This is a genomic window from Microcoleus sp. S1D4 (assembly GCF_036700765.1).
Taxonomy (GTDB): Bacteria; Cyanobacteriota; Cyanobacteriia; order Cyanobacteriales; family Microcoleaceae; genus Microcoleus.
In genome coordinates, this window is record NZ_JAUBPP010000005.1 from 1 (window position 1) to 57,671 (window position 57,671).

Here is a 57,671-nt window from a genome sequence, read left to right on the forward strand (position 1 = left end):
CTGCCAACTGCCAACTGCCAACTGCCAACTGCCAACTGCCAACTGCCAACTGCCAACTGCCAACTGCCAACTGACTAATAACTTCTTTTTCACGGATTGACCGATCGCACAAACCAATTTCCATCCCCATCGCGCCCGTAAAGCGATCTGTTCTGCGGTTCTCCCCGCAACTCCAAAAAATCCACCGTTTCCGGTTCCAACAACAGCAAACAAAAATTCGGTAGCGGCTCGTGAGCATCTGGGGAAGCAGAATCAAAAGCACCAGCATCCGCCTTATCTTCCCCCGGTGCAGGCCAAGCAAATTGCGATCGAGCAGCCTCAGAAAGCTCCTGCCAAGCTGTACGGCGCGCTGTCAACAACTCGGAATCTGCATCGTCTTGCCGCACCAAAATCAGTTGTCCAGCAATCCGAAATTGTTCCCGAGTTTTAGGGAAATACCAGCAAATCTCCCCCCAAGGATAGAGGTCAATTTCTTCCGCCTTCTGACTGCGAATATCAGTAATAAACTTCAACTGATTAGTATCTCCTAAAAAGCCTCGAAACACCACAGTGCGGTTAGCCGGACGACCAGTGGCGCGAACGGTTGCTAATTGCAAGTAGCGAGCAAAAGCAAGACTGCGGTTGCGGTGGAGAGCTCGCGCTAAGGGCGATCGCCAAAGTGCTAAAGTCATAATTAATCTTCTATCATGTTAGTCAGTAGTCATCAGTCATGAGTCATTAGTCATTAGGGAATGGTTAGCTGTTGACTGTTGACTGTTAACTGTTAACTGTTAACTGTTGACTGTTGACTGTTGACTGTTGACTGTTAACTGCCAACTGCCAACTGCCAACTGCCAACTGCCAACTGCCAACTGCCAACTGACAACTAACAACTGACACTTCTTTCTGCTATTGGTAATTTTATGTCAAATGCACTCTCAAAAATCAAAACTATAGAAACTCCCCACAGCGGCTACCACTGGGACGGCAGTTCCCGGCGCTTTTTTGAAGGCTGGTACTACCGAATAACATTACCAATTCACGGACAATCCTTTGCCTTCATGTATTCCATCGAAGACCCCAGAGGTGGTCAACCATACAGTGGCGGTGCTGCCCAAATTCTCGGCCCCAAAGATAGCTATTTGTGCCGCACCTTCCCCGATGTAAATAAGTTTTGGGCGCACCGAGAAAGCTTAGGTTTTGGACATTGGGGCAAAACAGATTTACAAATTAAACCCCAATATTTAGAGCCGCAAGTATTCGACAGCAGCGTCGAAGAAGGCTATCAAGCTACTGCTACTTTGAATCAAGGTTATCTGCACGATCCGGGAAGTGGCGGTCACTGTTTTTGGCAGTACGAAATCAAACCTATTTACGGCTGGGGAAACTCTCAGGAGCTCCAGAAATCCACGGCGGGAATGCTATCTTTTCTGCCCATATTTGAGCCTGGATGGCAAATTTTAATGGCTCACGGTTTAGCCACGGGCTGGATAGATTGGAACGGCGAACGCTACGAATTTAAAGACGCTCCCGCTTACAGCGAAAAAAACTGGGGCGGTGCTTTTCCGCAAAAGTGGTTTTGGATTAATTGCAATTGTTTTCAAGGCGAAAGCGATTTAGCTGTAACTGCTGGCGGCGGCAAGCGGGGCGTGCTGTGGTGGATGGAATCGGTGGCAATGATTTGTCTGCATTACCGAGGCAAGTTTTACGAATTTGTGCCTTGGAATTCGCAAGTTAGTTGGACTATTCAACCTTGGGGAAGCTGGAAAATGCAGGCTAGAAATAGTCAGTTTGAAGTTGAGTTAATTGGCACTACAAACAGTCCTGGTACTTATCTGCGAGCTCCTACAGAAAAAGGCCTGGCTTTTTGCTGCCGGGATACGACGCACGGTGATTTGCGGTTGCAACTGCGAGAGTTGTTGGGGGGAAATGTCGATCGCAATGGCAAGCAGCGTTATAAAATTATTTTAGAGGCTCAAAGTTCTTTGTCTGGTTTGGAAGTTGGCGGCGGGCCTTGGGATGAAGTTTGGCGATCGAATTAAGTTAGTAGTCAGTAGTCATTAGTCAGTGGTCATTAGTCATTAGTCATTTTAGCCGCTCGCGAAGTCGAAGGCTAGTCATTAGTCAGTGGGCATTAGTCATTGGGCATTGGGCATTGGTGCTGTCCCCCCGATCTTTCCGTCCAACGTCAGCAGTCAGCAGTCAGTTAACATTAGTAAAACAGCCATGATAAAAATACTCGGTTTACAATTAGAAAAATTCTACCGAAACCAACAATTACAACCAACTCTCAAAAGAATTTTGGGACTAATTTTATGTTTGGGTGCAATCTTAATACCTGCGACAATTGCCAATGCTGGTGATTTGTCTCGCCAACCTGTCACCGAAATTAATGTTAGCTTGGGTAACGAAGCTGGAGAACTCAAATTCTTTCCCAATCAGCTAGAATTTGAATCTGGTAAGCGCTATAAATTAGTGCTGAAAAATCCCAGTCCGCAGAAACATTATTTCACTTCCAAAAATTTTGCAGATGCGAGTTGGACTCAAAAAGTTGAAGCTGGTAACGTGGAAGTTAAAGGCAGTATTCACGAACTGGAACTTAAACCAGGGGCGGTGGCAGAATGGTTGTTTGTGCCGGTGAAATCGGGAAGTTACAACCTTCGCTGTACCGTAGCGGGACATACTGAGGCGGGGATGGTTGGCAAAATTGCGATCGCCTCTTAATCCCCCTATCCCATAGTTGAGACGAGCAGAGAATTTAATCGCAGACTGCATTGAATTATCTGCGTCTATAGTGGTTCTCAAGCGTTGTGAGGTATGCCTTATGCCCTCTGCCCGGTTTGCCCTATCCCAGATAGTAGCTCATATGAGAGCACAGAAAGGCTATATCTGTGTCTATCCGCTGGAAATCGGCAGTTAACAGATCGAATATTTATGCCGATCGAGTTTAGCTTCAGCGGATATCGTATTGCTTGAAGATTAATTAGCCACAAAAAGTCGAACTTTCGGGCTTCTACAGACTTTTAAGTCGATTCTAGCGGAGCCATTGTCAGTCCAGCACGGCTCAATTGCATATGATAAAGTTCTGCTTGTTCTTGCGGGCCAACCCAGACGGTGGCCTGGCCTTCGTTGTGGATTTGGTTGGCGAGATCCCAAGCTCGATCGCTCGTCATCCCTGGAATGTATTTCGTCAAACATTCCACTACGTGCTGAAATGTATTGAAATCGTCGTTGAGGACTATTACCCGATAGTTAGGATAAGGCTTGCGGGTAACTTGACTCGATCGAACGGGTGCTATGGTTGGTGAAGAGGTCATCGCGCGAACAGCCACTGAAACTACAAAATTCGTAAAATAGTTACCTCTTCAACTATATCACAATTTATGAACTTTAAAACCGCCCCTTGCAAATAAATCGCCAAAGTCGATTTATTTGCAAGGGCGATTTTTCGATTTGAGATTTGAGGACAAAGAAACCGGGTTTTCAGGAAATTGAGGGTTTCTACCCACGATTTTGGTTGAAAAACCCGGTTTCCGATCGATCGTTAGATGCAGTACAGCTTATCCAACTACAGTTAACTCTCGATCGACCCCAGAAGTGTTGGTGTCAGAGTATGCTTGCAACAGAAGTTGCTTTAAATCTTCAATCAGCCGATAGCGGGGGTTTGCTCCGGTGCATTGATCGTCAAAAGCGCGATCGGCCATTTCCTCAACGCGAGCAAAAAAGAAATCATCACTCATTCCCTGACTGGCGATCGCCTCCTGAATAGTGCTAGGAATATCTACCTGACGCTTCAAATCTTCCACCGCTGCGATCAAGTTCTCAACTTTCTCATCTAGTGTCTCCCCGCCCAAATTCAGATAATCCGCAATTCGCGCATAACGCCACTTGCTGTTAGGATACTTATTCTGAGAAAAAATCGCTTGTTTGAACAGAACATCCGTTGCATTGTACCCAATTACATGGGAAATCATCAGCGCATTCGCTAAACCGTGAGGGACGTGACAAGTTGCACCTAATTGGTGAGCCATTGAGTGACAAACCCCCAGAAAAGCGTTCGCAAATGCCATCCGGGCGATCGTAGCAGCATACCGACTAAAAAAGAAGTACCCCAAAGCTCAATGCCTTAATTAACAAGAGTTGACGACTATTATCAACATTTAAAAGAAACTCGTTCTTTATTGCCAGAATCTGTACGTTATTTGGTAGCTGACGGTTATTATTACCGCGCTAAGTTCTGGGATGCTGTCAGAAATTCTCATTTAAATTTGATGAGCACATTACGGTCTGAAATCAACTTGAATTACCTCTATACAGGTGAAACAAATAAACGGAGAACTCCTCGCAAATATGATGAAAAAGTAGACTATAAAAAGTTAAGAAATTTAACTTTCATCAAAGAAGTTAAGCCGGGGTTAAGCTTTATTCATGAGTAGTATGGAGTGTTTGTTTAAAATGTAAAATACGTTTAGCTTGCCTTGGAGAAGTTCAACCTAACGGTAAAACCAAAAATATTTTATTGTTTAGCACTGAGTTCGATCTGACAGGTGAGCAAATACTTGAGTATGATCAGGCTCGTTTTCAAATTGAGTTTATTTTTCGTGATACCAAACAATTTACTGGTTTATCCTCTGGTCAATGTCGTAGTGGTCAACGCCTTAATTTTCATTTTAATGCCAGTCTAATTGCTTTAAATTTAGCCAAATATGAAGCTGATAATCGTCATTTGTCTCCCGAGTAATTCGTATTTTCAATGACCTCTTATAAACGGTAGCAATTCAACAGACATATACTTTACACCTTTATTGATAAGTTAGATTTAGACCCGAATTTAATTTTAAATCACCCTAACCTTCCATCAGTCCTATCCTATGGTACTCTCGCTGCTTAAAAACTGTCCGAAGTATTGGTATTATGCAGGTAAATTCAATGAATCACAGCACTGCGAGCGATCCGGCTCACGATATTTGGAAAGAACAGCGTCACGAACTCGATCGAATTTTTCGGCCTCGCTCCGTGGCTGTTATCGGCGCAACAGAGAGAAAAGGAAGTGTCGGACGCACTCTCCTGTGGAATTTGATTAGCAATCCCTTTGGCGGAACAGTTTTTCCGGTGAATCCCCAGCGCCACAGCGTCCTAGGGCTCAAGTCTTATCCTGACATTGCTAGCGTCCCGGAAGTAGTGGATTTGGCGGTGATTGCTACGCCTGCGGCTGTTGTACCGCAAGCAATCCGCGAATGTATCGCTGCTGGGGTGAAAGGGGCAGTGATTGTTTCTGCTGGTTTTAAAGAAATTGGCCCGGCAGGCGTTGCGCTAGAACAGGAAATTATGGCTGCAGCGCGTCTGGGCGGAATGCGGATTATCGGCCCGAATTGTCTCGGCGTGATGAATCCTGTTCTCGGACTCAATGCTACTTTTGCAGGTACGAGCGCCCGTCCGGGTAATGTAGCCTTCATCAGTCAAAGTGGCGCCCTCTGTACTTCGATTCTAGACTGGAGTTTGGGCGAAAATGTCGGTTTTAGCACCTTTGTGTCGATCGGCTCTATGCTCGATGTCGGTTGGGGCGATCTGATCGAGTATTTTGGGGACGACCCCACACCAAAAGTATTGTTTTATACATGGAATCGATGGGTGATGCTCGATCGTTCTTGTCCGCCGCCCGCCCAGTGCCGATCGACAAACCGATCATCATTCTCAAGGTGGGACGTACCGCCGCCGCCGCTTCCCATACGGGAGCTTTGACCGGCAGCGATGACGTGCTCAACGCTGCTTTCCGGCGCTGTGGTGCCTTGCGGGTACATACGATTTCCGATCTGTTTGACATGGCAGAAATTCTGGCAAAGCAACCCCGACCCCAGGGAAACCGCCTATCGATCGTTACCAATGCAGGAGGCCCAGGGGCGATCGCCACTGATGCCTTAATTAGCGGCGGCGGTGCCCTCGCAGAGCTTGCACCGGAGACGCTGCAACAGCTTGATGAGTTTTTACCCCCTCAGTGGAGCCATCAAAACCCGATCGATATTTTGGGCGATGCTAGTAGCGATCGCTACGCCAAAACTATAGAAGTTGTCGCTTCCGATCCCAATAGTGACGGATTGTTGGTCATCCTCACACCCCAAGCGATGACAAATCCCACCAAAACCGCAGAAGAATTAAAGTCCTACAGCAAACTCGGAAAGCCCTTATTAACAAGCTGGATGGGCGGTGCAGAAGTTTTAGCAGCAACGGAAATTCTCAATCAGGCCAAAATTCCGACTTTCCCCTATCCCGATACGGCCGTCAGGTTATTCAATTATATGTGGCGGTACAGCTACAACCTGCGCGCTATCTACGAAACGCCTTCTCTGGCGGCTGATTCGGATCTCTGGAGTCCCGATCGACCGACGATCGCTAAAATTTTGACTTCTGCACGCACAAGCGATCGCGCTCTGTTAACAGAGTACGAATCAAAGCAGTTACTCTCTGCTTATGGGATTCCCACCATCGCCACATCCATAGCCACCAGCGATCGCGAAGCTGTGGAAATTGCCGATCGTCTCGGTTATCCTGTGGTGCTAAAACTCCATTCTGAGACGATTACTCACAAAACCGATGTGGGGGGCGTACAACTAAATTTAGGCGATGCTAAGGCTGTAATTAGTGCCTTTGAGGCGATCGCCCAGCGGGTACGGGCGATCGATCCTGCAGCGTTTCTCGGCGTTACTGTGCAGCCGATGGTGCGTTTGGAAGGCTACGAACTAATTTTGGGTAGCAGTATCGACCCCCAATTTGGGCCAGTCATGCTGTTTGGTTCCGGCGGACAATTAGTGGAAGTCTTTCAGGATCGAGCGCTAGCACTGCTGCCTTTAAATACCACCCTAGCGCGGCCGATGATGGAGCAAACCCGCATCTACAAAGCTTTACAAGGAGTGCGCGGGCGATCGGCAATTGACCTAGAAAAACTCGAACAGTTATTAGTTCGTTTCAGTCAACTGATTGTCGAGCAACCTCAGATTGCCGAGATAGATATTAATCCGCTGCTGGTTTCTCCAGAAGGTGCGATCGCCCTCGATGCCCGCGTTGTGATCCAGACTACAGAAAACACCGTTTCACCTGCGATTCGCCCCTATCCGGTGCAATACGTTCAACAATGGTCAACAGATAGTTCCATTACCATCCGTCCGGTTCGCCCGGAAGATGAGCCGCTGATGGTGCTGTTTCATCAAGAGCTTTCCGAAGAGAGCGTGTATTTGCGCTACGCTCATATGGTAAATTTAAAGCACCGCATCGCTCACGAACGTTTGACCCGGAGTTGTTTTATTGACTACGATCGAGAAATGCTGTTAGTAGCCGATCGCAAAGACCCCGAAACCTCAGAACACCAGATTTTGGGAGTAGCACGTCTCAGCAATCTGCACGGCAAAAACGCAGCCGAATTTGCCCTAATCGTCCGTGACAGCTATCAGGAGCGGGGTTTGGGAACAGAATTATTGAGGCTGCTGCTGCAAATTGGTCGCGAAGAGAAATTAAATGCGATCGTCGGCTATATTCTCACTAGCAACTACAAGATGCAGAGCCTCTGTGAAAAAATAGGAGTTGAACTGAAACCAGAGCGAGGTGAAGGAATGTTGAAAGCTGTTTTTGTCTACTAGCTCATCCAGTCTTACGCGCGCACTCTATTCGATCTCAAACAAGATGGAGGAGTGCGATCGCTTAATTCGTAATTCGCGATCGGACAAACTGATTATAATTGTGAATTACTTTTTGGTAGTGTAGTGATTAGACCTCTTGCAAAAATAACTAGGACGGGTTCTCCGGCTCCTTCCATAATAAAAAATGTTGATCGTGGAACAAGCCGGAAAGCCTGTTCCACAATTTGATTAAAAGCACTTTTGCAAGAGGTATATTTATAATTTATGTTAATTTACTTGCTCATACCTGTATGAAAAAAACTATCGCGATCATTTCACTGCTATTAAATGTCATTCTCTTAACAGGGATTTTAGAATTTACGATAAAGAAGGGGTATTTAGGTAGATTTTTAGTCGTGTTTAATGCAAATGCCATCGGATTATCGACAGATACCCTAAGTTCTAGTTCTTGGTGGCTAGATGAAGTTGATTATCAACTATATCTGACTAAAAATACTCGAATTAATGCTTGCATTTGGGGCGATTCTATCACCTCTGAGCTGGGAAATACAATGGGTCAAGATACTTTTAATTTTGCCTTGCCCGGAATGTCAACAATTTCTCTGATCGAACAACTAAAACTATTAACTGCTGCTAACGTTAAATGTAATACATCAATTATTGCGATCGGTACTAATGATGCGGGTTATCGGATAAATGATCCACAATTTGTTAACAATATGCAGGAAATTATCCGCACTGTCAGAACAAAAATGAACACCAAAAAAGTAGTGTTAATCCCTGCTTTTTACTCAACGATTGAAGCCAGCCATGATATCACACTAGCGGGTTCTTTGGAAAGAGTGAAAAGCATTCAAGCCTTGACTCGTCAAGTGGCAGCGACAGATAACTTATTGATAGTAGAAAAAGATATTCAGCCCCTGTACGAAGGGACAGTATTGAAAGATAAGGTCACAACAGATGGCGTTCACCTTGACTCAGAAGGCAGACAGATTTATCGAAGAGCCTTATTAAAAATACTGAAGGGGGGATAACCAATACGGTTCACTTAAGTCAACGTAGGGTGCGTCGCCAAAAACAACTCTCGCCCTGGAACGCCAGATTAAACGAGCGATGCACCCTAAAAAAAACTTATAAATGAGAATTAAATAACTTCCAAATTTGATTGTTGTGGGATGGGCCAGAAGAAAAATGGAAATTATTTAATTCACAATCCTTATAGAACCCATTTGAAATCTTTGAGTTTTTGGGTTGGGTGACGAGAAATATAGAGAGAAACTGGTTTCTGAGATTTACGCAAGGGGCGAGAAACCGGGTATTCTTGGAGTTTTTGGTTGGGTGACGAGAAATATAGAGCTCAACCCGGTTTCTGAGATTTACGCAGAATAGATATCAAATGGGTTCTCTAACTTAAGTAAACCGTATTGGGGTATAAGTACGATCAACTTAAGGTTCTTTGAATTCCTCCAGTAGAATACGGGTTATCCGTAAACAGTCCCAGGATTTTAGATTTCCTGTACGATAGCAACTGCCTTGGTAATACCATCTTCACCTTGGATGTGCGCCGCCAATCTGGCGGCGCGTTGACGCATTGTTTGATCTGTAATAGCTTGTTGAATCGCTTGTATAAGTCGTTCAACTCAACAGCCTAAAGTTTTGCTAAAGCTCGATCGATATGCACTCTCATTTTTTCTGCCAAGAGAGGGACATTGGGTTCTTGAAGGATACTTAGATGATCTCCAGGGATATCATATATATCTAATCCTTCAAGCAACAGTTCCTTCCAGTTTTCCAAAGTGCTAAAGTGACTTTCCTCCTTCGCCCGGAACAAAACTGCCCTGCCTGGGTAAGGCTGTGGCTTGTAACTATTGAAAGCGTACTGCCGAAACTCTAATAGAGGATCTACGCGATTATTATTAACATTATTAATGTTAATATCAGGAGTCGATTTAGTCTTCGATTTTCGTATTTTTTGGAACAAATATGAAATCCCTTGTTGGCGCAGCTTTTTGATATGAAAAGCCAGCTTCTGACTCAATGACAGTTGGTTTTTTCCTGGAATTGCACTATCCAAAAGGGCCAGTAAAGCTACTTCTTCACCCTGTAAATGAAGTTGATGTGCCATTTCAAAAGCTACTAAGCCACCTAAGGACTCACCCGCTAGGAGGTAAGGGCCTTTAGGCTGATGTTTTTGTATTTCTTTGAGGTAGCGAGTGGCCAGATATGGAATACTCACTGAAGGCGTTGGTGATTGGTCAAGTTTATTCCTTTGGAACATATTGACTTCCTCTTTGACATAGACTCCATAACAGGTTTGGTCTTTGCCCAGGTGTCTTGATAAATTATAGTAAAGGAATATGCCGTAAATAAAGAATAAAGGCAGTTTGGAACTACCTTTCTGAATCGTGACTAAAGCCTGCGAAGAAGACGAGAATCTTTGTTTACGAAGGGTGTTAGCCAACTGCTGAATCGTTTGCGATTGGAAAAGGATAGGTAAAGGTAGCTCTTTATTGTAGGTTTTCTCTATTTCACGAATTAGGGATATCGCTAATAGGGAATGTCCTCCCATCTCGAAGAAATTATCTGTCGTACTGATGGGTGAAATATTCAATACTTCTTCCCAAATATTGACGAGTTGAACTTCCAAATCATCCTTGGGCTTGGCAATTTCTTCTGGCTTTTCTGGCTTTTCTTGAGTTGTAGGGGCGGGCAAATCTAGAGCCTTTTGAGTGGCGGGTATGATTGCTGCTTCGCAAGATTGTTCAGGTACAGGTAGAGCTTTACGATCTACCTTACCATTCGGTGTTAGAGGTAGAGCTTCCAAGAAAACGAAGATAGATGGCACCATATATTCTGGTACATACTCCTTGAGCAGACTTCGCAGTTCTTGGATGCTTGGGTTCTGATTATTGAGAGCGACAATATAAGCCACTAGACGCTTGTCGCCAGGAAAATCTTCCCTGACGATGACCACTGCCTGCTGCACGTTAGAATGTTTGACCAAAACAGACTCGATTTCACCGAGTTCGATCCGAAAACCGCGAATTTTGACTTGAAAATCTAGGCGACCTAAACACTCAATATTTCCATCTGGCAAATAACGTGCTAAGTCCCCTGTCTTATATATTCGTTCGGTTTCTCGAAAGGGATTAGGAATAAATCTCTCAGTGGTTAAATCGTCACGTTGCAAATAGCCTCGCGCTAATCCTGAACCACCAATATGTAATTCCCCAGCCACCCCAACGGGAACTGGTTGCAGGAGAGAATCTAAGATGTAGATATCGGTGTTAGCGATCGGCTTACCAATTAAAATTCGCTGTTCGGCGTCTTTGACTTGATAAACCGTTGACCAAACTGTTGTTTCCGTCGGCCCGTACATATTCCAAAGTTCCGTACCTTTGGTTAACAATTGGGCAGCCAATTCTTTGGGCATGGCTTCCCCACCGGAGAGCATTTTCAGCGGGAACTGACTTTCCCAACCCGATTCTATCAATAATCGCCAAGTCACTGGAGTCGCTTGCAGGATCGTAATGCCTAATTGGACGATCGTCCTTAATAACTTTCTGCCATCCATAGCAGCTTCCCGACTCAGGATCACAACCTGCGCTCCCACAGTCAGAGGTAAGAACAGTTCTAAGACTGCAATATCAAAAGAAAGTGTTGTGACAGACAGCAAAATATCCGTCGCACCGATCCCCGGTTGCTCGCGCATCGACTTTAAAAAATTGACTGCCCCACGGTGGAGAACTTGTACGCCTTTGGGCTTACCCGTAGAACCAGATGTGTAAATGACATAAGCCATATTTTCTGGGGTAACGCTGGCGATCGGCATTTCCTGACTCTCTTGGGCAATCAGTGGCCAATCCGTATCCAAACAGATGACCAATGCTTTTTTGGCTTCTTTGGCAGGCAGGCTATTCACAAGCTGCTGTTGTGTTAACAATACTTTGGCTTGGGAATTCTCGATCATGTATTCCACGCGATCGGGAGGGTAGTTGGGGTCTATGGGAACATAGGCTCCGCCCGCCTTCAGCACACCTAATAATCCCACAAGCATTTCGAGAGAGCGATCGACACAAATGCCCACTAAATCATCCGGCTTCACCCCTCTTTGTTGCAAATAGTGGGCCAGTTGATTAGAGCGTTGATGTAGTTCTTTGTACGTCAATGTTTGACCTTCAAAGGAAACCGCAATTTTCTCTGGAGTTACTTCTGCTTGTTGAGCTATTAACTGGTGCAGGCATAGCTCTTGCGACTCATCTTTTTGAGTCTGATTCCATTCCACAAGCAACAGATTTTTTTCTTGGTCTGGCAACAGCGGTAAGGCAGAAATCGATTGTTCTGGATGAGCCACAATCCCAGCCAACAAAATCTGGAAATGATCGTTCATTCGTTCAATAGTTTCTGCATCAAACAAATCCGTGCTGTAGTACCAACTCCCCTCCAATCCTGCGCTGGTTGGTTTTAAGAATAAAGTTAAGTCAAACTTTCCTTCGTTGTTTTCAATCACCCACGGACTGGCTGTTAATCTTGACAGATCGATCCTTTGGAAGGGAATATTTTCCTCAAAGACAAAGGTCACTTGAAACAGAGGGGAATAGCTTAAGTCGGGCTGGGGACAAAATTGATCGACCAATAAGCAATAGGGCACATCTTGATAGGCTTGCCCTAACAAAACAACTTTCCGCACTCGTCCCAGAAACTCTGGGAACGTGGGATTACCCGACATATCTGTACGAAGGGGGACGGCATTGAAAAAATTTTCTGTATTCACACGGCTCACAAAGGGGGAGCCAACAATCACGTCTTCCGTACCTGTATAGCGATAGAGCAAGATCTTAAACGCGGCTAACAGGGTTGTTGATAGGGCGACGCCTTCCTGGCCGCCCAATTGGCTGAGGGCTGTCGTGATTTCCCCAGAAATGCCAAAAGACAGAGAAGCTCCCTGGAGGGATTGCTCTGGGGGACGTGGCCGATCAGTGGGTAGGGGTAATAAAGGGGTGGCTCCCGCAAGTTGTTTTTGCCAATAGGCTAAGGAGTCTTGAAGGGGGAGCTTTCGTAGCTCTGACATCAGAGTTGTATAGGATGTTTCGTAAATAGCCCGATCGATAGATTGCAATTTGGGATCGTAATACAAGATTAATCTCAGAATACCCAAGGCTGCAACCCATTTTTTAGCTGCTATATATTTCAGGATTTCGTAAGGCAATCGATTGCCAAAAAGATTAATCCAGTGGTGTTTGCCCTGCTCATAGGCAACTATATATTCTTCTTTTTCTGTTCGTTGAACGTAACTCCATTGCTGATAATGATCTCGGATTGCATGGATCAGAAAGTAGGTCGATTTACTGGATATGTTATTGCCAGTGTAGCGATATTGAGAAACGACTTGACCGTGGAAATAGATAGGAAAATTACGGGCAATTCGCAGACATAAATTGTAATCTTCGGTCGCTAATACACTTGGATCAAATGCACCGATAGACTCAATGGCGACACTATCGAGGGCAGCACGGCGAAACATAATACAACCGCATTGAACCCTATGCCGGATAGCCAAAAGGGTTTCATAATTAGCAACTTCAGGCTGGTTCTCATATTTCTCTTCTACTTTGTATGAGCCATCGGGTTGAATGGAATAGAAGAAATAACGACCAAATACCAAGCCCATCTCTGGCATGGCGTTGAGATGCTTGACTCCAATCTCAATCGCTTCAGGCAAAAGGCAGTCATCACTATCCAGGAAGAGAAGATACTCTCCCGTACTAATCTGCAGACCAGTATTGCGTGCAGTAGCATGGCCTCGGTTGTTTTGATAGAAGTATGTTACTTTCGGGTAGCGATCGCAAATTTCTTTCGTTTCATCAGTAGAACCATCATCTACGACAATAATCTCAAATACGGGTAGAGTCTGCCCAAGTATACTCTCAATTGCTTCCGGTAAAAATTGGGCGCTGTTGTAGGATGGAATCACTACTGATACGTTTTTTGTCATTTTTTATACTCCAAAAGGTTGTGTTAAATATTTCGGCACCCCATATTAAAAATATATCTCTCCAGACGTCTATCTGTCCACACATCTATCTATCCAAAACTCTATCTATCACAACAACATTGCTCTAACAAGGGGAAACGTCCCGACTTTGTGAGGAAAGGATAGTATAACTCTCCTTTCCTCCCTACAAATGGGTTTAGAAATCTTCACAAATTAGATCCCGTGTGAGGCAGTGGAAGTTCCAAAACTACCATCCCTATTCTTGCATCCACTTATTAAGTAGGTTGGCGATATTAAACTTCACAATAGAAAAATATGTAAATAAGGCTAAATAGTGTTGCTAGATGTGTACTTCAATGCTTTATAGTCGTTTATATATTTACGTTTTACAGCGCCGACCTACTTAAGCGAACCTATTAAGCTAGTAGTGAGAACTTCAGTCCTTGGAAACAAAAAATAAAGTCCTCACTACGAACTTAATAGATTCGTAGTGAGGACTTTAATCCTAAAACTTAGGTGCTACTAAGCCGCAGCCAAATTTTCGGCTGCGAAATCCCAGTTAGCCAAATTATCCAAGAAATTAGTAATGTAGTCGGGACGGCGGTTTTGGAAATCCAAATAATAAGCGTGTTCCCACACATCCAAAGTCAGCAAAGGAGTTTGGCCGTGTACTACCGGAGTGTCGGCATTCGCAGTTTTGGTAACTTTCAAAGTACCGTTGTCCAAAACCAGCCAAGCCCAGCCACTGCCGAACTGAGTTGTCGCAGCAGCCTTGAATTCTTCTTTGAATTTGTCGAAGCTGCCAAAGTCGGCCTTGATTTTATCAGCTAAAGCTCCTGTCGGAGTGCCGCCACCACCTGGTTTGAGCGACTTCCAAAAGAAATTGTGGTTCCAAACTTGACCTGCATTGTTGAAAATGCCAGATTTGGATGGGTCTTTAGCAGATGCCATCACAATTTCTTCCAGGGATTTGCTGGCAAGTTCCGTGCCTTCAATCATTTTGTTGAGATTGGTCACGTAAGCAGCGTGGTGCTTATCGTGGTGAAACGAAAACGTGTTAGCCGACATATGATCTGACTCTAAGGCATCAGCGGCGAAGGGTAATGGTGCGAGTGTAAATGCCATTGTGTTCAATCCTCTCTAGGTGGCTGTTGTTTTTCGGTTGACTTTCCGGCTTTTCATTGATTCGAGCCTAAAGTCCCTAGCTTGAGTTGATCAAGCTGTCGTAAATAATTCTTTACAATTTTTATATTTTATCTCAGTTGCAGCATTTTTGAATTTTGAATTCTGGTTTTCACCAAATCTACTAATACTATGGGCCAGCTAGCACAAACATTGCCAAGATGTCAACCCACTTGCGCGATAAATAAAAGTTTGGGGTGGAAATGGTCAACACATGGAAGTATGATAATAGTTATAAATAAATTAAACCTATTTTTTGTCAAAGAGTGACTTTATTTAACTTAAGCTGTAAGCAGGTCAAACAGATTGCAGGAGCTGTCAATGGAAAATCGTTCACATAACTATACAAGTAACCCCCCGCAGTGGTTGAATTTGAAACTAATAGTCAGCGTTCTTGAAACAATTCAAGATTTAATTGTAATTTCTTTGTGTATCGGTTTGTTCAGCTTTATGGTCATCGAACTGCGAGAAATGTTTTTCTCGCTGTTACCTCCTTTGAATTTCCAGCAAGTAACGGCAGATATTCTATTTCTATTAGTTTTAGTGGAATTATTTCGGCTGCTAATTATTTATTTGCAAGAACAGCGCGTTTCGATTGGTGTGGCTGTGGAAGTTTGTATTGTATCAGTTTTGCGAGAAGTTATCGTGCGGGGAGTGCTGGAAACTCCCTGGATTCAAATATTATCAACAGGAGCCTTTTTGTTGGTTTTGGGAGCGTTGTTGGTAGTCCGAGTTTGGTTGCCGCCTACCTTTGAGGGAATTGACCCAGAACGCCGTTTTTCTAACAAAAGAAAGAATCCGTTAGAGTCTGAATCTTCTTCAGAACCTGTTGCAGTAAATAGCAAGTTAAATTCTCATTGAGTAGGGCTAAATGGCGATTTGAGATTAGCTATTTTACAGATGGTGCAGTTATTAGCCATTGCTTTCCATCTAATAAACATGATAGCGTTCGGAATGCAATTCCTTTGCGTTTTCCGAGTAATTGCATTCTTCACTACTATTTTATTTGATTGGGGTTGGACGATCGCGCTCCCATTACATTACATCCTGTGCGATCGCCCAACCCCAAGAACTAAGGATCGCGCTTGCGGACAGGATTCCTGGGCCGGAGGGCCGACTTTAGTCCGCACTAGGAACCGTTTTTGTGTAACCGACGGGGCGCGATATTAACCCTCAGCCTGCAATTCCTCCAGACGGGCGAACACTTCTTGCGAGTGAATCGCCGGGTTAACCTTAACAAAAGTTTCCCGCAAAGTGCCTTCAGGATCAATAATAAAACTGTGCCGCGCCGAGATAAAACTCATCCAAGAACCGTAGGCTTTGCTGACTTGGCCGTCGGTATCAGCTAACAGCGGAAATTTTAAACCTTCAGCATCGCAAAATTCTGCGTGGGAGTTGACATCATCAGCGCTGATGCCGATAATTTGAGTGTTCTTTGCCAAGTATTTCGGCAAGTCTTGCTGGAATCGACGCGCTTCGATCGTACAACCCGATGTAAAATCTTTGGGATAGAAATAGACTACCAGCCACTTACCGCGATAATCGGAGAGGGACACTTGTCCGCCGCCACTGTTTGTCGGCAAACTAAAATCCGGTGCAGCTTGATTCACCGCCGGCAGCTTGCCGCCGAGGGCAAAGGCAGGGGCCGCAAAATTATAACTGAGAAAGACTAGACAAATTGCCAATAAAGTGCTAAAAAACTTGCGGCGGGAAATCATAAATTCACAAGTAGAATTGTACTTAAGACAAGTTTACAGTTTTCTGATTAAATGGGTAGGGGCAATTCGCGGATTGCTTCTGAAACCAAATCCGGTGTTAGCTACCCTTTGATGATTCGGCGGTTAAAACCGCTTCTCGACAGAGGGAACCAGCCTTGGCAGGTTAAGAAATAAAGCGGATATTTAGCCAGGATTTGGTATTAGTCAAGAGATAACTCACTCAAATCACAATTTACTTATGAGCGCTGCACTCCCGTTAACAGGCAAAGTTACAGTAGTCCAGGTAATTAACGGTCAACCCGTTGCGATCGAAGTTGACGGCACTAATGCCCCGATTACTGGGGGAAATTTTGTTGATTTAGTTGAACGGGGCATCTACGATGGGGTGATGTTTCACCGAGTGGTACGCCAGCCAGATCCTTTTGTGGTGCAAGGAGGCGATCCGCGCAGCAAAGATCCTACAATTCCCGCAAGTCAATTGGGAACAGGTAATTTTATTGACCCGGATACTAATGGGCCGCGTTTTATTCCTTTGGAAATCAAGCCGCAAGGCGCGGCGCAACCTGTTTACAACCAAGTTGTGACTCAGACACCGCAGTTGAAGCACACTGCCGGGGCTGTGGCAATGGCTCGGGCTACTGCTTTGAATTCGGCTTCTTCGCAGTTCTATTTTGCTTTGGATACTTTGCCGTTTTTGGATGGCAATTATGCTGTTTTTGGCAATGTTGTTCAAGGTTTTGAAACGGTGAATGCGGTGCAGCAGGGCGATCGCATTTCGATCGCTAAAGTCGTTGGAGGAATCGTCCCGAGTCGGGTTTCCAACATCATTAGCGATACTGGTTTGCTGAACAATTTGGTTAATACTACCAATTTTGTCAATCTGTCTTTGCGAGCGCTCAGATTGCCTGATGCCCCGAATAACTATCAAGTTACCACCCAAGATTCTCAGCAAAACCCCAGCGGCGTGCTCGGCGGTAGTGGAAACGATCGCATCGTCGGTTCGCCGATTGATGATGCCATTAACGGTAGCCAAGGCAATGATACTATTACAGGCGAAGCAGGCAACGACTTCCTTAGAGGTGGCAAAGGTAACGACTTAATTAGTGGCGGTGTTGGCAACGATATTATCAACGGAAATCTCGGCGACGATACTATCAATGGCGATGCTGGTAACGACTTTTTGAGAGGTGGCAAAGGGAATGACGTGTTAATTGGTGGTGATGGCAACGATATTTTGATTGGAGATTTAGGCAACGACACTCTCACTGGTGGCGCAGGTGCAGATACTTTTGTTTTAATCGCAGGTGATGGAGAAACGGATACAATTACTGATTTTATATCGCAGCAGGGCGATCGCATTGGCATTGGCGGTACCAGTTTGGCAAGTCTGGTATTTACTCAATCTGGAAGCAACACTTTAATTCAATCAGGCGGGGCTACTTTGGCTAATGTTCAAAATGCTACGGCCGCAGCAGTTCAAAGTGCTGTTTTTGCCGTTGATTTTGCTACTATTTCCCGTCCGAATGACTTGCCAGTAGGCGACGCTGCGTTCAGAATCGGCTAACTTTAACCTATAGGTGTAGGGTGCTGATATCGCACCTTACGCGACGATCGATTCCTAATTCCCGATTTCCAAATTCAATTAATACCGCAGTTGTCTAATTTGAGCGAGCGATCTTTCATATGAGAGATCGAACTGCTATCCGGTTTTTATGAAACAAATTGTTTGCCTACAAAGCATCTGCGAAATAACCGGATTATTCGCGATCGCCCGTCACGGCCAGAGTTAAGTCGATGTCTGGGTCAACCGCGATCGACATTTTACTAATATTTTTGAGTAATATTACCGATGAGATTTGCGGGTTATTTGCTATGCTTTGATTGTACATCAAGAATTTATCGCGCAAATTAGTGTCAATGAACAGAGTTCTGAGGTTGAAAACTTTAGCTGCTACAGTGCTGGCGATCGCCCTGTTCACTCTCTACTTAACTCCTCCTGCGATGGCCGCGAATGCCGAGGATTTGAGTCAGCTATTAAAAGATAATTGGTGCGTCAGCTTTTTGTGGAAGCAGTGCGATTTGAGCGCTGCCGATTTGCAGGGAGTTAATCTCACTGAAGCCAACTTGAGTGGCGCTAATTTGTCCGGCGCTAACTTGTCTGGTGCTAATTTAAAAAATGCTGACCTTTCGGGCGCAGATCTCAGCCGCGCCAATTTGACAAATGCTGATATTTTGGGTACTACTCTCAGTCGAGCAAATTTGACTGAAGCTAATTTAAACCGCACCAAATTGTGGGACGCTAATCTGACTCTAGCAAATCTCAGTCGCGCCAACCTACAAGATGCTAATGTGTTAGATTCTCGACTTTGGGGAAGCAATCTCACTGAAGCTAATTTAACTGATGCGACGCTGCACGGTGCTGACTTGCAATATGCTAATTTGGCAAATACGAACTTGACAGGTGCCGACTTGCACAGCTTTTATTTTAGAGGTTCCAAACAAGTCACAAATCTGAGCAATGCTAATTTAGAAGGTGCTATTTTAACGAAAGCAAATTTCAGAGGTGCGGTGCTGGCTGGGGCAATAATGCCCGACGGATCTATTAATGAAGAAGTTGGCTTTAATTTAAAGTAAACTCGCTTTGAATTATCTCCCAAACCAGTAATAACAGGTAAAATGCCTGTTTCACAATGCCTGACTTTTTTCAGGCTTTCCTGCCTGTTCCACAATGTATTAATTTTCTGAACCAGTCAACAAAAGTTCCTAAAAGCTGGTTGAGGATGGTGTCAAGATTCCGTTAAAAGCAGGGTGCGATCGACCTTTCAACTCCCAACCAGTCAATATCGCTAAAATCTATCTCAAATTTCCGACCGAAGCTGCACGCATCTGTTACAATTTTTAACAGAGCCAGAACAGCACGCCCGTCTGAATTCACCGGAAATCGAAAAAACTAGATATTTAGTTTAACCTCTCAGATTACTCTAAAATCTAAAATCTAAAATCTAAAATCGACACTGGAGTCAATCTAAAATTATTCAATCTAAAATCTAAAATCGACTGATGGAAACCTTGGAAACCCTACTTTACGAACTCGCACAATTTGCTAATAATTTAGTCAACACTCAACTGACTCATCTAAGTTTAGTCAGCGTCGGAGTCATCTTTTTGGCAGGGTTGCTAACGAGCTTAACGCCCTGTATGCTTTCCATGTTGCCGATTACGATCGGCTACATCGGCGGATACGAAGCAAAAAGCCGCCTCCAAGCCGCCACCCAGTCTGCATGGTTTTCCTTGGGTTTGGCGACAACCCTTGCGGGTTTAGGCATTGTAGCATCATTTGCCGGCCAAATTTATGGCAAAATTGGTCTGGGTTTGCCGATCGTTGTCAGCATCATCGCTATTTTAATGGGGCTGAATTTACTCGAAGCTTTACCCTTGCAAATGCCGTCTTTTGACGCTGCGGGCTGGGTGCCGAAAAATTTGCCCGCAGCGGTGCGATCGTACTTATTGGGCTTAACTTTTGGTTTAGTAGCGTCTCCCTGCAGCACGCCTGTTTTAGCGACGCTGTTAGCTTGGGTTTCCAAAACGGGAGATGTTGTTTTAGGTGGTGTGTTGCTGCTGTTTTACGCCGCTGGCTACGTCGCTCCCCTAATTATAGCCGGGACTTTTACCGCGAGCATTAAAAAGTTGTTAGAATTACGCAGGTGGTCGAGTTGGATTACGCCTGTCAGTGGCGTTTTGCTGGTAGGATTTGGCGTTTTTTCCCTGATTTCCCGCATACTTCCCGCGTAAGGTTGGCAGTTAGGTTTGTAGTAAGGACTTTAGTTATTGTTGAGTAAAGATATAGCAATTATTACAAAATTGGCGTTTTTTTTGGCGAACCGCGAAGACGCGAAGTACACGAAGGAAGAACAAAGAAAGACTTGACAATTGATTGATAATTGCTAGATAAGAACTGTTTATTCCGTCTTCCCTCTTCCTTCTTCTCTCTTCCGACGGACTTACATCCGTTACATCCGTTACATCCGTTACATCCGTTACATCCCGTACATTGCTCGTTGCCGAACTTCCTTCTTCATAATTACCAATGACATCAAAAGAAGTATTTCTATCTAAACTATCAAACTGGGCGACTGCGCCTCAAAGGTTTTTCAAGCGAGAAATTTTGCCGGTGCTGGCAGATTTGCGGCTGGCAATTATTTTGTTGCTGGCGATCGCACTTTTCAGCATTTCTGGCACAGTGATAGAACAAGGCCAATCGGTAGAGTTTTACCAATCCAACTATCCCGAACACCCGGCTTTGTTCGGCTTCCTAACTTGGAAAGTTGTACTGATTGCAGGATTAGACCATGTTTACCGCACTTGGTGGTTTTTGTCAATCCTAATTTTGTTCGGCAGTAGCTTGACAGCTTGCACTTTTACCAGACAATTTCCGGCGCTAAAAGCCGCCCGCCGCTGGAAATTTTATGAAGAACCAAAGCAGTTTGAAAAGTTAGCTCTGAGTGCGGAGTTAGAAACAGTTCCTTTAACTTCGTTAGAACAACTTTTGCAGCAAAAAAACTACCGCATCTTTCGAGAAGGTGAAAAAGTTTATGCTCGCAAGGGCATAATTGGCAAAATCGGCCCGATTATTGTTCACGCCAGTATGCTAATTATTTTAGCTGGGTCGATGTGGGGCTCGCTGACGGGGTTTCTCGGTCAAGAAATGGTGGCTAGCGGTGAAAATTTTAAGGTGCAGAATATTATGGATGCTGGGCCTTGGGCGGGGCCGCAAATACCGAAGGATTGGTCGATGCGCGTGAATCGGTTCTGGATCGATTATAGTCCGAGCGGGGCGATCGACCAATTTTACTCGGATCTGTCGGTTTTGGACAAAACAGGCCAAGAGGTCGATCGCAAAACCATTCACGTTAACGAGCCTCTGAGATATCGGGGAGTGACTTTTTATCAAGCAGATTGGGCGATCGCCGCCGTGCGAGTCCGCCTCAACAAAAGCCCGGTTTTGCAACTACCAATGGCTCAGTTAGACACTCAAGGTCAAGGCAGAATTTGGGGCGCTTGGATTCCGACAAAACCAGATTTGAGTGCAGGAGTTTCTCTGCTAGCAAAGGACTTGCAAGGAACGATGTTAATCTACGGTACCGATGGTAAATTATTAACTACAGTTCGCGCCGGCACCGCTGTAGAAGTTAACGGCGTGATGCTGACAATTGACGAAGTTGTAGGCAGCACGGGATTGCAAATTAAGGCTGATCCGGGGATTCCGCTCGTCTATACTGGCTTCGGGTTGCTGATGCTCAGTGTGTTGATGAGCTATTTGTCTCACTCGCAGATTTGGGCTTTGGAGAAAAACGGCAAACTCTATGTGGGCGGGCGCACTAATCGCGCTCAGGTGACTTTTGAAAGAGAAGTTGTGGAGATTTTGGACAAGTTGGCCGAATCAAAAACAGCAGAGGGAAAAAGTGGAATATCCCCAACTTCTCTAGCCAGTCAAAGTTAACCGCACCAATCTGTAAGGTGCACGCTGTGCACCTTACACCAAGGGCTCGAACGAAAAATAAAATAAACAATAAATGTGGATAAAAAAATAGAATTTAGTCAACACGCCTTGCTGAAAATAGAAATTCTCGAAAGTCACGGGGTTACAATTTCAACAGATTTAATTTCCGAAACTGTTAGATAGCCGAGTTGGGTAGAAGCAAGCGGTCAAGGGAAGTTTATTTGCAAAAAAAGATTGAAGGGACTTGTCCTAAGAGTGGTCTACCAAGAATATTCAGATAGAATTTTAGTAATTACTGCTTATCCTGGTAAGAGGTCAAGATATGAAAAAGATTAGATATAACCCTGATGTAGATGCGATGCTGATTGAAATTTCCGATCCTCTTCGAGGGCTTCGCCAACGCCCGATCGCCTATGCCGAAGATGAAGGGCAAATGATTCTCCACTATTCTAGCAGTGGAGAACTGGTATTGATCGAAATATTAGACGTCAAACAATTTATCTCGTTAGAAGCTTTTTCTGAAGCAGTTAAGTAGGGTGCTCTACTCTAGCGTTATTTTTCGATCCAAACCAACAGTCTCACTGACGCACCCTTGCAAAAAACGGTGCGTCAGAATCATGCTTTTGGTGCTGATTGAGAATCTCAAACCTGACGCACCCTACCGCAATAAGTACCAGCCGCAGAAGACTCTACCTTCTACTTCTCGTGCCGCACCTCAATCACAGTGTGTACGTTCCCCCTCGGAGAAAAATCGCCCTTCACCGTCGCTTCGAGCGGCGAGCAAGCAGCGACAAAATCGTCTAAAATTTGATTGATCGATTCTTCGTGAGAAATGTAGCGATCGCGATAACTGTTAACATACAATTTCAGGGCCTTCAATTCCACCACCCGCTCGTCTGGCACGTAAGTAACGTGAATTGTGGCAAAATCTGGATAGCCAGAAAACGGACACTTGCAAGTAAACTCCGGCAAAGTAATGTTAATCGTATAGCGCCGCCCGACTCGCGGATTCGGAAAAGTAATTAACTGCCCTTCCAAAATCTCGCGTTCGCCGTATTTCATTTCTTCGGTACTTGACTTTTGCGACATACTTTGTTCGGTTTGCTGGTGATTCATAGCGATCGACTAAAAATTTCTAACATTTAACTAAACTCACTATTAATATTTTTAACAAATATCTTGACGAATTGTATTGCGATCGATCTAATTGCAAATACTCTCAGGCTAAACTAAAAAAAGTTCACCCTCGCCAACTACTATGCAAAATACTACCTTATCTGACAATACATCCCCTGAAAACTCCAATAGTTACTCTCCATCGGTACCGATTTCGCTCTATCGAGAAGTCACCGCCGAATTGCAAGCCGCCCAAGCCATGCTTGACTCCCTCAAAACCCACAACCAGCAATTAGTCCAACAAAATCAACAACTGCGGCGAGAAGTAGAAACAGTAGTTCAAGTATCCCAACAACTACAGCAAGTAGTCAACTCGGCCCAAAGCGTCACCCAGACAGGGATGCCGCAAATGCCCTCAGTCAAATTCAATTTTAGCGTTGAACCGGAGCCTCCAGAACCTGTCATCTCGCGGAGTAGCTCTACCATACCTCAACCACCTCAGACAGTGGCTTTTCCCTTTCCCGTACCGGAAACCTCGCCCACACCCCCTCCGACACCCGAAACGCTTCCAGAAAAATTATTTTCAGAGGTGCAGGAAATTCCTTACCGCATTCGCTCTCAACCCAAAAAATCCTCAGACTTAAGCGGATTGTGGTTGGCCATCGCGATTTTTTTGATTGTTATTGCCGCCTTCGGTGCTGGTTATTTAGTTGTTCGCCCTTTATTAATGAAAAAGTAATTTCCAACAAGAATCCCACAGCCCGAGCCGTGGGATTTTTACCAAAACCTAGCATAAAATGTTCAAAGTTACGCTAATTGGCCATTATACTCTGGCGGCACTCGTTTCTAATGGACGAGGCGCATACTGCTCTTCACAAGCAGAACCTAGGCTGCCCACCCCGGGCTCGAAACCGCGCGTAAACTCAGTGAGTTTTACCTGTTTAGCTTCCAAAGCTGACTGTAGCACCTTCATGGCCTTGTGAGGGTCTCCGGCTCCGCAGAAAAATAAGTCTGCAGCAAAATAACCGTGTTCAGGCCAAGTATGGATTGCTATATGAGACTCTGCCAAAGTTGCAGTAGCCGTTACTCCGTGAGGACTAAACTGGTGCACGCACAAATCGATGAGAGTAGCTCCTCCGGCTTCGATCGCATCGAGTATGGCGCGGCGGATACGTTCAGGATCGTTGAGCAGGTCTCCTGGAGACTGCCAAGCATCAGCGATCAGATGGGTTCCCAATTGTTTCATTCTGCGGGGTTTTACCTCTAACTCACAATTCGTATCAAACCTTTTGACGATAGCACGCTGTAAAAAATTTTGCAAGTAGTCTACCCAAAAAATCAAAAAATAGTGGTGAAGCGCGATCGTCCGAATAATTTTGGCACTTTAGGAGGAGCAACCTGTAGCAAATATATGTAATAATCGGTTGGTGAAATCATAGAGAATTATATTCCGTGAATCCCTTAAAAGTTTGGAAAAAAATTGCTCTGTTTGTTAGCTTAATGCTGTTATCGCTTTCGGGTGTCAAAACAGCCGCCTCTGCTACTTCCCCGGCAACAACCTTACAAGCTCAAAATTGCCCCTACGGAGGCAAACCTCTGCCCTTCGCTCAAGTCGTCACCGACAAAGATCCCCTCACTATCCGTTCCTCCCCCAACGGCCAGGTTATCGGTTTAGTTCCAAAAGGCTGGCAAGTCGTTACGGGCGATCGAGACGCAACGGGAAAGTGGGTAAAAATTGGCAGTCACTTTAGTTCTAACACCCAAACTCTTCGCGAAGGCAGGTTTATGAGTGCACCTTATTTCCGAGTGGGTTGGGTTTTTAAAAGTTATCTAAAACCTTTAGGAGATTCTTGCGAAAAGCCACTGAACGCACAGCGGGGAATTTTGCCAGAAGTATCAGATAAACAACAAGTTTTGATTAATCAAGATTGGCTGCAAATCGGAGATCAAATCGCCAGCCAAAACTCTGAAAAATAATTTGATCTTAATGAAATACGCATAAAAACCACAGCGCAGCTGCAAAATTCGAGCGATAACAGCTTATGAGAGAATTGAGCGATCGCACCGCCATCAACTTAAAAAAAGTCTTAGAAGTTGCCCTAACTCTCCCCGGAAATTACCACCGCTTTTTGCAAGCTGGACTAATTGATTCCGACTCTGGGTTAAAACAACTTGTAACCGATTGGCAAACTGCTTTTAGTAACTTGCAGCCCATAGACAAACAAACTGTCCGGCAAAATCCAGGGTTATTTCTCGCAACTGCTGACGATTTAGTTTATCGAGGAATGACTAGCGGAACTTCCGGTGATTTTTTTACTTACTTTGCCGGTAATGAGTGGAACCAAGCGCGTTTATTGGCGCGCCACCGCGCTTTAGGTTGGTGGGGAATTGACGAACAAGTCCCAATTATTAATCTCGCCAGCCGCTTGCAGCCCCTGCGAGTTAACGATATTTCGTTAATTGGAAATATCACCGCCGATTGGCTGCAAAATTTAAAGGAATTGTTGCAAATTAAGCCGGCGGTAATTCGAGGTTATCCCAGTCGTTTGTCGGAAGTAGCGGCCGCCCTAGTTGGGCATTCATTTCCTGCTGTTTTAGGAGTTATTTGTACCGGTGAGGTTTTATTTGAATTTCAAAAACAGTTACTTGAATCAATTTTTCAAACTTCTGTTATTAACGAGTACGGTTGCCAAGAAACTGGGATTTCGGGCTTGAGTTGTCCTGAATGCGGGCGACTGCATTTAGATGTCGATCGCTGTTTTTATGAAATTATTGACGGTGAATTAGTCACTACAGATTTATTCAATTATACAATGCCTTTGATTCGCTATAAATGTGGCGATCGCCTGCAATTAGATTTTGATGCGTGTCCTTGCGGGCGATCGCAAATAACCGCCAAAATTCTGGGCCGCAGTCAAGAACCAATTAAGACTCAGCAAGGCTGGAAATATCCGGGAGAAATCTGTTTACCTAAATTTCCGGGGATTCTGAATTATCAGATAGTCAAGCAAAATCAATTAGATGTAGATATTTGGCTGCAAGTCGAACCGCAGCAAGTTCTCGATCTGCAACCTTTACAGCTTTGGTTAGAAAATTTATTTGGAGAAGTTCGAGGGAGAGTTATTGTAGATTCATCGGATTTAAGTCAACTGGAAAATACCCAAAGTTGTAGCGATCTAGAGTGGATCGAATGGGTGACGAAAAAATCTTGGCGCGAGTGGTTGGAATTGGGTTTATTACCCGCAGGAGAAGCGAGAGAAATTGCATTATTGTTGAAAAGTTTAATTCAGCCGACAGCGATGGTAAATTCGGGGATTTCGCCGTTGGCGCAGCCCTCGAAGAGGATCGCCCAACAAGCGATCGCAAAACTTTTGCAACCTTCACCTTGTCGGGAATTAGCAGTAGAATTGATGTCTGTACGAGTATTGCTGTTGACGTGCAGCTTTTTAGCCGATCGCCCAACCAGACAAAATATCTACCACAGCGCCCAGCAACGTTTAGCCGAGATGAATTGCGGCGAATATTCCGCGATGGTAGATTTACTAATTCCCAGTTTAGGATTCGACAGCAACACCGCTAGATCCATCTGGGAAAATACCAATTTACCCGATTCTGGCAAGCTAGATGTATTTAATATTCAGCACTTATTAGCAGCATTCAATCTCGCAGCAAGCACAGCCAAACGCGAAAATCCCAAAATCGCGATCGCCTGGAAACCAATTTTATCTATTTTAATCGGAGATTTAAATTTTTGGGCCTCCAGATTCCAGATTCAAATTTTAGCATCCTGGTGGGAGTTGGTCAACGGAAAAACCCTCGCATCCAGCAACCACCGACAAACAACGGGCGATTCCTTTTTAGACGCTTGGTTAACTTGGCGGCAAGCAATTTTGGGCGATCGCGCATCAGCTACCACAGCATTGTTTCAGTTACAAGCCACAGCAACTTTACCGACAGAAATAGCACGAGTCGAACTCGAACAAGGATATGCTAAACTACTTTGGCAAGAACCACTTAACCCCGTAGAATGGTTAGATAAAATTCAAAACAATGCTGGACTAATTAGCACCAACTTGCCCGATCGAGATATCGATCCCATACCTTGGATACCGCTTTTGTGGAAATTAGCCCCACTTTGGTTAGCACGGGGAGAATCGGAATTAGCTTATCAGTGTTTAATTGCCGCCGCCCCGCCGAATATGCGGGCTTCGGGATTTGAAAGATTAGCACGAGAAATGAATTACAAACAATCCACAATTTGCGATCGAGCCAATGGTAAGTTTAACTTTAATTATCCTGGGTAAAAGTCATCTGGGCTGGTCAACGAATGCAATGGGCGCTTTGCAACACAATGGACTCTATCAATTAAAACATATAATTGGGATCGATCCCTCAAATCATCAGGGTGAAAGTACAATTTACACATTCGATAAAGATGATGTTGATTTTTGCGTCTTTAATATTGAATCTTTTGCATCGTGTTTGAAAGTGTTACAGACAATTAATACAGAAGTCACTGCAATTTTAACGGCTAATACGCCGGTAATGTTTTTGCCGCCTCAACTAACAAATTTCGCACTAGCATCCTTACCTCCAGCGGTGGTATTACCACTAGAAACTGCCAAACAACATCCTCTCCCCGCCTTGGGCTGGATGGCGTCAACGCCTTTGCTAAAAGCAGCACTACCGCAGTTAGAAATAAATCGCTGGAGTCTTTTAGGAGTTGCTAGAGAATTAGAACGGCAAAATATCGCTTTTAATTGGGGAACTACTAACATAAATTTTGCCAGTTTAGACTCGGATGATTATCCCAAAATAAATCGTTCTATTTCCTCTACAAGTTCAGAGAATATTGCTGAAAAAAACATCAAGGCTACAAATAATCATTTAATTACAAATCAATCTCGCGTCCTGGCGGTGATTCCCCATTATCGCTGCGAACAGTTTTTGCATCGCTGCTTGCAGTCCCTAGTAAGTCAAACTAGACCTCTGGATGGTATTGTGGTGCTGGATGATGGCTCGCATTCGCCACCTATCGATATTGTCCGAGAGTTTCCGGGAGTAACTTTATTAGCTTCGGCTGTGAATGTCGGGCCTTACCGCTTAATTCAACAGGCGATCGAACTAACAAATTATGATGCTTATTTGTTCCAAGATGCTGATGATTGGTCGAGCGAAAATCGCTTAGAATTGTTGTTAGCAGCAGCAGAAAATACTGGTGCTGAATTAGTGGGGACGCAAGAATTGCGCGCCTTTGAAGATGATAGGCTGTTACCTGTTGTTTATCCTCTCAATGTCAGCGCCGCCCTAGCAGAAAAACCGGGACATCCGCTGTTACACCCTACTAGCTTAGTTTCGCGGGATTTAGTTTTAAGGTTGGGCGGTTTTGCTACGGGGTTGCGGTTTTCTGGAGATAGTGAGTTTTTGCTGCGATCGCACTTTGCTGCAAAAATAGTTAATATTCCTGACTTTGCTTATTTTCGCCGACACCGAGAGGGTTCGCTAACTACTGATCGACAAACTGGACTAGATGCTCCGGTGCGTTTAGAATTGATTCAGCAACTCAAGAGTAGAGCGATCGCCAATACTGCGGCGGTGCGCGAGGGTAAACTACCAGATTTGCGTCCTTTTAAGACAGCACAGGCGATCGAACTCAATTATATTACCGGTGCTTCCTTAAACGGGGCAAGCTAATACTATTTTAGATTTGAGATTGATTTTATACTTGGCAATTCCTTGTTTAGCTACCCTCTTTTTTCAAACTGTTATAAACATCATGTTACAGGTAATTATCCCCGTTAAAAATCGTCCCGAAATCGGCGACTGCGTGCGATCGCTTTTAGGGAGTTTCCCCGTCACTAAAATCATTATTTGCGATGGTGGCACAACAGAACCTCAATGTTTAACTGCTTTACAAAATTTATCCAACTCCGAACAAATAGAGTGGTTAAAATATCCTCAATCCGACTTTAATAAATCTCAGTTAATCAATCAAGGAATTCTCCACGTTACCAGCGAATATTTGCTAATTTCCGATGCAGACATTATCTGGAATCAGCAGGCAATTTTACAATTATTCTACTCTGTTATATCCCCAAACAGTCTAAAATTATTATCGCTTAATAATAAGAGAAAACCTGTAGAAAATCTACCGCAGTTATTGCCTGTATCTGCCAAATCGCGAGAAAATGGGATTATTTGCTGTGTGAAAACTGTCGGAGAATCTCGCCCGCAAACCGCAGCTTTGAAGCGAAAACGCTATACTTACAACATCCAGATGCGCCAACAGACTGCCACGGTTAATATTGTAGAGGCTAAATCGGGCGATCGCGATCGACCGGGCTGCGGCTTAATCTGTGCTCGCAAACAAACGCTATTACGCTTGGGAGGATACAAGCAAATTTTTACAGGTTGGGGATGGGAAGACCAAGATTTGCTAATTCGCGCTACCCTCTTGGGAATCGAGATATGCAGCGCGGGGAATCTAATCCATATTTCTCATGCGGATCGGACACGCAACCAACATCACCAGCAACTACCAACCCAGCAAACGCGCGATCTCAATATCATCTCTTGCTTGCAATCTCTCCAAAAAGGCGCTCTCTTTGGCGATTTAGTCCAACCACCAATTTTACCTCCTCAAATTTTGGAAATCACCACTAATTTTAACCCCGAATTATAGCCGTGACTGAAATTCAGTTATCCTTAATTATTACCTACCGCCAGCGAGAACACCACTTGAAAACTCAACTCGCGTGGTGGAAAACTCAAGCTTCCTCAAATTTATTATCTGTTTGCGAAATTATTTTAATTGAACTCGATCGGGTTTCTTCACCTTGGATTTTACCCGAAATTACCAACCTACCAATCAGCTACAATTATCTTCCCTGTGCGGGAACTTTTCATAAAACCAAAGCTTTGAATTTAGGTTTATCTCTGTCGCGCGGACAATGGGTGACAGCTTTTGATGTCGATCTCATTCCCTACCAAAATACCCTAGAGCGCCATTTAAAAATGGCTCAAATTTCGTCCCAAATGTTAGTCACTGGCTATCGAATGATGTGCGATAAAGCCTGCTTGGATTTCGAGCAAAATTCTGCCATAATTGAAGAGTTGAAAGTTGCGCCAGAAGATATGCCGACAGCCATATTTAAGCACTTGACACGGCGGGAACGGTTTGGAGTTGCACCCATATTTCAACGCCAGCGCTTAATAGAAATCGGGGGATGGGACGAGACATTCATTGGGTGGGGAGCAGAGGATCAAGATATTGTTGAACGCTACTTAGGAGAGGATAGATCTTTTTGTCGATCGCCCGAATTAATCTACCTCCATTTAGCGCACCAACCCGATCCGAATTGGTCGGAATCTCAGTGGATAAACCAAAATCGCCAGCACTATTATACTAAACGCCAATTGTGACGGGGGCGGTTGAAACCGCGTCTACACAAACAAAGTCGGCCTGCGCCGACTGGTTTCTAAAGGGGAACCCAAACCCGGATTTGAGAGCGATCTCAAACCCGCGCTTGTGAGAAACCCAGTTTCTCAAATAAACCCGGTTTACAGGTATTATAGTTTATCGACTCAACCAGACTTGAATCAACTGTCTAATATTTGCTATTAGACATTTCCAAGAATTATTTTGAAACAGGCATAGAGCCTGTTCTTGGCTTTTAGGAGAGGTCTCTTATAGCAACAACTAACAACTACCAACTGCCAACTGCCAACTGCCAACTAACAACTAACAACTAACAACTTGCAACATATCAATCGCGGCTGTGAGTAGCTCCATTCGGCAAAATAGCGCCGCCCAAAGCCGCTTGATTCAAATTATCAACATTTAAGCTCGCCCCAATCAAATTAGCCTCTGACAAATTAGTTCCTGTCAAATTTGCTCCTGTCAAAGAACTTAACAGCAAACCCGCTCCCGACAAATTGGCGTGACTCAAATTTGCCCCCCGCAAATCCGCTTCCAACAAGCTAGCACCCGACAAGTTCGCACCGCTCAAATCAGCTCCCCGCAAAGAAGCTTTGTTCAAATTCGCAGCCCTCAAATCAGCATTGTGCAGAATCAAACCATTTAAATTGGCTTTACTTAAATTAGCTCCGTGTAAGTCAGCACCGCTCAAATTAGAGCCATTTAAATTAGCACCGCTCAAGTCAGCCCCGCTCAAATCAGCCCCGCTTAAATCAGCAGCGCAAACAGAAGCCTCCCGCATACTTGCTTCGCTCAAATAAGCGCCAACTAAGTTGACACCTCCGAGATTTCCGCGATTGAGATAAGCCCGAATCAAAGTTGCTCCGCTCAGGTTGGCCCCGCTCAAATCCACTTCGCTGAGAATCGCTCTAGTCAAATTTGCTTTGCTTAAGTCAACCCCGCTCATAATTGCTCGACTAAGTGTCGCCCCGCTCAAATTAGCCTCATTTAGTTTCGAGCTGCTTAACAAACAAGCTCCTACTAAACTTGCTCCAGTTAAAATAGCTTTGCTCAAGTCAGCGCGAGACAATATTGCTCCGCTGAGATTTGCCCCACTAAAATCTGCTGCGATCGCCACAGTTCCAGTTAAACTAGAAGTGCCGAGGTTAGCTTCAATTAATTTTGCTTTAGATAAATTAGCCCCGCTTAAGTCGGCACCGTTTAAATTAGCTCCAATTAGTTTGCTTCTAATTAAGTTGGCTCCTTTCAAATTAGCGTTGCTCAAATTTGTGCGACTGAGATTAGCTTCACTCAAATGAGCTGCAATGAGGTTTGCTCCTCGAAAATCTCGTTCCCCGTTTCTATGTCTAGTTAAAAGTTCATTGGCACTTAAAATTTCAGTGAAATCCATAAAAAAAGTTGAGTGAGTTTCCTTAATTTCTCGATCTTCTATGTTGTCTGAAAGTTGGTTGTATCGTGTTTGCTAGTCAGTTTTGTCGATCGATACGGCTACAGTAAAAATTATCAAAACTGGTTGATTACTAGCATCACTCTGTTAACTTAGTTATAACCAGCCCTGTAGGGCGTGTTTGATGAGTTTGGTTTAAACTCTCCAAAATACTTGAAATATCGTCAGAATGTAGGATGGCCGCCAGCACCGGCTAATCTTGAACGGTTGGCTTAAGACGGTAGCCAAAAAGTCAACCGATCGCCCAGCGATGAGAAACAAAGTCAACCGGTACGCGGTGCACACCCTAGTTTTTTACCAAATTTCAAGGGTTTCAGGCAGTTTTAACCAAGGGTTTGACACGCGCCAGACAGGGCTGCCTAGTTATAACTTACGAAAATCAACCATGTTTTTCGTAACAGATTTTGGGTTTTCCACCGAGGCAGTCATTAATAAACAGAGTTTATCGCCACCCCGCGTAAGTCCTGTAAGTCTTATTTTGCTAATAGTTAGTTGCGACTGATGTTAGTTGTTAATTGTTAGTTGTATTTATACTAACTGCTAATCACTAACTATTAACTACTAACCATTTGCCAAACTCGCAAAATATTGATAAATTGTCGATCGCCCTTGTCAAGGTCGATCGCCTATTTGGGGTATTGCTGGCGGCATCCCCGCCCCCTTCTGAGCCGAAAAATTGCCGGTACGGGCGATCAAATTTATTAGTGCCCGAAAGAAATAAGAACTCGAAGCTTAAAATCCGAATGCCTGCTACTTTCGGCCTTCTATCTTCCATCGCCCATCAAAGCAGAACCCTGCCAGCTCAGCTAGTTTCACCTCCCCCCACTGTACTCCCGTCCAGTGAAATCTAACAGGAAGGCTGTTTCCCTCACTCGCTCCCAAGGGCCGGGCGAAGCAAAAAACAGGCTATCTCTCGCCTGATATTTCCCGAAAAAATGCCCCGCGAGGCTGGTACTTGCTCCCGCGATGCTCTGCTTGCTGTCAATCTTGACTCGATCCATGAGCGCTTGCGGTTCTAATTAACAGAAAGCCCGACACCAGACGCGCTGCCGGACATAAAAGCTGTTCCTGGCTCAAATGCTTGGCTGAGACATTCCCAGAAAAACTGTATTCATGCCGCAGGTGTTGCCAACGGCCATTGGGCTGCTACAGCAAACCAATGACCAGCCTCAGTCTGGACTGAAGGGGACGACAATATTATTATCAGTCCTATGACTTTTAACAGGTCATATTATTTGAGATTTTCGACTTAAGATACTTCGGCTTGCTTCGGCTACGCCAGCCGACAAGTCGCGAGGGTACAAATTTGTGATTTAAGATTTTAGCATTGCCAATGACTTATTCTATATGAGTTTGGAGTTTGTCTAAAGTTGCTTGTTTACCAGAAAAAATGGGTTTAAAGCCTTCCCCTTGTAGGGTGTAAGGAAAAATTAATTTCCCTAGCAGGCAATCACCTCGCGATCGACTACCGGGTAACTGTCCTTTCGTCAACTATCAACTGTTGAATGGTGTCGCTTTTTTTAACTTTCTAAAACAAAACAAAAGCCAGCTTTCACAAAAAAAGCTGACTTTTGAGATTATTCGATCGGCAAAGCGTTCAACGCCCATCCCATAAACAATCCGAGTGCGGGAGAGGCACTACCCTGCCGTTCGTAGAAACAATACCCAAACTAAGTTTGAAGTATTAAATTCTTGGGTGGCCGGTCAGGCCCTGATTGGGGTCGTAAATACCAGGTGTAGTATCAACGCCGGGAGTGCCGGGAGCGCCGTAATCTGCCCGAGCGCCATCGACGCTGGGATAGTCGTAGATGCTCCAATCCTGAATGCCGCCGCGGCTCAAAATCTTTTCAGCTCTGGCGATTTCTGCTTCGCTACCGTCAAGCAGCACCAAATAATCTCCCCTTGCCACTCGATCGCTGTATACTCTAGCTTGCTCTTCAGGAATTCCCAAACCGACCAAAGCTCCGAGCAAACCGCCTGCAGCCGCACCCAAAGCAGTACCGGCAAGTGTAGTGGCGATCGCCGTAGCGGAGGCTCCTGCCAGCATAATCGGCCCGATACCAGGAATTGCCACCAGGCCCAGACCCACCAACAAGCCCGTCAAACCGCCCAAAGTGCCGCCTGTGAGCGCGCCCTTGGTCGCTCCTTCATCAGCCTTGTTGTCGGCGCTGTCGTGTACGTCAATCCCTGCGATGTCGCCTTGAGAATCAGCATCTTTAGCGATCACCGAAACCCGATTCATGTCAAAACCCGCTGTTCTAAGTTCTCCCAGGGCGTGCTCGGTCTCGCGGCGGGTTGAAAATACCCCGACAGCGCGCTTGTCGTGGGTCGAAGCTCTGCGGCCGGTGTGTGTCGGCACATCGTAAATGCCCCAATCATGAATGCCCCGCACGCTCATAATTCCTTCAGCAGTGGCAAGTTCGGCATCTGTTCCTTCTACGAATACCAAATATTCTCCGCGCGAGAGGCGATCGCTATAAACTTTAGCTTTGTCTTCGGGAACGCCCAAACCTATTAAGCCGCCCACCAAACCGCCTGCTGCAGCCCCAATCGCACCTCCGACCACAGTATCGGCCAGCAGAGTCGCGATCGCGCCCCCCGCCATTATCGGGCCAACTCCCGGAATCGCCAGCGCCCCAATGCTACCGAGCAACCCAATCAAACCGCCCGTCACGACTCCCGCCGTCGCGCCAGCTTTCGCGCCGCCCCCCACTTTCTCATCGGTGCTCTTAGCAGCGCTAGCGCCCCCAATTTCGTTCCCATGGAGATTTTCCCCAACTACCGAAACTTTATTCATCGGAAACCCGGTACTTTGCAGTTCCAACAGGGCTAGTTCCGTATCGCGGTAATTAGAAAAAGATCCTACAGCTCGCTTGTTTTGACCTAAAGCCATTTTTTTGTCCTTCAAAATAAACTACTTTTACACAACTACAGAATTTATGCTCTGCTTGCTACCCTTAATCACATTTATTCATTTTTTTCGACATTTTTCATCGGTCGCTGGGAATAACTTCGGCCTCTTTCTTCAGGCGGATTTACCCTGATTTTCAGGAATTGGAAATCGGAAATTGGGAATGGGAAATTGCAGGTATTGCACGAGTTTTGAGTTGGGAGTTTTGAGTGCGTGAATCTTAAAACTTTTAACTTAAAACCCCGTTACCCGGAAGGAAGAGTCACCTAAGCATTGAGAGCCGCTTTTAAAAGCACTTTTAAAACTCCCAATTTTCCGTTTGCTCTCTTCCTTCTTTCCCTTTTCCTTCTTTTTACCCGCTCGTGACTTGTGAGCCAGCATAGCCGAAGCAAGCCGAAGGGCTTTATTGCTTCTTCCTGCTAATTAATTACTTAGGCGATGCAGGTGCAGCCGGGGCAACAACAGCCGTAACGTTCACCATTTTGACACCCTTAATTTCTTTAGCTAGCGGCTCAATTTTAGCTAAATCTTCTTGATTGGGAACAGTGCCAGCTACGGTGACAACCCCATCTTTGGCGTCAACAGTTAGCTGACCTTTGGTGATGTTCACTTCCAACTTGGAGCGAACTTCACTTTGGAGGTCGCCATCGGCTCTGATTGCATCGCCTCCAGTCACGTTGTTGCGCTGTTCTCGGGCTCTGATGTCGTTATTTGCTTGGTTTTTGCGAATGTCGCTAGTGGCGTCGGACTGAGTTTTTTTAACCGTCTCCGCTGGGGGCGGGCTGGCAGCATTTTCTGTGGTGGTGGTAGAATTAGGAGCGTCAGCACTTGTTTTAGCTCCATCGCTACAAGCCGCAGCTCCAAATAATAGGAGAGCGCTGATGACAATTGGTGTTAGTTTGTTCATAAGATCTAATAACCTCCGGGTAAGCTTTCGATGAGTCTAGACTTGGTTGAGCACTGCGCCGCGCCTGACAGAATCTGTGTTGGCTACGTAGTTTGTGCTTGGTGCGGAAAAATGCTTATCTCAAATATATAAATTTGAGGAAGTTCTTACATCGCTCTACAGGTGTAAATTTTATATTATTAAGTTACGCAATTGTCACGCTACCATCAACTTATAGGGTGCGTCAGACGCATTACTAGATCGAGATCATCAGGGTTTGGACTTCCGGGACATTCTACTAATTCTGCCATTTGCGTAAGTGGTGTATGTATTTCGTTAGATAGATGACAAAAAACCAAACAATGTGTTGTATCCTGTTTAACTTGTAGCAGTTCGAGCCAAATATCGGGTATTGACCGATCGAGTTCTCAATCCCCCAATCTAAAATCCCCCAATCTAAAATTCTCACTTTTTGATAAAAAATATCATTAGTTCTAGACGCACTATTCCTCAAAAACCCGATCGTTCTCGATATTTTTCGTTACCAAAGTCAATATTTTCGTGCAAACAAAGTTGAAAAGCCTCAATTTTATTAATAAATTCGATCGTCGCCACTCCCAACAAATTTTCCCCTCCCACCTCGAACCTATTACCCACTACGGCTAAATTCGTTAAACGCCACAAACAATTATTTTCCGATTTTCTGGATTCAAAACAAACGAAAAGAATCAAGAAATTTTTGAGCGTTTTCTGGTTTTGAGGTAGTCGCAACCAAGCCGTAAACGCGGGTTTCCACCAAAAATACTTGACCCACACCTACAGGTTCCGTGGGGGAAAGCGGTTGAAACTCAAACTCTTTTCCCGGATAGCGGCCGAGAGAAATATCCCGCACTTGCAGCAATTTAGCATTGGCTCCCACGACAAAGAAATCAACGGCATTATTTAAAGTAATTTTGATGTTGTTGTTGCTGAGCCGAAAATCTAGGTCAAAGTATTGAAGTAAATAAGTGTCTTTGTTTTTTAAGATCGACCTGTATGTATGAGCGGTAACTTGAGTTGAAAAAGTTTCTGAATTAATTTTAGGAGTTCCCGGCATATCGATCGCAAACAGACCCATTGGCGAGCAAAATGGCTGCCACTCCGGCATCTGAAATGCAGCCTGCTGCGGGGTTAGTTGAGCTTTTGCCGGAGAGGCAAACTTGACAGGCCAGACAAGCAATGCAGCAGTAACTAGGAATAAATGCAGCAATTTCATTTGGGTAAAAATTATATTTGCCCGATCGATCTGCGCTAGCCTAGAAAGATATCCGCAAACGAGGGATTTATGCTGAATACTATATTTACTCAACGACAACGCAAGTCGATCGGGCAAGCTAAAACCAGTAAAACCAATAAAACCAATATACTCCCTGGTGTAAAGACTGCGCTGGCCCTGTGTCTGCTAGCTGCTGTCACAGCTTGTGCAAACAGCCCCAACAGCAAAGCACTCGAAGAATCTTTAGCCGCCGATCCCAAATTACAACAAAATCCAGTAGTTTTATCTCCCCCGCCTCCTCCGCCAGCAGTCGAAACCAGCACAACCGCCAAACTTCCTCCCGACTTCCCCACCGAGATTCCACTCTATCCTAACGCTCAGTTAATCGAAGTTGGCGGGCAAACCGATCCGTCGCCCAAAACTGTGCGCCTGCGCTGGGAAAGCACAGATCCGATTAATTCGGTGCAGAACTTTTACACCAAAGAATTTGGGCGCAGCAACTGGCAAATAGTCAGCAGCCCCAACGCCGACGAACCAGGTACTTTAGTCGCAACGCGAGATAATTTGCGGGTAACAGTGTCGCTTTCTCCTACTCAAAAAGTAGGGGGTTCTACAGAATTTGCGATCGACTACAGCAAAGAGAGTTCAGAAATTGCCAGCAGTCCTCAACCTAACAATTCCGAGTCTAGCCCATCTCCCACCGCTTCACCAACTCCATCTAACTCAGAGGAAACTACTCCGGCGACACCGACTGCGCCAAAATCAGCAAAAGTTAGCGAATTAGACAGCCAAATTCCTCAACAATTGCGCCAGTATGTGGCAGATTTGGCTCAGTTGGAAGTGCTGAAAGTGCGATCGACAGAAAATGCTAACTTAGAAACTAACAGCACTTTGCCCAAACCCAACAAAATTATCACCCGCCGCGAATACGCCCGCTGGTTAGTAGCAGCAAACAACCAGATTTATGCCAGCCGTCAAGGCAAACAAATTAGATTAGCAGTAGACTCTAGCGAACCCGCCTTTTCTGACGTATCCAAAACAGACCCAGATTTTTCAGTAATTCAAGGTTTAGCAGAAGCAGGTGTAATTCCGAGTTCGCTTTCAGCGGACACTAAAGATGTGAAATTTCGCCCCGATGCACCTTTAACTCGCGAAACAATGATTCTTTGGAAAGTGCCTTTAGATACTCGTCAAATTTTACCGACAGCTAACATAGACGGAGTGAAAGAAAAGTGGGGCTTTCAAGACGCTTCTAAAATTGACTCCCAGGCCTCGCGGGCAATTTTAGCTGATTTTAACAATGGAGATTTGGCAAATATTCGCCGAGTTTTTGGTTTTACAACTTTGTTTCAGCCGAAGAAATCGGTGACTCGCGCCGAAGCTGCCGCTAGTTTGTGGTATTTTGGCGTTCAAGATGGGGGATTGTCAGCTAAAGATGCTCTGCAAGCAAAATCTCAACCTACCCAGTAAAGTTGTTTGAGTGTTTAAAAGTTCACACAAAGCATCTACTTATTATGAAGCAAGTTCGATCGTTCCGACTTAGGTTCTCAGCAAAAGAAGCACCCAAGTTTGAACCATCGAACCTTTTTGATTGCGGTAGTCACCGCAGTAGAAAATTCCCGTTTCTGTAATTTCTGTGCGCGAGTCACAGTCACAAATCCTTTCAAAAACCGTACATCAACATCTCTCTGCTTGAACGGCGCACGCTGCGGGATCAATTGTTTTCCCTCAGTCTTCATTTATGTATCCTCCGACACAATTTCTGGGAATTCCGAGAATATTTTGTACGTATTTTAACCAACAGTTTTCAAACCTCTCAGTAGGACTCCGGATGCGGTAGCGGCCTTAACGATAAAGGAAAAAGAGTATTTGAGCTCTGGGAGAGCGTTTTTTAATGTACGATATGACCCGATTTACCCCGCAAGACATGGCGAAATGCAGCTTAGTCCTGCGCCAGCTAGGTAGAAATACAGCTAGTATGGAGGCTTGCAGCCAGAAAATTGTTAAATTTATTTATCAACATTTTTGCAGTTCGGAAACAGGAGAAAATAGCTGTGTTTTGGTGCGTTTGTTCAAAACTCATCCCTACGGCGAATTAGAAGACTCATTGCAACAATCTGTCCGCCGTTTGATGAACCATAATTCCCCTGCATCCGACATGAAATGCTGGACTTTGCTAGCAGCAGCAGGCGCGGAACCGCAGTGGAATTCTCGGCATACAGCAGCCCAAAATACTGCTATTGGGTTAGTTAGCGCCGAATTAGTAGCCCAAATGCCGACGATTTCGGAAATAATCCGGCAATTTGGTTTAGACATTCCTACAGTCATCGGAACCCAGCGAGAAAGGTTCCTGCAATTAGAATCTGCAGTATTAAATATTTTTCACGTTTCAGAGGCAAAAGGCAGTCTCTTGATTCCCGAACAAAAATCTTTAATTATTCCCTACCAAGTCAAATCTGTGTTGGTATTTGGGGGACTTCTGCCGTCTGGGAGTTTGTTTGCTGTAGAGATTTTCCTGAAAGTTAAAATTTCACAAAACACGGCTGAAATGTTTAAACATTTAGCACTGAGTGTCAAAACAGCTTTGTTGCTTGGTGATGAAAAAGTTGTATTTGATTCCTCAAACACTGCGGCAAAATCGGCAATTAATAATGACTTTCACGAAACTCAATTTCTGGAATATCAAATTTCTAATTTGATTCAATTGCTGGACTTTTCAGAACAAGAAATGCTCAGACAAGCCTCTCGTTTTCAACAGACAATTGATAAGTTGCAACGGGAAATTGCCGATCGCAAAAATAAGGAACAAGCTTTGCCACTAAGTCAAGAGTCATTCACGGGTATCATCAATGTTCCCCATGATGGTATTGTTCGCCTTGAGGACAATCAAGGAAGTCAGCGTTTTAATCAAGGAGAAGAACAGATTTAACTCAACTTGTTTTGTTAAAAGTGATTCGCAGCATCAAAATGGAAATATTCAGACTTTTAGATTGATATTTGAGGTGAATTCTCAAATTAGGATTAGCTTGGCAGGTGTGATATCAAATCCGGTAGCCTCGGAATGATTCAGATATATATTCTCGGACTCTGTGTACTCTGTGTACTCTGCGGTTAAATCATTCCAATCCAAACGGAAACGATATGAATCACTGTCGGGGGAAACCTGTTTGTCGCAGCAATAGGAAACAAGCCGACATTGGCTCCAATATCAATAATTGTTTTTAGCGATTGGGAGAATTGCTCGACTCTGTAGCAGTCATTTAAAAGCACTTCTATAAATTCTCCTTCTATGCTTTTTTTTGAAGGGACGTTTACTTGATACTGTTTTTTTTGCATAATTAAGTGTTTTGCTAATTGAAAGCTAGCAAATATAGCCTTTCAAGCGAAAGATGAGGTACTATCCGGGATAGGGCATAGGCCAAACCGGGCATAGGGCATAGGCCAAACCGGGCATAGGGCATAGGGCATAACTCACTTTTGTGATAACCGCTATATGTTGATTTTTTTCTAACTTTTTGGCTGTGATTTTGCGCTGCATTAGTTGCGCTAAATTTTTCAATAATAAAGCAAGAATTTACCTTGTCTTCACTGTTAGAATAACAATATTTCGGAGGGTTTGAACTCTCAGGTGTAAATCTGCTTTAATGTATCTCAAAATGCGATTCCAAACGCGGGAATAAAAAATGTTAGAGTTCGATCGCCTGTTTCAAACAATCGAAGAATTAGTCATGCTGCACTCTCCCAGCGGTGTAGAGTCGGAAATTAACCAGCGGTTGATGGAAAAATTCGCCGCTTTGGGTGTGAATGCTTGGATCGATCGCGCGGACAATGCGATCGCCCTAATTCCTGGCCGCAATCCCGAAAGGTCGATCGCCATTACCGCCCACAAAGACGAAATTGGCGCGATAGTTAAAACCATAGGCGATCGCGGCCGCGTGGAAGTCCGCAGATTGGGCGGCACGTTTCCGTGGGTTTACGGCGAAGGCGTTGTCGATTTGTTGGGCGACAAGCAAACAATTAGCGGCATTCTCAGCTTCGGAAGCCGCCACGTTTCTCACGAATCTCCCCAAAAAGCTCAGCAGGAGGATGTTTCTGTCAAGTGGGAAAATGCCTGGATTGAAACCAAGTGTACCAGCGAGGAATTAGCCGAGGCGGGAATTCGGCCGGGAACGCGGATGGTGGTGGGAAAGCACCGCAAGCGCCCGCTGCGGTTGAAGGATTGGATAGCGAGCTACACCCTGGACAACAAGGCTTCTGTGGCGATTTTGCTGGCTCTGGCCCAATGTTTGCAAGAGCCTGCGGTGAATGTTTATCTGGTGGCTTCGGCGAAGGAGGAGGTTGGGGCGATCGGGGCTTTGTATTTTTCGCAGCGCCAGCCGTTGGACGCGCTGATTGCTTTGGAAATTTGCCCTCTAGCGCCAGAATACCCGATCGACGATGGCGAAAACCCGGTTTTGCTGGTTCAGGACGGCTACGGAGTTTACGATGAAGGATTGAACGCCCAATTGCGCGCAGCGGCCGCAGCAGCCGATGTGGAGGTGCAGTTGGCGGTAATTAGCGGTTTTGGGAGCGATGCTTCGATCGCCATGAAGTTCGGCCATGTAGCCCGCGCGGCTTGTTTGGCTTTCCCGACGCAGAACACCCACGGGTTTGAGATTGCTCACTTGGGGGCGATCGGCAACTGCGCTAGCATCCTCAAAGCTTACTGCGAGCAGCTTTCGGACGACTAGAAAAAAAACTTTCACAAAGTAGTTGACAGATTGGGAAAAATTAGTTAAGGTAATAAAGGTGCGGAACACAAGCAAACGCAGCGAAACGCGCCCCCATCGTCTAGAGGCCTAGGACACATCCCTTTCACGGATGCGACGGGGATTCGAATTCCCCTGGGGGTATTAAAAATCTAACTCTGATATCAAATTGATATCTAGCAAGTATAGGGTGGGCATATTGCCTGCCCTTTTTGCTAAGTTGTCGCGCAAATAAACATTGTATATTCAGAGCGGGCGGGACACCCCACTCATTGTTCGATCGTTTTTTGAACTGCTGTTTAAATGCCGCAATAGCTTATTAGGACTTACGCACGGGTGGCTAGAAACCGGGTTTTTTACGTGAATACTGGCTTTGAGCTTTTAACACTGGTAAAAAACCGGGTTTCTTTGGTCATAGTGCGTTTTTCCTAATCTACTCTAAAGTCGAGGCTGAATTATGCGTTATGCCATCGTCATTGAAAAAACACCCAATAACTATTGAGCGTATCCACCCGATTTACCCGGATGTGCAGCTACAGGCGCTACCCTTTCGGAAGTACAGCAGCTTCTTAAAGAAGCGATCGAATTTCACTTAGAAGAGTTGCCAGAAAACGGTTTATCGATTCCTGAAGCAACTACACTTGGTGACTGTGTAGAAGCACGGTAGTGGGGTCAAATATTTTATAAATTAAGTCAGCAAAATTCAATAATAATCTGCTCTAAAGAGGATATTCTGGAACACTTCTTCGTCCAAAAGTAACAATTATATCATTCCAAATCCGCAAGAGCGATTTTTAAGCAAGCACGAACCTCCTTCCAGTCACGTTCCGATAGATGACCAATTAGAACTAAGTTGGAAGATGGCGGTAGAGTGACAATAAAACTGCGAAAAACTGAAGCGACTCGTAAACCTGCTGTTGCCCAATCTAGGAGTATATAATCAGTTAAACCTAAAGCAGTGGTCTGTGTAGTAAGGAGTCCAGCTATTACATCAGAGCGGGTTGCATTATAGGTAACTGATGATAAAATTACAGCCGGACGACGTTTAATGCCGGTGACACCAGGAAAATCTACTGTCACCACATCACTAGGATTAAAAGACACTATTAAATCTCCTCATTTTCAGAAAAAATGGTGGCCGCATACTGTAAAGAAAATGCCATCACATCGAGTTTATCTTCTTCAGTCCAAGTCTCGCTTTCATCGACTACCGACAGATTTTGCTGTACCAAATCGTTGAGAATAAGAGTTGCCAAGTGCAGTCTATCCTTTGGTGAAAGGGTAGACAGAACGCGAGCGTAAACTTCTCGAACAGTAGTTAACATAGCAAATCCTTCTGCTTTTTATATTGTGGAACAATTAGGGCAACTTGATTTGATTTGATTTGATTATAGCTTAAAAAGTTAATAAATTTATGCTACAATTAAACTCTAATTTTTAACCTTAGATTCACCTAGACCAAATTTATAGGACTAAAGTCCTGACTACGATCGCAATTCCCAATTCCCAAGTATATTTATTTTCCTACCATGCGATCGAGCTTTTCCTTAACCAGCAAATCTAATAAAAAGCGCAGCGCAAATAAGCCGCCGCATCCCGCAACAGCAAAAGCCACGATCGCCCCCGTTTGATATCCGCCCACCAGCAGCACCGCACCCGACAGCACCGCAAAACCAGTCACACAGGCAAAAATTAGAGTTTTCAGAGCTAGATTAATGCGTTTGAGGGCGCGATCGCTCTCGATATTTCGTACTCTAATTTGCAATTCGCCATCTTCGATTCGCTGCTCGAAACGCTTCAAAAAAACTTGCGATTTGCTCGGCTGTCGCAATTTGTAGGTGATAAAAGTTCGCGCTTGTTTTGCCAATTCTGCGATCGCACTTCCCCGGCCCTTACTCACAGCAATACTCTTGACAAAAGGCTGAGCGGATGCTAGGAAATTGTAGTCAGGGTCAAGGGTTCTAGCAATGCCGTCGAGAGTTGTCAGAGACTTGACAATAAACATCATTTCTGCAGGCAAGCGAAACGGTTGCTGCTCGAACATAATGTAAAGTTCGTTCTTAATTTCATTAAAAGCTTGAAAGTCGATCGGCTTATCAATAAACTTATCCAACAAAAAAGTAATCAGCCTCCGCACCGGCATCATATCCGGCATCGGCTCAACTAAGCCGATCGTCATTAAAGTATTGAGTACCTCATCAGTATCTTTTCTGAGCACCGCAAAAAAAGTATTGACCATTTGGTCTTTAGCCAGAGACTTCACCTCAGCCATCATCCCAAAATCGTAAAAAATTAACCTACCATCTTCTGTCACCGCCAAATTTCCCGGATGCGGGTCAGCTTGAAAAAAGCCGTCAATTAATAATTGCTTCAAGTAACAGCAAATCCCCACTTGATTGAGCTTAGCAATATCTACTCCCATCGCTTCTAAACTCAGGCGATCGTCCACCTTAATGCCCGGTGCGTATTCTACAGTCAGAATTTTTTTAGTAGTATATTGCCAGTAGACTTTAGGAACAATAATCTGAGGATATTCTTGAAAATTATGGCTGAAGCGATCGGAATTTTTACCTTCTTGCACGTAGTCAATTTCTTGATATAAAATCTTAAAAAACTCGTGATAAATAGATTCCAAATCGTACTTGCGCGTCGCCGGAAAATAGCGATCGCAAAAACGCATCACTTGGCGCACCGCCTTCACATCTAAATCGAATAAACTTTCTAAACCCGGACGCTGCACCTTGACAACCACATCTTCCCCGGTGTGCAGCCTCGCCTTGTGCACCTGTCCCAGACTCGCCGCAGCAATGGGAAACGGGTCAAAATCGCGGTACAAAGCATAAATATCTTTGCCTAATTCTGATTCTACAAGGGCGATCGCCTCTTCGGAACCAAACTCAGGAACCCGATCCTGCAACTGTTCCAACTCCTTCACGTACTCCAGCGGCAGCAAATCCGCCCGAGTCGAGAGAGACTGCCCGATTTTAATAAAAGTCGGGCCCAAATCCAGCAAAGTATTGACCAACCAATGGGCGCGAATTCTTCTAGTTTGAGGAGAATTATTTTGCAGCAGTCCATCCCACCACAAAAAAAACATAAACTTTGCCGTTGCAGCAAAAACGTCTATTTGTCGTGCCAGGGGCGAATATTTAGAACGCTGCCAACGCAGGAGTTTTGGTGCAGCTTTTGTTAGCATAATATTCAGGTTCTAGTTCCATGCAGCGCGATAATTTTTTAGGGATATTCTATAGCATAGAAACCTGCTTCGACGTACAAAAATACTTCGTTGCAGGCTTTGGGAAAATTTGAAAAACCCGGTTTATGCGGTCAAAAATGGATAATAAACTAAGGAACTAAAATTTAATAATTTAAACACCCCCTCCAGTCCTCTATCTCCTATAGAACCTGTTTAAGAGCGGACTTAAGTCCGCACTACGAACCTGCTATTGAGACAGGAAACCTGACAAACAATTTTAAAAGCAGGATTTGCTAGGTTTGCGAGATTTTCCAATCTCGGAATAAAGGTAAGTCTTCGCCTGTTTGTTGCCAATTAAGCGTTGCTTTTTTACCTAACTATTCTTCTAGATGACAGAATTCCGCTGGAGATTTTAGCAGAGTCAGAGTAAAAGATGTGCGCCACAAGTCGCCAGCTTCAGAACTTTCTGCAGGAGAGCTAGACACCTCGATCGTACCATTCAAGTGCTCTACTAAACACTTTACCAGCGCCAGACCCAAACCCGTACCCGCGATCGCCTGGTCAGTAATGCCTGTCCCGCGGCGGAATTTGTCAAAGATGTGGGGTAAATCAGCAGCAGAAATGCCGCCCCCGAAATTAGAGAGGCTCAAGACAATGCAGTCACCAGCCTCAGAAACCTCGAAAATCACCGCACTTCCAGCAGCCGAGTATTTGCCAGCATTCGTCAGCAGTTCCAGCAGCACCCGCTTGAAACTGTCCAGGTCGGTTTGCAGCGAAGGGGAAGACTTCGGCAAATTTACCTTCAGAGTCAATCCTTTCTGTGCCCAATTTTTTTCAAAATCCCCAGCTAAATCTTGAATTAAATGCTTGAGATCGATTTCGATCGGAGCCATAGGGACTTGCTGCGGTTCAAACTGCTTGAGAGCCAGCAAATCGTTAACCAGAGCGGTTTGCTTAGAACACTGCTGTTCTAGAATGTCGAGATTCCTAGCCCGACTTGCTAAGGGCTGTTCTGCTTGTTTGAGCATCAGAATCGCCAGCTTCATGATGGTTAAAGGGGTACGCAACTCGTGACTCATTGTACTGAGAAACTCGTCTTTCATCAGTTTCAATTTGCGTAGTTGCTCTCGTTGATTGGCAGATTTTGCGTACAGTTTTTCCTGCACCTCCAGACTTTGCTGCAACTGAGCAGTTCTATCTTCGACTAGGGTTTGCGCTTGCTTGAGTTTCTGATTTTGGATAATCGCCTTGCTGACTCGGGAGCACACTGATTCGAGCACTTCCAATTCTTCAGGACTCCAAGGGCGGGGCTCGGAGTGCTGCAACACCAAGAACCCCAAGACGGTTTGCTCTTTGTTGGTGTCGGTGAGGGGAACTAGCAATAGGGCGCGAATGTTTTGGAGTTTCAAGATTTCTGCGAGTTTCTCTGGTTCCTTGCCGATTAATTCGCTGGCGTCAGCGAGGGTGAGGGGTTTGGGTGCGGTGTGGAATGCTCGATCGCACAAATTAGATTCCGACAGCCAAAAACCGGGAGAGTTATTTGATTTTGAGTTGGAGATTGGGGATTTTGAATTAGCTGTTTTTTCTGTGTTTTTTGTTTTGCCACTCGCACTTTTTTTCTGGACATTGTTTGATTTTAGTGTTTGTTTATTGGCATTTTTTTTAACAGCGAATTCGCAAACTAATTCGACTTTTGCTTTGGGCGTTTGAGTCAGGGAAGATGTTTCTAAGAGGGGGTCTGTATATTTCAACAGCAGGATTTGACCTCTATCTACTTGCAGGGTATCGACGGTACGTTCAATAACTCGCTGCAAAATTAGATCTACTTCTGAACTCGTCTCAATCGCTGCGGCCACAGATTTGAGAAGATTTTTGTATTGAGCTTGTTGCTGTAACTGTTGTTTTAAACTGGCAATTTCTTGATTTTTTTGAATGTGACAAATCGCGATGCCGATCGCGTCTGATACTGCTTCTAGGCGCTTTTTGTCGGCGGCCGACCACTCGTGAGGTTGCGACTTACCAACAACTATTATCCCATTTACAGCTCCTCCAAATCGTGCTGGCCCTGCCAAAATTGCCCTCCAAGACAGCGGTGTCGCGGGGGAATTGGGCGATGAAGCTGCTGCTGTATCGAGATAGTCTGATATCGCCACTATTTCGCCGTCTGCTAGGACTTTGGCCAGGAGTGGATGGTCGAGTGATATGTTGGGCGATTCTAATTTTGTGGTTTGGGACTGTTCCGCTGTTTGAGTTGAATCCGCTGCGACAGGGGCAGGATTTGGGCGATCGCTCTTATTTTCCCAGCAAGCATTGGGATTTATTAGTTTCTGGTTAGCTACAGCAGCAACCAAGCAGAAATCTACCCCCCATGCAGCCCCCAAAGTATTTGCTATTTGCAGGAGGACTTCTCGATCGATGCTGGTAGCGAGAATTTGGTAAAATTGCGGCCCATTAAGGGCGGGATCGACCTGATACTGCATAAGACGATCCAGAAATTTTGGGACTGATACTGGTTCTGTGATTTGTGGTAGATGCAAAGTGCAAGACTGGCGATCGGTCGATCGGTCGATCGATCTTAGTAACGTCTTGATTTCCCAGGCGATCGATCATGGCAAATAAGCCTTTATTTTTAAATAGTGTTTGAGCTGGTGCTGCAAATTGAACCTATCAATCACAGTCAGCTTAACTGTTATGAGCCCGCTTTCTGTGTTTGTGTAGCTTGCGGGCGGGTCATTGTCTGTAGGAAAATATACCTCAAGCGGATCGAGTTTTATTTTGCTCTTTTCTACCCTTCGATCTGTACTGGATGATTTTGACACCCTCGTGCGCGATCGGGATAAATCCCATCCCACTAATTTTCATGCGCCCAAAAACGGGTACTTGCTTTCCGACACTTTTGTCATGGAAATCCCAAGATTTTAGAGTCTTGTTCTGGTTCCTAGATTGAATGCTGAAATTGACATCCTCACCGGGCTAAAGCCACGGTGATTCTAAACATCACTGTTTAGATTTCCTCTTTCTACGACCCGACTTATTTGAAGGAGTTTCCTCACTCAAACAGAGGTCGATGTCTCCAGAGGCGTTTGAGGTTCCCGTGTGCCCCACGGTACGCAATCCTAGTTCTAATATATTGCGAGCGGCGTTCCAATCTCTTTCTAAGACAAATCCACAATGTGGACAAATATGTGTTCTTTGACTTAACGATTTCTTCGCGACTTTCCCGCAATTAGAACAATTTTGACTTGTATAGTGTGGAGGCACTGCAACAGTCGCCACCCCAAACACTTTGCCAAAATATTCAACCCAATTTCTAAAAGCTGTCCAAGCTGCATCTGATATAGACTTAGACAACTTTCTGTTTTTAACCATGTTACGCACCGACAAGTCTTCGTAGGCTACCAAGTCGTTGGACTGGATTACGCACCTTGCTAATTTCACGGCAAAGTCTTTACGTCGCCTACTTACCTTGAGGTGTTTTCTGCTTAAACGATTCCGAGCCTTAACTCTATTTTTAGAGCCTTTCTGAGTTTTAGAGAGTCTCCGATTAAGCTTTTTAAGTGACCTTTGGGACTTTCTCAGATGGCGTGGATTCTCTACGGTATTTCCGTCAGAGTCTGTATAGAAGTACGTTAACCCGAAGTCTAAACCAATGGTTCGTCCAGTAGGTTCGCGCTTCTCATTTCGTTCCGCATCAATACAGAATTGTACATAGTACCCGTCAGCTCGGCGAACTACGCGCACCCGCTTGATTTGATTTAACTGATAGAAGTGTAGGTCACGAGTTCCCCATAATTTAAAACTTCCTGCTTTAAATCCATCGGTGAAGGTTATATTTCGTCTGTCTTCAGAAAGTTTCCATCCACAAGTTTTGTATTCAACAGAACCATGTGTTTCATGCTTTTTAAATCGCGGGAAACCTTTTTTACCGGGTCTTGCTTTCTTGCAGTTGTCGAAAAACCGCGCAATCGCTGACCAAGCTCTTTCTGCAGAAGCTTGCCTTGCCATTGAGTTGAGCTTGGCTGCCCAAGGAAACTCCTTCGCTAAGACTACGCAATAAGCGCTTAAGTCGTAGCGACCTACATCTTTTGTGTCCATCCAGTACCTGATGCAGCTATTCCGAATAAAACGAGCAGTACGAACGGCTTCGTCTAGCCGTTCGTACTGCTCGTTTTTTCCTTCTAGCTTGGCTTCAAATACTAACATTTACGTCGCTGTGATGGATATAAAGACTATAGCACGGTTTTGGCTAAATTAAAGTCGTCCTATAAGGACGGGGCTTTAGACCCAGTTTTGTGGTAAATCTTCAATACGAAAATCGACTGACCGTTATGATTATCAAGCTTTTCTAGAGACCGCTTGGTGACACTCCTCTGCTGAGTCTGTGATGTTTCCTATTTAAGTTTGTGATCCTAGCAAAATTTTATTGTGATACAAATCAGCCGATCGAGTGATGGCGATCGCAAAAATTAAAAAATCCCCAAATCCTTACTCGCGGTCTGGCTGATGGTTACGAAGTTTTTGCTCAAAAAATCATTTTTTACTGCTTATAGAGACACTGAGCCAGCTCTCTTGTTAAATTTATGCGACCTTCCTGCTTATTTATTTTGTGCTTCCTCTTGGGCGTTATCGCTATTTTGGCGGTACACAGCCGTCCGGTTGACAGCAGTCGTGTAGCGGGGATGATTTGGGGGCACGGCGGCCATCAAATCCGAAGCTTGCTGCCACTTAGCAGCTACCATTAACCAATCCTGGCGAGATTGAGCATTTTTGCCCTCGGTGGCTGCTTGCTCGGCCGTTCGCACAGCTTGTGCAAAAGAGTCCACAGCAGAATTAGCAGTCTGCTGAGAAATTTTCTTTTCTGGTGTTGCCAGACTTGGAGTAGCAACGGCTTGGGTGGTGGCTGCGGTGCTGTTTGGCACTTGGGAATTGAGCCCTTTGTAGATGGCGGCGGTCGCAGCGAGCAACAGCACGGTCAAGCCGACACCTGCGACGAGACCGCGCGGTAATTTTCGCGGTTCCTGCATCGAGCGAAGTGGAGCAATTCTCGGCAAAGCCCGCTTGCCCCCTCGATCCTGGCGTTCGTGATGGGCGGCGGCCAAACGCTTGAACAAATTCGGCTTTCTGAGTTTAATTTGTTGAGACCACAGCAGTTGATTTTCGGGATCGCGGCTAATTTCTTCGAGCCACAGCAGTTGGTGTTCTCGGACAAGCCTGCTGTTGATGTTGACTCGGCGAATATTGCGGGGATCTAAGCCCTCCAAAATTTCTCGGACTCGATCGACCAAACTAGACTGTTCTAGCAGTTGGGGTGTGGCAGCTTCGCACAGCAGTTGCAGCACACCTTCGGCAAAAACGGCTCTAGCCCTGACTCCTACCTGTGCGAGCTGGTCGTTAAGGATTTGAATAATCGCTGCCACGGAGCCCAGGCGAGCTTGTCGAGCAATATCATCTATTTGTTGATTCACCATAAAACTTCTTGACGCTTAGCAGTCTGTATATTTATCAATCCAAAGTCTCGGATCTAATTTTTACTCCTACAGGTTATCACTGGCGCTGCCAGGTTAAAATGAACTGGTGCAAATTTTGCATATCGATCGCACTTAAAACTATCAGCACAGCCGAAGAGCTCGCGCCAAAAGGAAATAAATAAACTATGGGTAAAGTAATTAGCGGTAAAATTTTTGTTTTAGACGACAACATCGATACAGATCAAATTATTCCAGCCGAATATCTGACCCTGGTGCCCTCGAAGCCCGACGAGTACGAGAAACTCGGCAGTTATGCGATGATTGGGTTGCCCGATCGCTACGGCAAGTTTATGGAAGCCGGCGAAATCAAAACCCAGTATCCGATTATAATTGCTGGCGAAAATTTTGGCTGCGGTTCTTCGCGGGAACACGCTCCGATCGCTCTGGGAGCTGCGGGCGTGAAAGCTGTGGTAGCTTTGTCTTACGCGCGGATTTTCTTTCGCAATTGCTCGGCTACTGGCGAATTGTATCCGATCGAATCGGTCGATCGACTTTGCGATGTATTTGTAACAGGCCAAGAAGTGACGATCGACTTTGCGGGCGATCTAATTATCAACCACACTCTCGATCGAACTTTCTCGCTCAAACCTTTAGGAGAAGTAGGGCCGGTAATTGATGCCGGAGGGTTGTTTGACTACGCGCGCCAAACGGGAATGATTGCTGCTCGGTAAAGACTGCAAAGAAACCCGATAGCAACCACAGGGATTGCCTACAAAAACCGGGTTTCTTGATTTTGTTTGTATTGATGTCCGCCTACTTTTATTTTGAAATTTGGTAGTGCCTAACAAGTAGAAAACTTATGCAACTGGCACACTTCTATTGACTTGTAGAGTGCTCTACTACTTTCGTTATAATAGGGCGACGATCGAAAGTTTGAAATAGTAGAGTACCTTAATACTTGTGAGACTTGCGTAAATCCTAAAGTAATGAGATATCCTAGAGTTTTGTGGGAGTTCTGGCGTTGCTGAGTGAAGGTTTTCTTGGCTAGCGATGGGGATTTAGGGGAAGCAATCGGGGTCTCGGATCGGACAATTTTTCCCACAGAACCTGCTCAATAGCTGTACCCTCCTAGCGCCCGATTTCAACATCTTCAAGGATACCGAGGGCGTCGGGAACAAGGACAGCAACGGAATAGTAGGCGCTGACCAGGTAAGAAATAATAGCCTTTTCCTCGATGCCCATCAATCGGACAGACAGGCTAGGTTGGTATTCGTCAGCGATACCCGTTTGGTGCAAACCGATCACGCCCTGGTCTTCCTCACCAGTCCGCAACACCAAGATAGAACTGGTCTGGTTCTTGGTAATTGGGATCTTGTTACAGGGAAGAATGGGTGTATTGCGCCAAGTGATTACCTTGCTCCCATCCATGTCAATGCTGTCTGGGTAGATGCCTCGGCGGTTGCACTCCCGACTGAAGGCGGCAATTGTTCGGGGATGAGCCAGGAAGAACTTCGACTTCCTCCGACGAGTAATCAATTCATCAAGATCGTCGGGGGTGGGAGGACCGCTGCGGGTGTAGATACGCTGTTTCAGGTCAGCATTGTGCAGCAACCCGAATTCCCGGTTATTGATCAACTCGTGTTCTTGACGTTCCCGCAATGCCTCCACGGTCAGCCGCAGTTGTTGTTCCGTCTGATTCATCGGTTCGTTGTACAGATCCGCGACGCGAGTATTCACCCGCAACACAGTTTGGGCAACGCTCAACTCATATTCGCGGGGCGAGAGTTCGTAATCAACGAAAGTCCCTGGCAACTGGGTTTCCGCAAGATGACCGGCAGACAATGCGATCGAAGCTTCGCCCTGCTTGTTTTGTGGTTGTTCGGCACGAGTCCTAAACTGTTCAACATGAGCCTGCAACGCCCCCGACTGGTTGAGCAGTTCCCGAAACGCCTGTTGTGGTAGCGCCAATACGGTGCATCGGGTCACAGCCTTGATTGTAAACTTCCAAGTGCTTTCTGACTCCACCAACACATGATCGCCAAAATGGTCGCCATCTGCCAGCATATCCAGCAAAGGCTCGTCGCCATACTTGCCAACAACCATCTTGTTGACCTTGCCATGAGCGATCGAGAAAAGCCGATCGGCCGGCTGACCTAACTGCACGATGATGTCACCAGGTGCGAACTCCTGTTGCACAAACCGACCTGCTAACGCACTCAACACCGCGATGTCGTCAAACCCTCGCAGCAAGGGCAACTCACACAGTTCTTGGGGAATCACCTGCACCCTCGCTCCGGTGTTGGTGAAAGTCAACCGCCCATCACCCACTGTATAGGTCAAGCGACGGTTCACCCGATAGGTGCCACCCTTCGTCTGTACCCACGGCAACATCTTCAACAACCACCGCGATGTAATTTCCTGCATCTGCGGTGCAGATTTGGTCGTCGTCGCCAAATTCCTAGCAGGGGCTGTACCCAAACTCAGTTGAGGCTGTTGACCCTCAACATCCGCAGCCGAATCATTAGAATACGTCATTACCTCATCCTTTAGTTACTAACAAAAATGCAAGGACTTACGCAAATTCTGCCATTAACCGCTATCTAGTAGGATGACATTTGCGTAAGTCCTGAGTGCCTAATCCAATAGATAAGAAGTTAAGGCGATAACCCTTTTGCCAATTGCTCATTGACACAAGTTATTTCCCTGAATCTCTCACAAATATTTAGCGCCCGATTTCGACATCTTCGAGGATGCCGAGTGCGTCAGGTACTAGGACGGCTGCCGAGTAGTAAGCAGTGACCAGGTAGGAGATGATAGCTTTTTCGCTGATACCCATGAAGCGGACAGAGAGGCTGGGTTGGTATTCGTCGGGGATACCCGTTTGATGTAAGCCGATCACCCCTTGTTTTTCCATACCAGTGCGGAGCAAGAGGATAGAACTGGTGCGGGCCTTGGTGATGGGGATCTTGTTGCAGGGGAATATGGGTACGCCGCGCCAAGCCGTCACTTGAGCGCCGTTCATATCTATGCTGCTTGGATAGATACCCAAGCTGTTACACTCGCGACCGAAGGCTGCGATCGTGCGGGGGTGAGCCAGGAAGAACGATGGCTCCTTCCATACCGTAGCCAGCAGTTCGTCGAGGTCGTCGGGGGTAGGTGTGCCACCACGGGTATAAATGCGCTGTTTGAGGTCAGCGTTGTGCAGCAACCCAAAATCTGGGTTGTTGATCAACTCGTACTCTTGACGTTCCCGCAATGCTTCGACGGTCAGCCGCAATTGTTGCTCGGTCTGATTCATCGGTTCATTGTAGAGATCGGCTACCCTGGTACTGATCCGCAACACAGTTTGGGCGATGCTCAATTCATATTCCCGGGGTGCAAGGTCGTAATCGACGAAGGTTCCCGGCAACTCGGTCTCCGCGAGATGTCCCGCTGCCAGGTCGATGCAGGCTTCACCGTGTATGTTCTGCGGCTGTTCCAAGCTGGCTCTGAACTCCTCAACATGAGTTCGCAACGCTTCCGACTGGTCGATCAACTGCTCAAACGCCTGTTGGGGTAGCGACAACACTATGGTTCTGGTAATCGCCTTGAGGGTGTACTGCCAAGTGTCGTCGGACTGCACCACAGTTTCATCGCCGAAATGGTCGCCGTCGGCGAGCACATCCAATACGATTTGCTCGTCATACTTGCCAACACCAATCTTGTTCACCTTGCCATGAGCAATCAGGATCACGCGATCGGCCGGCTGACCAATCTCGACGATCACCTCGTCTGGGGCGTACTCCCGCTGGACAAACTGATTTGCCAAGGCAGTTAACACATCAAGGTTGTCAAACCCTCGCAGCAAGGGCAACTCAGTAAGTTCGTGGGGAATCACCTGCACCGTCGCTCCGGTGTTGGTGAAAGTGACGCGCCCATCACCGACGGTATAACTCAACCGACGGTTGACTCGAAACACGCCACCCTTCGTCTGCACCCACGGCAATAGCTTCAACAACCACCGGGATGTAATTTCCTGCATCTGCGGTGCAGATTTGGTCGTAGTCGCCAAATTTTTGGCAGCGGCTGTACCCAAACTCAGTTGGGGCTGTTGACCCTCAACATCCGCACCCGAATCATTAGAATATGTCACAACTTAATCCTCAACTATCTAGTTACTAAAAAACTCGGTCTAATTTGACCGAACGCTGACCAAAGAACCCACTCCAACAAAACCTATTTTCTTACAGAAGGGTCTGAATTGCTCGACCAAATATTGTCAAAATGATTTCCCGCACCGACCAACGAGCAGATCCGTGCAGCCGAGGTTCCCAGCCCTGTGGGGCCGCCCAGCAGCCGCGCGATCGGGGAAGCACTATTACGCAATTCAAATTCCTTATAGCGGTCTACCTTGATATGCCACCTGAGTACGCCGCACATCCAATTTTCTAATTTCTCGACGTATCCCAGCAATTTCTCGCGGGTACTTTCATCCAGGTTGAAATCGTCGAACAGGGCAGGCAATTCAGTGGCAACAATGTGTTGAAACTGTTTTGCCCGATCGGTCATCAAATTGTTCACAATCTCGACAGCCTGGGGTATATTGCAGTTGAGGAAATTCTGCACAACTAGCACGAGGTTATGGATTTCGCCCTCAAATTCGATTTCTTTTTGGTAGGAGAAGATGTCGTTCGTGAAACAGGCAAAGTCGGCCGCAGAATTCTCCAGCGATCGCATCGGCCGGCTGTAGTAAATCTCCATCGGGATCTCGCCGCCCTGGGCTAGTCGAGACAAGCTCATCGTCAAATCCGACCCAAAGGTCTTACGGCGCATCTCGATATAATCGATCGGGTCAGGAATCCGATTTTGGATCTGGTTGGCGAGTTCCCACACCCAACTGTCAGTCATATCCTGAATCGCGCGGCGGAACTCAGTCCGCGCGGTGAGGGACATGGGCCCAGCAGTGCGAGACCAAATATCTGCCAAGCCCCGTTCCACCGGATTAGTCGGCACGGCAGGGGGAGTGGAGTCGTCGAGGGGCATGAAAACCGACATTCGGGCGTTGAACACTTTCGCACCAACTATGTCCCGGTTATTTCCGTAGATGGCTGGGAAGTAATCGTCGGCATAGGTTCCCCACACCAGCCAGCACGCTGTCAGATTCAGCTCATCCTCAGACCCTTTGGGATGAATCCACGCACCGCATAGGGCGACATCGGCAACATCAAACTTGTGGTCATTCCAGATGAAGCCATCAGGAATGCCCGGTAGCTCGTCCAGCATCCCCATCTGCCGTGCCCATTCCTTGGAATGCTTCCGCGCCTCATCCAGATTGGGATTCAAAGTGGTAGAGAAGGGCATATAAAACTTAGGCAATTTCACGGGCCCTACAGCCTGGTAGGGAACGTAAGTAAAGCTATTGAACCTTCCTAAACCCAAGGTGGAGTATAACGATTCCAACCGCAACCCCGATGTCCCTAACCCTGTGGGGCCTAGATTCAGCGTCGGTGTCGCAGAATTACCCGCTTCCTCGTTCATGTAGCGGCTCGACCTCATGTGCCACTCGTGACCGCCCGACTGCCAATCCTGAAGTCCTTTGATGTAAAGGAGAACGTTCACACGCTCTACGGGGTCTACTCCGTGCTCCTCAAAGAGGGAGGGCAACTCGGTAACAGCAGTGTTGTCAAACTGATATAACCGCGAGTTCAGCAGCTCGTTAGTGAGATTAGCCGCCTCTTGGGTACTAATATTCAAGAAGCGCTCCAACACCAACACGCAGTTGGAATTCTCACCTTCATCTTCCACTTCTCTCTGGTAGGAGAACAGGTCGTTGCGAAGATGCACTGCATCGGCAAATGTGTCTTTCAGGACTCGCATCGGTCGAGTGGCGGCAATTTTAGCTGGAACTTCTACAAACGCAGCGTGTTCCACGAGATGGGCTGACCAAGGTGCGCCACCGACTTTGCGCCGCATCTCGATATATTCGATCGGGTTGGCAATCCGATTTTGATTGATATTGGCGAGTTCCCACATCGACTCATCTAAGAGGTGCTTGGTACTCTCAAAGAATCGTCGCCGCCATTCCACAGACTTAGTAAAGGCAGTGCGAGACCAGAGGTTTAACAAACCGTGCTCTACTGGGTTGGTGGGAACGGGAGGGGTTTCGTTAGGGAAAATCGGCATAAATGCGGGTAGTCGATCGAGGTATTCCTTCGCCCCAACCAAATCTTGACTGCGCTTATAGATTTCCAGAAAGTGATCGTCAAAAAAGAATACCCACACATACCAGTCGGTTACTAGGTCAAGTTCCGTCCCTGGTGCGTCTGGATGGGTGTAAGAGCAAAGTAAAGCGTAGTCATGGGCATCGAATTTACGTTCGTCCCAAATAGGTTGCTCTTGGGCTTCCTCTTTTGAGCCAAGTATGCCCATATCGTAAGCCCACGCCTTGGAATGAACTCGCGCTGCTTCCAGGTTTGGGTTCAGTCGTGCCGGCCAAGGCATATAAAATTCTGGCAGTTTAAATGGTTGCATGATCTGCGCGTAACCTTCTGTTGGGTCTTCTTGCTATTTTTTGCCGACCAACGGCTGAGCTGTGGCAGTTGGCTAGCATTCTCGCCGCCCTAGCCAGGTCTCATATGTGGTTTGTTAGTGATTGTACTGTACGCTAGTTCATATTCACGGTAGCGATCGAATCAATAAAACTCAATAAAATCCGCTGGTGAGGAATGCCAAAAGGTCGCACATCTCCAGACTTTTGAGAATAGCATTTACCAGCCCGAATATCCTGGGCTGTCAACAACTGCATATCCCAACCTTCAAGCAAAACTAAATCCTTGACATCCGCACTAAGTTGTCCGTGAAAAACGTGGCGAACAACATCTCCTTCGACATCGCAACAAAAAAGAGAGATACTTCTAGGAGGAGCAGCATAACTAATTTCTTCTTGCAATTCCCGGATTACGGCAACTTCCGGCGTTTCCCCAGGTTCCAAGTGTCCGCCAAACAAAGCCCAATGTCCCGGATACCTAATATTAGGAACATCGTCCCGCAACTGGCAGAGAAACTTGCCGTCTCGGTATAAAATGGCGACCGCAACATGAATTTTAGTCATTGGTTATTGGTTATTTGTTATTGGTTATTGGTCATTAATCATATCGTTTCCGGTTGCATCGGAATAATAAAATCGAGTCAACAGTCAACAGTCAACAATCATGTTTGAGTG

46 protein-coding genes, 1 tRNA gene and 3 pseudogenes are annotated in these 57,671 nt (G+C 45.6%); 23 read left to right on the forward strand and 27 right to left on the reverse strand.

Annotated features, from left to right (window positions below):
* Positions 1–89: 89 nt before the first annotated feature.
* Both QT998_RS06985 and QT998_RS06990 read right to left on the reverse strand, forming a co-directional pair.
* Positions 90–671: an Npun_F5749 family FMN-dependent PPOX-type flavoprotein gene (locus QT998_RS06985; protein ID WP_333092575.1), complete on the reverse strand. Its 582-nt coding sequence runs from the start codon at positions 669–671 to the stop codon at positions 90–92.
* 85 nt (positions 672–756) lie between these two features.
* Entirely contained in the window at positions 757–879 is a 123-nt protein-coding gene (locus QT998_RS06990) for a hypothetical protein (protein ID WP_333115975.1), read from the reverse strand.
* Between the two features lie 23 nt (positions 880–902).
* On the opposite strand from QT998_RS06990, the gene QT998_RS06995 reads away from it, so the two are divergent.
* Positions 903–2,021, forward strand: coding sequence for a tocopherol cyclase family protein (locus tag QT998_RS06995; protein ID WP_333115978.1), 1,119 nt, complete (start codon positions 903–905; stop codon positions 2,019–2,021).
* Between the two features lie 184 nt (positions 2,022–2,205).
* Positions 2,206–2,703, forward strand: coding sequence for a plastocyanin/azurin family copper-binding protein (locus QT998_RS07000; RefSeq protein ID WP_333092577.1), 498 nt, complete (start codon positions 2,206–2,208; stop codon positions 2,701–2,703).
* 299 nt (positions 2,704–3,002) lie between these two features.
* On the opposite strand, the gene clpS is transcribed toward QT998_RS07000, so the two are convergent.
* Positions 3,003–3,296: an ATP-dependent Clp protease adapter ClpS gene (gene clpS / locus QT998_RS07005; RefSeq protein ID WP_194008643.1), complete on the reverse strand. Its 294-nt coding sequence runs from the start codon at positions 3,294–3,296 to the stop codon at positions 3,003–3,005.
* 243 nt (positions 3,297–3,539) lie between these two features.
* Positions 3,540–4,070 (reverse strand): annotated as a pseudogene (locus QT998_RS07010) (bifunctional acetaldehyde-CoA/alcohol dehydrogenase); the annotation flags it as partial.
* A 428-nt stretch (positions 4,071–4,498) separates the two neighbouring features.
* On the opposite strand from QT998_RS07010, the gene QT998_RS07015 reads away from it, so the two are divergent.
* The 3 genes and pseudogenes from QT998_RS07015 (at position 4,499) to QT998_RS07025 (ending at position 8,644) form a co-directional block, all read left to right on the forward strand.
* Positions 4,499–4,720: a transposase gene (locus QT998_RS07015; RefSeq protein ID WP_333115980.1), complete on the forward strand. Its 222-nt coding sequence runs from the start codon at positions 4,499–4,501 to the stop codon at positions 4,718–4,720.
* Between the two features lie 173 nt (positions 4,721–4,893).
* A pseudogene (locus tag QT998_RS07020) lies at positions 4,894–7,610 on the forward strand (bifunctional acetate--CoA ligase family protein/GNAT family N-acetyltransferase).
* 290 nt (positions 7,611–7,900) lie between these two features.
* Complete coding sequence (locus QT998_RS07025; RefSeq protein ID WP_333115983.1) at positions 7,901–8,644, forward strand: SGNH/GDSL hydrolase family protein; 744 nt, start codon at positions 7,901–7,903, stop codon at positions 8,642–8,644.
* A 614-nt stretch (positions 8,645–9,258) separates the two neighbouring features.
* Here QT998_RS07025 and QT998_RS07030 read toward each other — a convergent pair.
* Together QT998_RS07030 and QT998_RS07035 are read right to left on the reverse strand one after the other, a co-directional pair.
* Entirely contained in the window at positions 9,259–13,605 is a 4,347-nt protein-coding gene (locus tag QT998_RS07030; protein WP_333115986.1) for an amino acid adenylation domain-containing protein, read from the reverse strand.
* A gap of 522 nt (positions 13,606–14,127) precedes the next feature.
* Positions 14,128–14,730: a superoxide dismutase gene (locus tag QT998_RS07035; protein WP_333092581.1), complete on the reverse strand. Its 603-nt coding sequence runs from the start codon at positions 14,728–14,730 to the stop codon at positions 14,128–14,130.
* A 378-nt stretch (positions 14,731–15,108) separates the two neighbouring features.
* Here QT998_RS07035 and QT998_RS07040 point away from each other — a divergent pair, with 378 nt between their 5' ends.
* Positions 15,109–15,648, forward strand: coding sequence for a phosphate-starvation-inducible PsiE family protein (locus QT998_RS07040; protein ID WP_333115988.1), 540 nt, complete (start codon positions 15,109–15,111; stop codon positions 15,646–15,648).
* Positions 15,649–15,953: 305 nt separating this feature from the next.
* Here QT998_RS07040 and QT998_RS07045 read toward each other — a convergent pair whose 3' ends face one another.
* Positions 15,954–16,505, reverse strand: coding sequence for a peroxiredoxin (locus QT998_RS07045; protein WP_194066295.1), 552 nt, complete (start codon positions 16,503–16,505; stop codon positions 15,954–15,956).
* 238 nt (positions 16,506–16,743) lie between these two features.
* On the opposite strand from QT998_RS07045, the gene QT998_RS07050 reads away from it, so the two are divergent.
* Positions 16,744–18,069, forward strand: coding sequence for a peptidylprolyl isomerase (locus tag QT998_RS07050; RefSeq protein ID WP_333115990.1), 1,326 nt, complete (start codon positions 16,744–16,746; stop codon positions 18,067–18,069).
* A 193-nt stretch (positions 18,070–18,262) separates the two neighbouring features.
* Here the strand turns inward: QT998_RS07050 and QT998_RS07055 are convergent, their stop codons facing one another.
* Positions 18,263–18,394: a hypothetical protein gene (locus QT998_RS07055; protein ID WP_333092584.1), complete on the reverse strand. Its 132-nt coding sequence runs from the start codon at positions 18,392–18,394 to the stop codon at positions 18,263–18,265.
* 28 nt (positions 18,395–18,422) lie between these two features.
* Here QT998_RS07055 and QT998_RS07060 point away from each other — a divergent pair, with 28 nt between their 5' ends.
* From QT998_RS07060 to QT998_RS07075, 4 genes are all read left to right on the forward strand, one after another.
* Positions 18,423–19,139: a pentapeptide repeat-containing protein gene (locus tag QT998_RS07060; RefSeq protein WP_333092585.1), complete on the forward strand. Its 717-nt coding sequence runs from the start codon at positions 18,423–18,425 to the stop codon at positions 19,137–19,139.
* 426 nt (positions 19,140–19,565) lie between these two features.
* A complete protein-coding gene (locus tag QT998_RS07065; protein WP_194066297.1) occupies positions 19,566–20,297 on the forward strand; it encodes a cytochrome c biogenesis protein CcdA in 732 nt (243 codons plus the stop codon).
* 295 nt (positions 20,298–20,592) lie between these two features.
* Positions 20,593–22,005, forward strand: a complete 1,413-nt coding sequence (locus QT998_RS07070; RefSeq protein WP_194066298.1) for a cytochrome c biogenesis protein — start codon at positions 20,593–20,595, stop codon at positions 22,003–22,005.
* A 322-nt stretch (positions 22,006–22,327) separates the two neighbouring features.
* Complete coding sequence (locus QT998_RS07075) at positions 22,328–22,540, forward strand: DUF2283 domain-containing protein (protein ID WP_333115993.1); 213 nt, start codon at positions 22,328–22,330, stop codon at positions 22,538–22,540.
* Between the two features lie 161 nt (positions 22,541–22,701).
* On the opposite strand, the gene queF is transcribed toward QT998_RS07075, so the two are convergent.
* Positions 22,702–23,121, reverse strand: coding sequence for a preQ(1) synthase (queF, locus tag QT998_RS07080; RefSeq protein ID WP_194008628.1), 420 nt, complete (start codon positions 23,119–23,121; stop codon positions 22,702–22,704).
* A gap of 142 nt (positions 23,122–23,263) precedes the next feature.
* Here queF and QT998_RS07085 point away from each other — a divergent pair, with 142 nt between their 5' ends.
* Positions 23,264–23,860 (forward strand): hypothetical protein, encoded by a 597-nt coding sequence (locus QT998_RS07085; RefSeq protein ID WP_333115996.1) that lies wholly within the window; start codon positions 23,264–23,266, stop codon positions 23,858–23,860.
* An 84-nt stretch (positions 23,861–23,944) separates the two neighbouring features.
* On the opposite strand, the gene speD is transcribed toward QT998_RS07085, so the two are convergent.
* Positions 23,945–24,367: an adenosylmethionine decarboxylase gene (speD, locus tag QT998_RS07090; RefSeq protein ID WP_194008626.1), complete on the reverse strand. Its 423-nt coding sequence runs from the start codon at positions 24,365–24,367 to the stop codon at positions 23,945–23,947.
* 206 nt (positions 24,368–24,573) lie between these two features.
* On the opposite strand from speD, the gene QT998_RS07095 reads away from it, so the two are divergent.
* The 5 genes from QT998_RS07095 to QT998_RS07115 all read left to right on the forward strand — a co-directional run bounded on the left by QT998_RS07095 (position 24,574) and on the right by QT998_RS07115 (position 30,543).
* Positions 24,574–25,098, forward strand: coding sequence for an SH3 domain-containing protein (locus QT998_RS07095; protein WP_194066301.1), 525 nt, complete (start codon positions 24,574–24,576; stop codon positions 25,096–25,098).
* A 65-nt stretch (positions 25,099–25,163) separates the two neighbouring features.
* Positions 25,164–27,425, forward strand: coding sequence for a hypothetical protein (locus QT998_RS07100; RefSeq protein WP_333115998.1), 2,262 nt, complete (start codon positions 25,164–25,166; stop codon positions 27,423–27,425).
* Complete coding sequence (locus QT998_RS07105) at positions 27,394–28,815, forward strand: glycosyltransferase family 2 protein (protein WP_333116001.1); 1,422 nt, start codon at positions 27,394–27,396, stop codon at positions 28,813–28,815. The genes QT998_RS07100 and QT998_RS07105 overlap by 32 nt, the downstream gene beginning before the upstream one ends.
* Positions 28,816–28,897: 82 nt before the next feature.
* On the forward strand, positions 28,898–29,803 hold the full coding sequence (locus QT998_RS07110; protein WP_333092589.1) for a glycosyltransferase: 906 nt from the start codon (positions 28,898–28,900) through the stop codon (positions 29,801–29,803).
* A gap of 2 nt (positions 29,804–29,805) precedes the next feature.
* Positions 29,806–30,543: a galactosyltransferase-related protein gene (locus QT998_RS07115; protein WP_333116003.1), complete on the forward strand. Its 738-nt coding sequence runs from the start codon at positions 29,806–29,808 to the stop codon at positions 30,541–30,543.
* Between the two features lie 344 nt (positions 30,544–30,887).
* Here QT998_RS07115 and QT998_RS07120 read toward each other — a convergent pair whose 3' ends face one another.
* The 6 genes from QT998_RS07120 to QT998_RS07145 all read right to left on the reverse strand — a co-directional run bounded on the left by QT998_RS07120 (position 30,888) and on the right by QT998_RS07145 (position 37,058).
* A complete protein-coding gene (locus QT998_RS07120) occupies positions 30,888–31,949 on the reverse strand; it encodes a pentapeptide repeat-containing protein (RefSeq protein WP_194066305.1) in 1,062 nt (353 codons plus the stop codon).
* Positions 31,950–32,553: 604 nt separating this feature from the next.
* Complete coding sequence (locus QT998_RS07125) at positions 32,554–32,781, reverse strand: hypothetical protein (protein ID WP_333092591.1); 228 nt, start codon at positions 32,779–32,781, stop codon at positions 32,554–32,556.
* Positions 32,782–33,690: 909 nt separating this feature from the next.
* On the reverse strand, positions 33,691–34,899 hold the full coding sequence (locus QT998_RS07130) for a general stress protein (protein WP_333092592.1): 1,209 nt from the start codon (positions 34,897–34,899) through the stop codon (positions 33,691–33,693).
* 445 nt (positions 34,900–35,344) lie between these two features.
* Positions 35,345–35,824, reverse strand: coding sequence for a BON domain-containing protein (locus tag QT998_RS07135; RefSeq protein WP_333092593.1), 480 nt, complete (start codon positions 35,822–35,824; stop codon positions 35,345–35,347).
* Positions 35,825–36,313: 489 nt separating this feature from the next.
* Entirely contained in the window at positions 36,314–36,487 is a 174-nt protein-coding gene (locus QT998_RS07140) for a hypothetical protein (RefSeq protein WP_333092594.1), read from the reverse strand.
* Between the two features lie 25 nt (positions 36,488–36,512).
* Positions 36,513–37,058: a hypothetical protein gene (locus QT998_RS07145; protein ID WP_333092595.1), complete on the reverse strand. Its 546-nt coding sequence runs from the start codon at positions 37,056–37,058 to the stop codon at positions 36,513–36,515.
* Positions 37,059–37,127: 69 nt separating this feature from the next.
* On the opposite strand from QT998_RS07145, the gene QT998_RS07150 reads away from it, so the two are divergent.
* Together QT998_RS07150 and QT998_RS07155 are read left to right on the forward strand one after the other, a co-directional pair.
* Positions 37,128–38,528: an S-layer homology domain-containing protein gene (locus QT998_RS07150; protein ID WP_333092596.1), complete on the forward strand. Its 1,401-nt coding sequence runs from the start codon at positions 37,128–37,130 to the stop codon at positions 38,526–38,528.
* Between the two features lie 424 nt (positions 38,529–38,952).
* A complete protein-coding gene (locus tag QT998_RS07155) occupies positions 38,953–39,987 on the forward strand; it encodes a histidine kinase (RefSeq protein WP_333217960.1) in 1,035 nt (344 codons plus the stop codon).
* A 182-nt stretch (positions 39,988–40,169) separates the two neighbouring features.
* Here the strand turns inward: QT998_RS07155 and QT998_RS07160 are convergent, their stop codons facing one another.
* Positions 40,170–40,394, reverse strand: coding sequence for a hypothetical protein (locus tag QT998_RS07160; RefSeq protein WP_333116011.1), 225 nt, complete (start codon positions 40,392–40,394; stop codon positions 40,170–40,172).
* 347 nt (positions 40,395–40,741) lie between these two features.
* Between QT998_RS07160 and QT998_RS07165 the strand changes: the two genes are divergently transcribed.
* The 3 genes and pseudogenes from QT998_RS07165 to QT998_RS07175 form a co-directional block, all read left to right on the forward strand.
* Positions 40,742–41,788, forward strand: coding sequence for a M42 family metallopeptidase (locus tag QT998_RS07165; protein WP_333116014.1), 1,047 nt, complete (start codon positions 40,742–40,744; stop codon positions 41,786–41,788).
* Positions 41,789–41,877: 89 nt separating this feature from the next.
* Positions 41,878–41,950: transfer RNA gene (locus tag QT998_RS07170), tRNA-Glu, on the forward strand.
* 379 nt (positions 41,951–42,329) lie between these two features.
* Positions 42,330–42,473, forward strand: a pseudogene (locus tag QT998_RS07175) (type II toxin-antitoxin system HicB family antitoxin); the annotation flags it as partial.
* A gap of 101 nt (positions 42,474–42,574) precedes the next feature.
* On the opposite strand, the gene QT998_RS07180 reads toward QT998_RS07175, so the two are convergent.
* The 6 genes from QT998_RS07180 to QT998_RS07205 all read right to left on the reverse strand — a co-directional run bounded on the left by QT998_RS07180 (position 42,575) and on the right by QT998_RS07205 (position 50,470).
* Positions 42,575–42,910 carry a type II toxin-antitoxin system PemK/MazF family toxin gene (locus tag QT998_RS07180; RefSeq protein ID WP_333116016.1) on the reverse strand — a complete coding sequence of 112 codons (336 nt, stop codon included), beginning with the start codon at positions 42,908–42,910 and terminating at the stop codon, positions 42,575–42,577.
* Between the two features lie 2 nt (positions 42,911–42,912).
* Positions 42,913–43,131 carry a hypothetical protein gene (locus QT998_RS07185; protein ID WP_333116019.1) on the reverse strand — a complete coding sequence of 73 codons (219 nt, stop codon included), beginning with the start codon at positions 43,129–43,131 and terminating at the stop codon, positions 42,913–42,915.
* A gap of 191 nt (positions 43,132–43,322) precedes the next feature.
* Positions 43,323–45,002, reverse strand: coding sequence for an ABC1 kinase family protein (locus QT998_RS07190; RefSeq protein WP_333092602.1), 1,680 nt, complete (start codon positions 45,000–45,002; stop codon positions 43,323–43,325).
* Between the two features lie 377 nt (positions 45,003–45,379).
* Positions 45,380–47,482 (reverse strand): GAF domain-containing sensor histidine kinase, encoded by a 2,103-nt coding sequence (locus QT998_RS07195; protein WP_333116022.1) that lies wholly within the window; start codon positions 47,480–47,482, stop codon positions 45,380–45,382.
* A 517-nt stretch (positions 47,483–47,999) separates the two neighbouring features.
* Positions 48,000–49,205 carry an RNA-guided endonuclease InsQ/TnpB family protein gene (locus QT998_RS07200; protein WP_333116027.1) on the reverse strand — a complete coding sequence of 402 codons (1,206 nt, stop codon included), beginning with the start codon at positions 49,203–49,205 and terminating at the stop codon, positions 48,000–48,002.
* A 392-nt stretch (positions 49,206–49,597) separates the two neighbouring features.
* Entirely contained in the window at positions 49,598–50,470 is an 873-nt protein-coding gene (locus QT998_RS07205) for a hypothetical protein (RefSeq protein ID WP_333116029.1), read from the reverse strand.
* Positions 50,471–50,655: 185 nt separating this feature from the next.
* On the opposite strand from QT998_RS07205, the gene QT998_RS07210 reads away from it, so the two are divergent.
* The gene (locus tag QT998_RS07210; RefSeq protein WP_333116031.1) at positions 50,656–51,201 is read left to right on the forward strand and encodes a LeuD/DmdB family oxidoreductase small subunit; all 546 of its coding nucleotides are present in this window, start codon (positions 50,656–50,658) and stop codon (positions 51,199–51,201) included.
* Between the two features lie 397 nt (positions 51,202–51,598).
* Here QT998_RS07210 and QT998_RS07215 read toward each other — a convergent pair whose 3' ends face one another.
* From QT998_RS07215 to QT998_RS07230, 4 genes are all read right to left on the reverse strand, one after another.
* Positions 51,599–53,005, reverse strand: coding sequence for a family 2B encapsulin nanocompartment shell protein (locus QT998_RS07215; RefSeq protein WP_333116034.1), 1,407 nt, complete (start codon positions 53,003–53,005; stop codon positions 51,599–51,601).
* 187 nt (positions 53,006–53,192) lie between these two features.
* Positions 53,193–54,602: a family 2B encapsulin nanocompartment shell protein gene (locus QT998_RS07220; protein ID WP_333116037.1), complete on the reverse strand. Its 1,410-nt coding sequence runs from the start codon at positions 54,600–54,602 to the stop codon at positions 53,193–53,195.
* 83 nt (positions 54,603–54,685) lie between these two features.
* Positions 54,686–56,980, reverse strand: a complete 2,295-nt coding sequence (locus tag QT998_RS07225; protein WP_333116040.1) for a family 2 encapsulin nanocompartment cargo protein terpene cyclase — start codon at positions 56,978–56,980, stop codon at positions 54,686–54,688.
* Between the two features lie 133 nt (positions 56,981–57,113).
* Positions 57,114–57,560, reverse strand: a complete 447-nt coding sequence (locus tag QT998_RS07230; RefSeq protein WP_333116043.1) for an NUDIX hydrolase — start codon at positions 57,558–57,560, stop codon at positions 57,114–57,116.
* Positions 57,561–57,671: the final 111 nt, after the last annotated feature.

Excerpts from the sequence above, each read along its gene's own strand:
- QT998_RS07210 (WP_333116031.1), top strand. The coding sequence starts at position 50,656 with ATGGGTAAAGTAATTAGCGGTAAAATTTTTGTTTTAGACGACAACATC.
- QT998_RS07085 (WP_333115996.1), top strand. The coding sequence starts at position 23,264 with ATGCAAAATACTACCTTATCTGACAATACATCCCCTGAAAACTCCAAT.
- QT998_RS07040 (WP_333115988.1), top strand. The coding sequence starts at position 15,109 with ATGGAAAATCGTTCACATAACTATACAAGTAACCCCCCGCAGTGGTTG.
- queF (WP_194008628.1), bottom strand. The coding sequence starts at position 23,121 with ATGAATCACCAGCAAACCGAACAAAGTATGTCGCAAAAGTCAAGTACC.
- QT998_RS07075 (WP_333115993.1), top strand. The coding sequence starts at position 22,328 with ATGAAAAAGATTAGATATAACCCTGATGTAGATGCGATGCTGATTGAA.
- QT998_RS07165 (WP_333116014.1), top strand. The coding sequence starts at position 40,742 with ATGTTAGAGTTCGATCGCCTGTTTCAAACAATCGAAGAATTAGTCATG.
- QT998_RS07025 (WP_333115983.1), top strand. The coding sequence starts at position 7,901 with ATGAAAAAAACTATCGCGATCATTTCACTGCTATTAAATGTCATTCTC.
- QT998_RS07120 (WP_194066305.1), bottom strand. The coding sequence starts at position 31,949 with ATGGATTTCACTGAAATTTTAAGTGCCAATGAACTTTTAACTAGACAT.
- speD (WP_194008626.1), bottom strand. The coding sequence starts at position 24,367 with ATGAAACAATTGGGAACCCATCTGATCGCTGATGCTTGGCAGTCTCCA.
- QT998_RS07070 (WP_194066298.1), top strand. The coding sequence starts at position 20,593 with ATGACATCAAAAGAAGTATTTCTATCTAAACTATCAAACTGGGCGACT.
- QT998_RS07145 (WP_333092595.1), bottom strand. The coding sequence starts at position 37,058 with ATGAAATTGCTGCATTTATTCCTAGTTACTGCTGCATTGCTTGTCTGG.
- QT998_RS07135 (WP_333092593.1), bottom strand. The coding sequence starts at position 35,824 with ATGAACAAACTAACACCAATTGTCATCAGCGCTCTCCTATTATTTGGA.
- QT998_RS06985 (WP_333092575.1), bottom strand. The coding sequence starts at position 671 with ATGACTTTAGCACTTTGGCGATCGCCCTTAGCGCGAGCTCTCCACCGC.
- QT998_RS07230 (WP_333116043.1), bottom strand. The coding sequence starts at position 57,560 with ATGACTAAAATTCATGTTGCGGTCGCCATTTTATACCGAGACGGCAAG.
- QT998_RS07000 (WP_333092577.1), top strand. The coding sequence starts at position 2,206 with ATGATAAAAATACTCGGTTTACAATTAGAAAAATTCTACCGAAACCAA.
- QT998_RS07155 (WP_333217960.1), top strand. The coding sequence starts at position 38,953 with ATGTACGATATGACCCGATTTACCCCGCAAGACATGGCGAAATGCAGC.
- QT998_RS07200 (WP_333116027.1), bottom strand. The coding sequence starts at position 49,205 with ATGTTAGTATTTGAAGCCAAGCTAGAAGGAAAAAACGAGCAGTACGAA.
- QT998_RS07190 (WP_333092602.1), bottom strand. The coding sequence starts at position 45,002 with ATGCTAACAAAAGCTGCACCAAAACTCCTGCGTTGGCAGCGTTCTAAA.
- QT998_RS07160 (WP_333116011.1), bottom strand. The coding sequence starts at position 40,394 with ATGCAAAAAAAACAGTATCAAGTAAACGTCCCTTCAAAAAAAAGCATA.
- QT998_RS07055 (WP_333092584.1), bottom strand. The coding sequence starts at position 18,394 with ATGTACAATCAAAGCATAGCAAATAACCCGCAAATCTCATCGGTAATA.
- QT998_RS07060 (WP_333092585.1), top strand. The coding sequence starts at position 18,423 with ATGAACAGAGTTCTGAGGTTGAAAACTTTAGCTGCTACAGTGCTGGCG.
- QT998_RS07045 (WP_194066295.1), bottom strand. The coding sequence starts at position 16,505 with ATGATTTCCCGCCGCAAGTTTTTTAGCACTTTATTGGCAATTTGTCTA.
- QT998_RS07110 (WP_333092589.1), top strand. The coding sequence starts at position 28,898 with ATGTTACAGGTAATTATCCCCGTTAAAAATCGTCCCGAAATCGGCGAC.
- QT998_RS07100 (WP_333115998.1), top strand. The coding sequence starts at position 25,164 with ATGAGAGAATTGAGCGATCGCACCGCCATCAACTTAAAAAAAGTCTTA.
- QT998_RS07030 (WP_333115986.1), bottom strand. The coding sequence starts at position 13,605 with ATGACAAAAAACGTATCAGTAGTGATTCCATCCTACAACAGCGCCCAA.
- QT998_RS07035 (WP_333092581.1), bottom strand. The coding sequence starts at position 14,730 with ATGGCATTTACACTCGCACCATTACCCTTCGCCGCTGATGCCTTAGAG.
- QT998_RS07130 (WP_333092592.1), bottom strand. The coding sequence starts at position 34,899 with ATGGCTTTAGGTCAAAACAAGCGAGCTGTAGGATCTTTTTCTAATTAC.
- QT998_RS07125 (WP_333092591.1), bottom strand. The coding sequence starts at position 32,781 with ATGGAAGATAGAAGGCCGAAAGTAGCAGGCATTCGGATTTTAAGCTTC.
- QT998_RS07195 (WP_333116022.1), bottom strand. The coding sequence starts at position 47,482 with ATGCAGTATCAGGTCGATCCCGCCCTTAATGGGCCGCAATTTTACCAA.
- QT998_RS07225 (WP_333116040.1), bottom strand. The coding sequence starts at position 56,980 with ATGCAACCATTTAAACTGCCAGAATTTTATATGCCTTGGCCGGCACGA.
- QT998_RS07185 (WP_333116019.1), bottom strand. The coding sequence starts at position 43,131 with ATGTTAACTACTGTTCGAGAAGTTTACGCTCGCGTTCTGTCTACCCTT.
- QT998_RS06995 (WP_333115978.1), top strand. The coding sequence starts at position 903 with ATGTCAAATGCACTCTCAAAAATCAAAACTATAGAAACTCCCCACAGC.
- clpS (WP_194008643.1), bottom strand. The coding sequence starts at position 3,296 with ATGACCTCTTCACCAACCATAGCACCCGTTCGATCGAGTCAAGTTACC.
- QT998_RS07105 (WP_333116001.1), top strand. The coding sequence starts at position 27,394 with ATGGTAAGTTTAACTTTAATTATCCTGGGTAAAAGTCATCTGGGCTGG.
- QT998_RS07065 (WP_194066297.1), top strand. The coding sequence starts at position 19,566 with ATGGAAACCTTGGAAACCCTACTTTACGAACTCGCACAATTTGCTAAT.
- QT998_RS07150 (WP_333092596.1), top strand. The coding sequence starts at position 37,128 with ATGCTGAATACTATATTTACTCAACGACAACGCAAGTCGATCGGGCAA.
- QT998_RS07050 (WP_333115990.1), top strand. The coding sequence starts at position 16,744 with ATGAGCGCTGCACTCCCGTTAACAGGCAAAGTTACAGTAGTCCAGGTA.
- QT998_RS07205 (WP_333116029.1), bottom strand. The coding sequence starts at position 50,470 with ATGGTGAATCAACAAATAGATGATATTGCTCGACAAGCTCGCCTGGGC.
- QT998_RS07215 (WP_333116034.1), bottom strand. The coding sequence starts at position 53,005 with ATGACGTATTCTAATGATTCGGCTGCGGATGTTGAGGGTCAACAGCCT.